The following is a 57,374-nucleotide window of genomic DNA, read 5'->3' on the forward strand; positions in this document are numbered from 1 at the left end:
CAAACCAGGATAAAGCTCGTGCCAATAATGTGCACCAACTGCCAAGATACCTGAAACCATGGCTTCATAGTGCTCTTCATCGTAGTGAGTAAACAGCTCCAGAATATAAGCCAGCTTAGACCGCATAGCCTGATCATCATCATCTATCACATTTAAGATCAAATAGAGGGCGTGCAAATTAGGCTCTGCACAAATGCCTTTTTGAGCTTGGGTCATACGTGGCTGTTTACCAATTTACTGAGCTAACTGTAGGGTATTATTGACTTTTTTAAAGATGATTGCACTGTAAAAGACTCGATTAAGCAGACATAAAAAAGCCCCGTAATATACGGGGCTATGGCCATCCTGGCGGAGATAGTGAGGGTTTCCCCTCTGCTACCAATGGGTCGTTTCTTATTATTATCCCATTTAACTCATTTTATGCTTTTATTCGTTTTAATTAGTTACGTGTGATAGCGAAGTCTGGATAAGCTTCCAAACCACATTCACTGATATCAACACCTTCAAACTCTTCTTCTTCGCTGACACGAATACCAATCACGGCTTTAAGAATCGCCCAAACCACCAAGCTCACTACAAATACCCATACAAAGATAGTTGCCGCACCGATAAGTTGACCAGAGAAAGAAGCTCCGCCATCTTCAGTTAAAGGATTAGTGATAGGTACTAATAACAAGCCTAATAAACCAACTACACCATGTACTGAGATAGCACCGACTGGATCATCAATTTTCGCTTTATCTAAGGCTAAGATACTCAGTACAACTAAGACACCGCCGATTGCGCCAAATAAGGTTGCTTGCAGTGGAGAAGGAGTCGAAGGTTCTGCAGTAATTGCTACCAAACCAGCTAACGCACCGTTTAAGGCCATGGTTAAATCGGCTTTCTTAAACAATATTTGCGCCATGATAAGTGCTGCAACCAAACCACCAGCTGCTGCTGCGTTAGTATTCAAAAATACTACGGCAACTGCATTGGCGCTTTCAACACTAGCGAGTGCTAACACTGAACCACCGTTAAAACCAAACCAACCCATCCACAAAATAAAGGTACCTAAAGTCGCCATAGGCAAGTTTGCACCAGGTATAGCATTGGCTTTACCGTCAGCAGTATATTTGCCTTTACGAGCACCCAGCAACAATACACCAGCTAAAGCGGCAGCCGCACCAGCCATATGGACAATGCCTGAACCTGCAAAGTCAGAGAAGCCAAGGTCGCCTAAAGTGTACATACCAAATACGGCGTCGCCCCCCCAAGTCCAGCTACCTTCCATTGGGTAGATAAAGGCCGTCATTACCACAGCAAAGGCTAAGAAAGACCATAACTTCATACGTTCAGCGACAGCGCCAGACACGATAGACATGGCCGTTGCTACAAACACTACCTGAAAGAAAAAGTCAGATGCGGGTGAATAAGTATCTTCATGTGCAGCCACACCGTCACCTAATATGCCATCTAGGAAGGGCGTTGCAGCATGTAAACCATCAGGTCCACCGTACATTATTGAATAACCGCAAATCATGAACATGATGCAAGAGATTGAATAAAGCGCGATGTTTTTGGTTAAAATTTCAGTGGTGTTTTTAGCTCTGACTAAACCGGCTTCCAGCATAGTAAAACCAGCCGCCATCCACATCACTAACGCACCACAAATTAAAAAGTAAAATGTGTCGAGGGCATAGCCCAATTCGAATGTAATTTCCATGGTTATCTCCTTAACTACTAAATGGCTTCGCCATCGATTTCACCAGTACGAATACGTACGGCATGCTCTAAGTCATAGACGAATACTTTACCGTCACCGATTTTTCCGGTTTTAGCGGAAGACACTATGGCCTCAACTAAACGTTCAACGTGATCATCTTGTACGGCAATTTCGAGCTTTACTTTAGGCAGAAAATCAACTTGATATTCTGCACCGCGATAAAGTTCTGTATGACCTTTTTGACGACCGAAGCCTTTAACTTCAGTAACTGTCAAACCATCAATGCCTATTTCGGAGATTGCTTCGCGCACATCATCAAGCTTGAAAGGCTTAATGATCGCTGTTACTAATTTCATGGTGTTGCTCCCAGTGTTTTTTGATTTTGTATTGCAAGTCGCTGCAGAAAACACAACAAGTCCTATGCCACAAATTATTTATTATATTTATCAAATACTTATACTAAAATAACAGAAGCTTTAGTTGTTTTTTTGCACGATATTGGTTCACTAAATGTATTTTGAACCAATTTGGTGCTTAAGGTGTTTTGTATGACTGTGCATACCCCTTATCATTAGAATTGCACAACGGCGGCGAACGAGTACAACCAACAAGCATGCAGTTTCAAGGATGAAGGGTATATACCCAAGCTACTTGAAGATACAGGATTCAGTGGGAATTAAATCCGTTTTAGACAAGGCAAATGCTTGAAGGTCTAGTGGACTAAATCGAAAGTATTTAACGCAGTGTAAAACGGATTTAAACCCACCGGTACGGCGCTTCTTCAGGTTGTTTGGGTATATAACCAAGCAAGCTAAAGTGCTAGTGCACGCAGACCGAGTCATCACTGAATTCAAACTTAGCAGTCGTTGTTTTCCGACTAAATCACTTAAACTTGCTGACCGAGCTTTTTGTTATAAAATTAACGAGGTAGGCAATACAACCTTAGTTTTTTACTAAGAGGATCAGCTATGCAATATGAAATAAGCGTAAACGACACTTGTGTATCGGTGATATTTGAGGGTAATTTGCGCGCCATTGATCTCATTTTTATGTATCGGGATCCACACTACCGTGAAGCTATTCTTGGCAAAAACGTTTTATTTTTAGACTTTAGTAATGTAACAGGCTCTGAATTGACAGCGGAAGATACTCAAGGTTTGTTACTGATGAGCAAATTAGATCCACAAAAAGCGAAAAACATGCAATTGGTTATTTTAGTTAACCCTGGCAGAGCAAATAACATAAGCAAACTATGTGAAAATATATTTAGTGACAGTAGTTGGCATGTCAACGTATGTGAATCCAAAGAGGCCGCATTAAAATTACTCTAAACGTCTATAGTGACGGGCCTGCGCAACAGGGAACTTTTAGGGTAATATTGGCTCTATGCAATCATGTTTTCATTGTTATTGAGTAAATTCGTTAAGTGCCAATGCTACAAAAACACAAATTGGTGCTTACCGTATTCGTTTCAGTACTTATTCACGTCCTGCTATTTAGCCTGTTGTATATGAGTAAACACGCAAACAAGAAGCAGTTACACGAAGAAATTGAACCTCGTCCCATCAGCGCTACGCTTTATTATTACACTCCTCCTGTTGCCGTTGAGATTGAACAGCCCCCCCAACTTGAACCTGAGCAAACAGTACTTGAGCCCATCGAAGCAGAAGTACTTCCTGGACAAGAAGAGGAAGAGCTTGAATTAGTCGAAGCAGAAACACCAGCAGAGCAACCAGAAGAAAAGGTTGTGCAAACCATTGCTCCACCACCATCATCAATAAGCAAACAACCAGTCGAATCGACCAGCAAAAATCAATATACGTTGCCAGTGCAAGATTTGGTGAAGGGTCAACTACATAATTATCAACAAGACAAGTTAGATAAACTCGCAAAACAGGCGGCAACAGAATATCGTCGGCAGTTAACTTCGCCAACACTGTTAAGCAAACCTCAGGATAGTTTTGTCACAGAAGAAGAAAAATTTATACAAAAAATCACGACCAGTGTGGATTGTAGCTCTGCAACCAATCAGACGATAGCCATTGTCATGGGGATAATGGGCGGAGCAGTTAAATGTAGTGAGCCTCCACCTTTTGATTCCTTTATTCAGAAAAGGCTCAACAAAACCGCTGAATTACCCGCGTTACAGCAGTAAAAAACAACTGTTTCGAGCACCGAGTTTCTAGCTAAAGCTAAAGCAAAACCGCTGTTTCTTTCACTTGCAGCTCGAAAATCCACAACTAATTACCAAACAGCTTTTCCCACAGACTTTTGGGTTTGTCTGGCACCACTGGCTCACCGATGCATTGTAAAGGTGCCAAAGGTAAAGCCGCCGTTATTGCCGGCAAACTCACAGTGTCTTTACAGCCAGCTTTACTTAGCTCACCTGTTGCAGTATCAAAATGAGCGATCCCAAGGCCGTTAGGAAAACGTCGTACCAAGGATTTAGGCGTTTGGCGTTTTTGATAATCAATAAAAATCTGCATGGCACCGCTGGCACCACTTAAATTAACCGGCTGATTGTCATCTTTACCAATCCAAGAGGTGATCAGCATATTATTATCAAAACCGCTAAACCAACTATCGCGATAATCGTCCGTCGTGCCGGTTTTTCCCGCCATATTGATTTCTGGAAACTGCTGATGAACCTGCTTCGCCGTGCCTTCTAGGGTCACTTTATGTAAAGCATAGTTGAGCAAGTACGTCGCTTGTTCATCGACTCGTTGAATGGCTTGCTGCTCAAACTGCCACAACAATTGATTGTCGGGCGACATAATGGCGGTAATGCTATGCAAGGGAATGAAACGTCCGTTATTGGCTAAGGTCTGGTACATCTGATTCACTTGCACCGGACTAAAATTAACTGCACCTAGGGTTAAAGCGGGATATTGGCTTATCTCCTCTTCCACTCCCAGACGCCAAAGTGTGTCGGCAACCGTACCTAAACCCAGCTCCATGCCTAAACTAACCGTCGGTACATTGAGTGACTGAGTCAAAGCTGACAATAAAGGCACCTTGCCACGAAACTTCAAATCGGAGTTTTTAGGCTCCCACATTTTACCTTCACTGCTTTTCATCTTGATGGGTTCATCAACAAGCAAGGTCGCTAAGTTATAGTCGGCAGCTTGTTCTAGGGCGGTCAGATAGATAGCCGGTTTTATCAAAGAGCCTATCGCACGTTTAGCATCCAAAGCGCGATTAAAGCCCGCATATTGTGCCTCCCGCCCGCCTACTAGTGCTCTGATCTCGCCTTTGCTTATATCAGTCACCACCATAGCGCCTTCAAATTGTTTTTTAGACATGCGCTGTTCTTGTTTACTGACCTCAGTCGTCACTGCTTGTTCGGCTTTAAGCTGGGCATTAGTATCCAGCGTGGTAAACACTTTGAGCCCAGATTGACGAATATTTGGATTAATTAAGACGTCACGTAAATCTCGCCGTACTTTGTCCATAAAGGCAGGATGTTTGTCTTTTTTTAAACTCGCACCTGAGGCCAGTTGCAGTTTCTTAGTGACTAAGGTTTTATAATCATTGGGTGTGAGTAAATTATTTTCAAACATTAAGCGCAAGACTAAATCTCGGCGCTCTTTTACCCGCTCAGGGTATTTTCTTGGGTTATAAAATGAGGGGCCTTTGATGATGCCAACCAAGGTGGCCATTTCATCTATGCTCAGTTCGTTAATCGGCCTGTCGAAATAAAAATAACTGGCTAAACCAAAACCAAAAACACCATTGTTACCATTTTGACCTAAAAAGACTTCATTCAGATAGGTTTCAAGGATCTCTTCTTTACTGTACCTAGCATCAATAATCAGTGCCATCACTGCTTCTTTAGCTTTACGAGTCAACGATTTTTCATTGGTTAAAAACAAATTTTTAACCAATTGTTGAGTTAGGGTACTGGCACCTTGCACTGCACGGCCAGCGGAGATATTGGCCATAAACGCCCGAACGATGGATAAAGGCGCAATACCATGGTGCTCATAAAAGTCCTGATCTTCGACTAGAACCAAGGCTTGCACCAAGGCCTGGGGTACTTCATCTAAACTCACCAGCATGCGATCTTCAAGACCAGTATTAACCAAACGAGCGACTAACCAAGGCTCCAAGTAAATGCCATTTATCTCTTGCCCCGTAGGAAGCTCAACAATTTTACTGATCCTATTGTTTTGCAGCGTCAATTCAAAAGGGCGTAGCGCCTCCCCACCATGAGGAAAATCAAACTTACGTCGGTAAATCCTCAAACGTTGACCAAGAACCTGATACTCCCCCGAACTAGTGGCTCGATTGACCTTGCGGTAACCCAAAAGCTGAAGTTCATCGTTTATTTCACCCAAGGTGATTTCTTGTTTTACTTCTAGCTGTAATGGGCGAGCAAAAATTTGTGCTGGAACCTGCCACTTGTTGCCCGCAAATTTTATGCTGATCAGACTGTTTAGATAAATCCCATAGGCTCCACCTACCACTACAAACACCAGCAACAGTTTCCACCAATGACGCCACAACCAGCTAAATGGGTTGATACGTCGCCAAAGTGATTTCCTTAAAGACTCAGATTGTGAAGATTTAGAACTAGTAGCCTTAGGCTTTACAGCTTTACTCATTGGGGTAAGGTCATATTCTTTTTAGTTGTAGTGGTTGCGGGTGATTTGGCGGGTTCATCTGGCCAAAAGTGACGAGGGTAACGACCTTTCATTTCTTTTTGCACCTGTTTATAGCTGCCCTGCCAAAAACCAGGTAAATCTTGAGTTGTCTGTAAAGGACGACTCGCAGGCGATAACAGCTCAATAGTGACTAGGATCTTACCATGAGCGACGGCCGGATGTACTTGCGTACCATACAATTCTTGCATTCTTACTGCCAATGTTACGCTGCCGTGCTCACCATATTCGAGTTTATGCGCCCGACCACTCGCCACTGTTAGTTGAGTAGGCAACAGAGTCTCCAGTTTGTTCCACTGCTGCCAGTCAAAGAGATTTTTTAACAAGGTATAAAAATCCAGTTTGGCTAGTTCGGACCACGTCATCATTGTTTCGGTGTAGGGCAATAACCAAGTGGCTAAATTTTTCAATAAAGCTGTTTCAGATAAATCTGGCCACTCATCTTGGGTCAATAATTGTCTGGCCAGCCTGCATCGGTGTTGCAAAGAAATACACGCATCGTTAAAGGGCAAAGCCGCCATCCCTTTTTGGAGTATTACCTGCTGCCAAATTGCACTGATTTGGATTGCAGATGGTTTATCCATGGCCTCTTTTTGCAGCACAATACTGCCTAACTTAGTTTGCCGACTGGCACTGATCCGTTGTTGATTATTATCCCACTGCACCATGTCTTCGCGGCGCAGTGAGCTGGCAAAATGCTGTTTAATTTGTTGCAAACTTAGCGCTTCAGCATAACGAATTTGCGCGTCATCCTGCTGTTTGTCGGTCGTCATCATGGCTGCCACGACTAACCATTCTTGGCCTGTCAATGGATCACTATCTGCTAACACTGCACCCGAGCCATTTGCCAATAAATAACGACTATTCTGCCGAGTTTTAGCTATCCATTGTCCAAAACCATAAGCCAGCACGATGGCCACATCTTCAAGTGGCCACTCACAATAGTCGCTGTTTAGTTTGTTGTACCATTGTTTGATTTGCTGCCAGATACTGTGCTGTCGATGGTGTTGTAGGTAAGTTAAACGCGCACTGAGCATGGCGCCTGCTTGGTAATTTAAGGGATCTTTGCTTTCCATTAAACCAGCAATAGCACAAGCCATACTCAAGTGATGTTTACTCAGTTTAGCACTTTGCAGCAACATATTGGCAATACTAGGATGGCAGCCCAAAGCATGCACCTGACGCCCTAAGGCCGTAAGTTTAAGAGCCTCATCTAACATGCCCAGCCCGTGCAAATATTGTTCGGCCTGACGCAATTGAGCGCTAGTAGGTTTATCAATCAAGGCCAAGTCACTCACTTGCGTACCCCATATCGCAGTCTCAAGTACCAAACCCGCCATATCACTTTGCAGTATCTCGGGAGTCGCTTGAGCGCTCATACGCTGTTGCTGCTCACTACTCCATAAACGGTAACAAGTTCCTGGCCCCAAACGTCCTGCCCGACCTGCACGCTGTGTAGCCGACGCTTGGGAAATAGCCTGACTTTGCAGATGAGTGATGCCGCGATTGAGCTGAAATAGTGCGGTTTTTTCAATGCCGCTATCCACTACCACCTCAATACCTTCAATGGTTAAACTGGTTTCAGCAATATTGGTGGCTAAGACAATTTTGCGTTTGCCGCTGTTATCAGGTAACAAGGCCGCTTGCTGCTGCTCTTTTGGCAATTCGCCATACAAACTATGGATAGCCAGCTTTGAACCAAGTGCCGAGTTGAGCTTATCCGCCACCTTTTTGATATCACCGGCACCGGGCAAAAACACTAGCATGTCCTGTTGATGCAGAGGCAAAACCTCAAGGATTAAACGCGAGATTTTGTCCGCTAGTGGTTGTCTGGAGGTATCAGGACGATACACAAGCTCAACCGGAAAACTTCTGCCTTTGGACTCCAATATCTGAGCTTGTGGAAGTAGTTGGCTCAAAGACTGAGTATCTATGGTGGCCGACATGACCAATAAACGTAGATCATCACGTAAACCTTGTTGCACTTCTATACACAGCGCCAATGAAAAATCCGCATGAATACTGCGTTCATGAAACTCATCAAAGATGATCAAGCCAATTCCCGGTAACTCAGGTTGCTGCTGCAACATGCGAGTGAGAATACCCTCTGTGACGATTTCTAGTCGGGTGTTAGCACTTACTTTACTTTCGCCCCTTATACGATAACCGACAGTTTGCCCAACGGCCTCGCCTAACTGCTCAGCTAAATAGCGCGCAATATTGCGTACCGCAATCCGGCGGGGCTGCAACATAATGATTTTTTGCTGCTGAAATAATGCTGACTTTAATAAACTCAAAGGTAAATGCGTGGACTTGCCAGCGCCCGGAGGGGCCACAACAATGGCATCGCCGCTAACTAATTGCTGTTGCAGTTGCGGCAAAATTTGTTCGATGGGTAACAAATAATTTCTCTTTGCGGGTAACGTAATATAGTCAAAATAGGGTTTGCCCAAATCATCGGTCAAACACTCAGTGTGTTAAGTTTACATTTCTTCGGATCCTCTTTACATTAAAACCTCTACAATAAAAATAAAATCAGGACAGACAATGGCATTAAAAACCTTGGCAACTATTACCAGCATTTGTTTATTAAGCGCATGCAATCCCTCGAAAACGACAAAACAATCCCAAGCAGAAGATAAGGCAGTCATGACTACCAGAAGTACTGAAGCACCGCTTTGGTTAGAAGAAGTAGAAGGAGAACAGGCTCTAACCAAAGTTAACGCTTGGAATAAACGCACGCTGGATAAATTAACCACCGATCCTCGTTTTACCCAGTACCAACAAGCCGCCTTAGACATTGTTAATGCCACCGACAAAATCGCCTATGGCTCGTATCGCGGTGACAAAGTTTACAATTTTTGGCAAGACGAAACTCAGGTCAGAGGTCTGTTACGTCGTACCACCCTAAGTGAATATGCTAAGACTCAGCCCGCGTGGGAAAACTTGTTAGACATTGATGAACTCGCTAAAACCGAAGGAAAAAACTGGGTGTATAAAGGCTCAGAATGTTTACAGAGTAACTATGATCGCTGCATGTTGTCGTTATCCAATGGGGGTAAAGATGCGATAGAAATGCGCGAGTGGGATCACCAAACGAAATCCTTTGTCAAAGATGGCTTTACTATTCCTGAATCTAGAACCGGTATCAGTTGGAATAATCAAAACAGCATCAACGTGGCGACCAACTGGGGTGATAATTCGCTGACCGACAGTGGTTATCCTTATATCGTTAAATCCCTGCAACGAGGCCAAGCACTCAGCGAAGCGCTAACCCTATATAGCGGTGTAAAAAGCGATGTAGGCGTGTTTCCCTTCTCGTTAAAATACCAAGACAAACAACTGAGCATGTTAGTGCGTGCTATTACTTTTTATGAATCAGAATATTTCTGGTTACCGGAAAACGCTGCAGCACCTATTCGTTTAGCAATACCCAATACTGCAAACGTCAACGGTATATTTAAAGGTCAGCTAGTTTTGAGCCTTAAACAAGACTGGCAGCCAGAGGGCAGCGATATCACTTATAAAAGTGGCTCACTGGTCTCTTTCGACATGCAAAAGTGGTTAGAAAATCAAAAAATCACTGGGCTGCAATTGGTTTACCAACCAGCAGAGCGTGCCACTTTAGACGGGGTATCAATTACCGCCAACAAAGTCGTGATTAGTTTACTCGAGAACGTGGTGAACAATATTTATGTCTACGACTTCGTCGACGGCCACTGGCAACATAACAAACTCGCACTGCCCGATAATGGCACCATGTCGGTCTCCTCGGCCAATCAAGACAGCGATATAGTGTTTATCAATCAGGAAAGTTTTGTCTCGCCTGACACCCTGTATCAAGTGGATGTCAGCAGCGCAGACATTAGTGCGATTAAATCTATTCCTGCTCGTTTTGATGCCTCAAACCTAGTGGTTGAACAATTTTTTGCCAGCTCAAGCGACGGTGAAAAAATACCGTATTTTGTGATCCACAAACAAGATATCCAATACGATGGTAGCAACCCAACCTTGCAATATGCTTATGGTGGATTTGAAGTTTCTATGAAGCCGAGCTATTCAGGAATATTAGGTAAAAATTGGTTAGAGCAAGGCGGTGTTTATGTGTTGGCTAATATCCGGGGTGGCGGTGAATATGGCCCCGCTTGGCATCAGGCGGGTTTAAAAACTAAACGCCAGATCATATTCGATGACATGATTGCGGTAGCAGAAGACATCATAGCCAAAAAAATCACCTCGCCTCAGCATCTGGGTACCATGGGTGGCTCTAATGGCGGTTTGTTGATGGGTGTGATGTATACTCAACGACCTGATTTATGGAATGCTGTCGTCTGTCAGGTCCCCTTATTGGATATGTTGCGTTTTCATAAACTACTGGCCGGTGCCTCATGGGTAGGTGAATACGGCAGCCCAGATATTGCAGAAGAGCGGGCCTTTTTAGAAAAAATATCACCCTTACACAATATTGATCCAAATGGAAACTACCCCTCGATACTCTTTGTTACCTCAACCAAAGATGACAGAGTCCATCCTGGACACGCTAGAAAAATGGCCTATATGTTGGACCAATACGGCCACGACTTTGAGTATTATGAAAACATTGATGGTGGCCATTCTGCTTCGGCTAACCTAAAAGAAACGGCCAAACGCACGGCCCTTGAATACACCTTTTTAAGCCAAAAATTAATGTCCAAAACTAACTAAGTAAATCCACATCAGCTCGCGACTACACTGCAATGATGTATAGTTGCGAGCTAATCACCTCTCTCTCTATTAAGTAAAAACGTTATGCGTGCTTTTTTAGGTCTCGAACCCGATGCTAAAACCAAACTCGCCATTGATGCTTGGCGTAACAAAGCCTTGCCAGATTTGGCGGAGTTTGTTCCCCCCGCCAACTACCATATTACTTTGGCATTCTTAGGCCAGCTTTCGCTGCGCCAACAAGACAATTTGCAGCAACTGATTGATGACATGAAAGAGCCATGTCAATTTAAGGTCAGCCTCGATACAGTGGGTTACTGGCCTAAACCCAAAGCCCTGTGGCTAGGTTGCCAACAGACCGCCAGCAAACATCTCAGTTTGGCCACTCAGTTAACAACGCTGGCACAAGGTGCCGGTATCAGCATGTTAAAAAGAGACTATCAAGCGCATTTAACTCTGGTGAGAAAATGTGCGGCAAACCCACCAGCACCTTTAATAGATCCACAATTTAGTTGGCTCGCTCAGGACTTTCATCTCTATGAATCCCTATCCACACCAAAGGGGGTCACTTATGTCATCAGAAATAGCTGGCGCTTAGTACCAAATATCTCAAGGGCTAGATGAATTTGATTCGAAAATCGTTTATCGCAGCACACCGTTATTGGCCTTTTTTCAATTGTGACCTTTAACATTGTCCAGCAGCATGCTCAAAAAAGGAGTTCACTATGAAAATGTTTATTACTTTAATCACCTTATCGATGTTGAGCTGGCCAACACTGGCCTTAGATATTTATCAACAAGCGCTAGCCAATAGCCAACGACCCGAGCAGGATCTCGAAGCTGACCCCAGACGTAAACCTGAACAAGTCTTGGCATTTTTCCAACTTAAACCCGGTCAGAAAGTCTTAGATTTATTCTCTGGTGGTGGTTACTACACCGAACTGGCTTCGATTGTTGTTGGTGAGCAGGGCCTCGTGGATGCTCACAATAATAATGCTTACCTTAAATTTATTGGTGAAGAAAAATTACTTAAGCGTTACCAACATCAACGTTTAAACAACGTCACACAACTACATCAAGAAGCCAATGATCTAACCCTGTGTGAAGACTGTTATGACCGTGTTTTGATGATCCTCAGCTTTCACGATTTATATTATGTGGATGAAAAAAGTGGCTGGCCACAAATTCACGCATCCTCATTAATGGCTAAAATCCGCCGCTCTTTAAAATCAGGAGGACTCGTTGGGATCGTCGATCATAACGCGATAACAGGCGCCAGTATTGAAGTTGCGCAGAGTTTGCACCGCATTGATCCTAAGCTTATCAAAGACTACATGACGCAATGGGGTTTCAGCTTTAAAGCTGAGTCAACGGTTTTGGCAAATCCACAAGACAAAGGTGATCTACCTATGTGGGATCCGAGTGTCAAAGGTCACACTAACCGAGCAGTTATGTTATTTAAAAAATAATCTTGTAGACTTTGGAGGAGTTGAACAATCCTCGCGCCATGCTCACCCATTTTCCTTATGCGTTATACACATTAGTTCTTTACTGCCAGCAAACAACAAGGTGAAAATGGCGTACAAGTTGTTGAAGTAATTTAAGGGAAGTAATGCAACAAACATTCAGATTAGTCATCGATTGCCCCGATCAAGTGGGTTTGGTAGCTCAAGTAAGTCAGTTTTTAGCCAGTCACAATGCCACCATAGTCGAAGCCAATCACCATACCGATTTGCAAACGGGCCGCTTTTTTATGCGCCACGAAATTCGCGCCGATTCAGTCAGTATCAGCTTGGATAAAATGCAGCAGGCGTTTAGCCCCATTGCTGAAAAGTTTGCCATGAACTGGAAACTATCTGATTCGTTACGCAAGCAAAAAGTGGTGATGCTCGCCAGCCATGAATCTCATTGTTTAATGGATATCTTACATCGTTGGCATAGTGGTGAATTACACTGTGATATCCCCTGTATCATTGCCAACCATCCACAAATGAAACAATTTGCTGACTGGCACAATATTCCTTTTCACTGGGTGGATTTTAAAGATCAACCTAAAGAACAAGCCTTTAAAGAAGTTGAAAAACTCATTGATGCTTATCAGGCCGACCTTACTGTACTTGCGCGTTTTATGCAGATCATCCCTGATTACTTGTGCCAAAAACTAGCCGGTAAGGCGATCAACATCCATCACAGCTTTTTACCCTCTTTTGCTGGCGCCAAGCCTTATCAACAAGCTTACGACAGAGGGGTTAAGTTAATCGGTGCCACTTGCCACTATGTTACCAGTGACCTAGATGAAGGCCCCATTATTGAGCAAGAAGTGATGCGTATCAGCCATAGCGACAGTTCGGCTGACATGGTGCGCAAAGGTAAAAATTGTGAAAAAACCGCCTTAGCCAATGGTGTGCGTTACCACTTAGAAGATCGGGTAATTATTCATAAACATAAAACCGTCGTGTTTGCCTAGCGTTTACTCAGGTTACTAACGGTGTTGTTGTTAAAATGCACCGTTATACATCAGTTTGATTTGCTTATCGGCCAATCCACGCTCAAACCAGCTCCCCATGTTGTCTGTGGCCTGCCACTTTTGACTGGAGACAGTAAGCTCCCAGTAGTGTTCTGCTTGCAATGCTTGCATACGTGAGGAGAGCAACCACTCGGTATTTTTAGGTAAATCAAATACCAGTCCTTGGGTTGTTTTAAAAGCGACTTGGGATTGAGTGACCAAACCAAGGCCAAAACTCAAACGCTCTGACACCTGAAAACGTGGTACTAGTGACCATTCATACATTGATACTTGTTGACTAAAAACACCCCACTGTAATTTTCCTTTGGCATAACCTAGGCTGGTATCTACCGAAAAGCGTTCCGACAAAGGTTGAGTAAGGCGCATTTGGTATTCACGGTGTTTGCAACCCTGAAATCCCATACCTGCAGAATCAAAATCCAGCAGGGTTTCTTTGGGCAGCGATTCAACAAGCCACTCGACAGTGTGTTTTAGAAGTGCATTTTCAGCCAAACAATTGAATGAAAAAACTGCACATAACAGTAAAAGCAGATTTTTCATATTGCTGACCTCAGTTGATAACTAGAGGTCAGTGTAACTAAGCTAGGGTGATAGTGGGGTATAGGGCTCTACAAATAGGTATCCTATAAAATACCTAAGAGCCCATATGATGTGCTAATAAACGTTTAAATCTTACCGCGTATATGTTGTTTAACTTGCTGCTGATAAAACCCATCTAGTTGTTGATGAGTCACCTCAGATAAACTGGGCTTAGCGCTAGCCAGACAATTAGCCACGACTTGCTGGGGCTTACTGGCCCCTGCAATCACACTACTCACTTGTGGATGATCGAGTATCCAACGTAGAGCAAACTCTGCCATATTGAAGCCAGCAGGCACCCACTGGCGTAAGCCATCCACTAACTCAATGCCTGTATTCATAGGTATACCTGAAAAAGTTTCACCCACGCTAAAAGCTTGGCCATCACGATTGTAATTACGGTGATCCGATTCAGCAAATTGTTGCTGAGCACTGAACTTGCCTGACAATAAGCCACTGGCTAAAGGCAATCTGACAATGATCCCCACGTCGTTCGACGCGGCTTTGGGTAACAACTCTTGTATGGCATCCTGCCGGAAAACATTAAAAATGATCTGCAAAGTGGCCAGTTCACTGTCTTTTAAACAACTCAGTCCCTCTTCGATGGTTTCGACACTGGCACCATAATGCTCAATCAAACCTTCGTGTTTAAAATCTTGCAACCAACTGAAGATCTCTCCATCAACTAACATCTGTGGTGGAATGCAATGCAATTGGATCAGATCGATACACTCAACACCAAGACGTCTGGCACTGGCCTGAATATCACTTTTAACTTGTTGCTTAGTGAATTTATCTGGAAACAAACGTCCAGAACGCCCTACTTTAGTGGCAACTTTGATATCTTGCTGCTGGTGGTGTTTATGCCACTCAGCAATCAGTGATTCGCTACGACCATCACCGTATACGTCCGCAGTATCCCAAAAGTTGATGCCATGTTCGTAAGCATGATTCAGTATTTGTCCGGCTTGTTGTTCATCTAAAGGGCCAAAATCACCCCCCAATTGCCAACAGCCCAAACCAATTTCAGAAACCTCAAATCCAGTTTTTCCTAAACGACGTTTTTTCACTACTTTTAACTCCTCGCAACTTAAACAACACCCACAAGCCATTAATCTAACAGTTTGTTGGTTTGAACGTGCTTTACTTGTACTTTTAATCGACTCATTTACTATGTTGCACTGCTAAAGTTGATACAAGTTTTAGCTGGCAGAAATATAAAAACATAAAAATATGATGGGAAATATATGAAAAGAATATTAGTAACCTTATTGAGCACCTCGATAATGTTTGGCTTGTCAGGTTGCACTCAACCAGATAACAAACAAACAGAACAAAATAGCGAAGTTGCTGCTGTTAGTGAAAGCTTAAACAACAATCCTCTATTGGCTGAGTATTCAGGTCCTTACGGTGGTGTGCCCGCGTTTGATCAGATGAAACTAACTGATCTAAAACCAGCCCTTGAACAAGCTATGCAACTTAATTTGGCTGAAATCGACGTTATAGTAGCAAATTCTGAACCCGCTACGTTTACCAATACCATAGTCGCACTGGAAAAAGCAGGCAGTGATTTGAGTCGGGTATATACCTACTGGGGAATTTGGGGCTCTAATATGAATAGCCCTGAATTCAGAGCCATTCAGAAAGAAATGGCACCTGTACTTTCAGCCTTTAATTCTAAAATCACCGGTAACGAACAACTTTTTGCCCGAGTTAAAGCCGTCTACGAAAGTGACGAGTTAAGCACTTTGAGTGCTGAAGAACAGCGTATTACTTGGTTAACTTATAATAGCTTTGCCAGTAATGGCGCTACGCTCGAAGGTGATGCCAAAGCCCGTTATGCAGCTATCAACCAAGAACTAGCCGGATTACATACCCAATTTGCTAATAATGTATTAGCCGATGAAGAGAAATATGTACTGTTTTTGACTAAGGACCAACTCTCTGGTCTACCAGAATCCATTGTTTCGGCAGCGGCGGCAGCGGCGAAAAGTCGTGGAAAGGAAGGACAGTATGCCATCACTAATTCACGCTCTTCGATGGACCCTTTTATAACCTATTCAGATGAACGCGATCTACGTGAAAAAGTCTGGAGCACCTATTATAGCCGTGGTAATAATGGCGATGAAGCTGACAATAATGCGCTGATCAAACACATTTTGACCCTACGTGATGAACGTGTCGCTTTATTAGGTTATGACAACTATGCCCAGTGGCGTTTGAAAGATCGTATGGCGCAAAATCCTGAAAACGCCATGGAACTCATGCAAAAAGTTTGGCCAGCCGCCATCGCTCGTGTGCATGAAGAAGTCGCTGATATGCAAGCCATTGCCGACGCTGAAAAAGCTAATATCAAGATCGCCCCTTGGGATTATCGTTATTACGCTGAAAAAGTGCGTAAAGCTAAATATGCCTTGGACTCAGACGAAGTAAAACAATATCTACAACTCGACAAACTACGCGAAGCGATGTTTTATGTTGCTGGCCGTTTGTTTAACTTTAAATTTACCCCCGTGCCTGAAGGCTCAGTACCGGTTTTTCAAGCAGACGTAAAAGTATGGGAAGTTAACGACCTGACTACGGGTGAGCATATAGGTTTATGGTATTTAGACCCTTATGGTCGCCCCGGCAAACGTTCTGGAGCATGGGCAACCACCTATCGCAGTCATACTACTTTTGATGGTAAAAAAACCGTGCTGGCCTCAAATAATTCAAACTTTGTTAAAGGCGCAGAAGGCGAACCTAGTTTGATTTCGTGGGACGATGCTGAGACTTACTTCCATGAATTTGGCCATGCTCTGCACTTTTTATCTGCAACAGTAAAATACCCTACATCTCATTCTGGTGTGCGTGATTACACTGAGTTTCAGTCTCAGTTGTTAGAGCGCTGGTTAACCACCGACGAAGTAATCAATAACTATCTGGTACATTACAAAACCGGCGAGCCGATCCCGGCTGAATTAGTGGCTAAAATTAACAAAGCGGCGACGTTTAATGAGGGATTCAAAACGACCGAATATCTAGCCTCGGCGATGATGGACTTGCTATACCATACTACCGACCCAAGCTTGATTGAACCGCAAAAGTTCGAACAAGAACAGTTAGCCGCTCTAGGCATGCCAACAGAGATGGTGATGCGTCATCGCAGTACTCAATTTGGTCATGTCTTTTCAGGCGAAGGTTATTCAGCTGGGTATTATGGTTATATGTGGGCCGAAGTACTCACCTCTGATGCGGCCGAAGCCTTTGCGCAAGCACCAGGTGGTTTTTACGATAAAGAGATGAGCGAAAAACTGGTTAAATACTTGTTTGAGATCCGTAACGCCATGGATCCAGCTGAAGCTTATCGTTTATTCCGTGGCCGTGACGCTAAAGTCGAAGCCTTAATGCGTGACCGTGGATTTCCAGGCACTCAATAAGACGTATTGAGTAAAGTGTCACTGAGTAAAGGCGCGTAATGTTAGCGCCTTTGCTTTTTCAGTATTCTCTGTACTTTCTGCTTTTACTGCTTTTGCTGCTTTTGCTGCTTTTGCTGCTTTTTATTTAGCTCACACTATTATTTACCAGATACGAAGGCATAATAAGCATCATTTAGCATCGGTTAAGGATAAGTCTTGTATAAAAAACATCTTGGGTTTGCATTTAATATTATTGCCTTAGGACTATTTTTCCCTGGAATATTACTGACCATGTTTAGCTTAAAAATGGACATGGCAGCCAGTATCAGCGGCTCCTCACTCACCTCCACATTGGTCAACAAAGAATTATCCATCATGGCAACGGTACAAGAGTTGTGGAATGATCAGCGTTTATTAGTTGCAGCCTTGATTTTTCTATTTTCGGTCTGTATTCCCTTATTAAAATCCGTGTTGGTGACTTTTTCTTACTTTACAAAAAATCAAAAAACAGAATCTCGCTTATTAAGGTTTGTTGCTAGCATAGGCAAATGGTCAATGGCCGATGTTTTTGTCGTGGCAATATTTCTGGCGATTTTATCCACTAACCATGCCGACACTGCCAGTAATCAGCAATTTAGTATTTTTGGCTTTAAAATAGCGCTGGATATGAGTACTCAAACGTTTTCTGCGGCAGGTGAAGGCTTTTATTATTTTACGGCTTATTGTTTATTGGCCTTAATTGGCAGCCAGTTTTCTCTTTCGTATCTGCGTAGCAAGGAAATAAAAAGTCGGTAAGTCTTTAAATTGCTCACCGCATTACCCTTTTTAGTATTAATGAGGTAATTTACAGCTTGAGAAAAAACTTAGAACTACAACTCAGTTAAGCCATCTACCATGAAAATGGTAAATAATTAAAACAGAAGTAATAAGCACTATGTCGCAATGTGAATTAAGCAAAGCTATAACCAAGCTAATAAAACCGGGACGCCCAAAAAGCATTGAGAAGCGTGACAGCATATTGGCTGCGGCGCAAAAGCTCATCTTAGAGCTCGGCTACTCTGCCACCACTATGGATTTAGTCGCCACCGAAGCCAAGGTATCAAAACAAACTGTTTACTCACATTTTAGTAATAAAGAAACTTTATTCACGGCCATTGTCATTTTAAAATGCCAACAACATCAGATAACGGAACAGCCTCATACTGACAAGCAAGAAATCTTTGAGACCTTATATAAAATTGGTCGGCAAATCGTTAGCTTACTGCAGCAAGCAGATGTCGTCGCCATGTATCGGGTAGTAATAGCCGAAGTAGGCAGCAATCCGCAGGTAGCAAAATTATTTTATGAAGCAGGTCCACAACAAAGCAAACAAATGCTGGCAGATTATTTACTCAGTCAAGCAGAGTTTAAGTTTAGTCGTGAAGATTCCTATGTTTGGGCCATGACCTATTTAAATATGCTTAAAGGTGATTTTCACATGCGCAGTATACTCGGTTTATCCTATGAACTAAGTGATGAACAGCAACAACAATTGGTCAGCAAATCCGTGGCTAACTTTAAAAAATTATTACTCAATTAGCTCAGTTTTTTATACGTGCCGGACAACCAAAGCTGATATTGCTTTACAGCTGGTAACGCATTATTGAAACTAATAACAGGTTAGTACTCAAAAATAATCGACTGATAAATAGCATTTTTGCGGCAACAACTTCAACATCGTGCCGTACAAAGGAATGACACTTAGGGATACCTTTAAATGACAACCAACAGTAAAAAACAGGCTTGGGTACCAGAAAGTAAATTTGGCAACTGGTTTTTAAATACCGATACGTGGATAGTGCATGTATTAAGACGGGCTATAGCAGATTTAATTACCTTGCTCCCAGCCGACAAACCACACCAATTTGCAACTATCTTAGATATAGGTACGGGATTTGGGCATTCACTCATTGAATTAGATAAGAATTTTTCACCCACAGAAATTATTAGTTTAGATGTTGATCCCGAGCTATTGGAAAGAGCCGCAGATAATGCCAGTCAGTGTCGAGCTAAAATACGTTTTTTAATAAACAATGCCGCGCAAATAGACCTACCAGACAATTCGGTAGATATGATCTTTTGTCATCAGACCTTCCATCATATTATTGCGCAGGAGTCTGCCATTGCCGAGTTCTATCGAGTACTAAAACCAGGTGGAAGCTTGTTGTTTGCCGAGTCGTGCCGACGTTATATTCATTCTTTTGTTATCAAATTGCTGTTTCGTCACCCCATGAGCGTGCAAAAAACCGATAATGAATATTTGGAATTGATCAAATCAGTCGGCTTTGAAGTGAATGAAAAACAAATTTCACGGCCTTTTCTGTGGTGGTCACGTGAAGACTTAGGTTTGTGGGAAACATTGACCGGACGGGTAGAAAACCCGCACACCAGAGAAGAAACCTTGATCAATGCGGTAGTCTACAAACCTACCAGCAATTAATCATGTCAGACATTCAAATTAGTGAGCTCAATTTCTACTACCCTAAAGCAGTCGACGCGGCACTGAGTAGCATAAATTTGCATATTCAAAGCGGCCAATGTTTAGGTTTAATTGGCCCCAATGGTTCAGGCAAGTCGACCTTATTATCTATACTATCTGGTTTACTAACGCCCACCACAGGAACGCTGAATTTTACGAAAAATAAAAATCTAAGTCTGATCAAATATATTCAACAACATGTCGCTTTGGTACCGCAAGAATATGCATTTTATCCACAGCTCAGTGTCAGCCAAAATCTACAATATTTTGTCAGTTTATGTGGTATCAAACCCAGTGCACAAAAAATCCAAGTGCCCCTAGTGTTACAACAATGCCAATTAGACAAGGTTAGCCATCAGCTCGCCAATACTCTATCGGGTGGCTACAAAAGGAGGCTCAATCTTGCTATTGGTTTATTAAAAAATCCTTCTATCTTGTACTTAGATGAACCCACTGTCGGTGTTGACCCTAGTTCTCGAGCGGCCATTATTGCTTTATTAAGAGAGTTAAAAAAGCAAGGGAAAACCATCATTTATACTTCACACTTATTAAGTGAAGTGCAGGAAATTTGTGATCAAATAATCATGCTTAATAAAGGTCAAGCCACTCAATTAGAACTAAGTCAAGGGCAAAAAGTGCTAAGTATGGCAGTTGAGCATACTGCTATAAACCTCTGGCAAGACAGGTTTAATGCTTTAGGTCTTGAGTTTAACTTACAAGGCAATAGCTTCGAGTTAACACTTGCTTCTTATAATGCATTATTACCCATATTAGATTTAATTAGACACAGCCCTGAGCCCTTGCACAACCTACACTACGCTGCCACGTCATTGACCCAGCATTACCTAAATCATGTGGAAAAAAATGATCCTACAAAGCATTAAAAAAGAATTTATTCTGGTATTTAGTGATTTGCACAGTGTGGCAGTATTACTGCTTATGCCGATCATTTTTATGTTAATAATGACCTTCGCCATGAGTGAGCGGCAAGCTGATGTGATAGAGAAACTGGCCATTCAAGTCACCAATACTGGTGAGTTAGAACAAGAATTATACAGTAAATATTTAGCAGGCTTTGGTTACCAAGTATCCACTAACAAAGAAGATGCTAGTGCAAAATTAGTGTTGCAACATAACTTTAGCCAAGGCCTTTTCTCTAAGCAATCCAGTAGCCTGGTTGAAGTCGAATTTAGTAGAAAAACCTCGCCAGCCATCAAAGCCATGTTAAACCAACACATTCAATTGGCTTTCGCTCGGGTCAAATTGCATTTGTACCTGCTAGAAAATGGCGATTTGGATGACAGCCTACCCGTGGATAAACAAATAGATGAGATCAATCGCCAAACTGAAACCGCTCACTATATAGCATTAAAACAAGACCAAGACAAACTCCCCATTATGGCCAGCAGCATACCTTCGTGGCTGATATTTGGCGTATATTTTATTGTGTTGCCCATTGCCACTACCCTGCTAAATGAAATTAAAAATGGCACCTTAATCAGACTTAAAACCTTTCCGATTAATTTGAATAACTATTTTTTAGTTAAACTTGGGGCATTTTATGTTTTTAGCCTTGCACAATTTTTTATACTCAACATTGTCGGTTGGCACCTTATTCCGCCTCTATTGAGTTACCCAATCGTCACCATAGCGGAGCCTGCCACCTTAGCCTTGTGCGCTATAGTAATTAGTTTGGCGGCAGTCAGCTTTGCAGCAATTATTGCGACTGTAGTGCAGAGTTTTGAGCAAGCCATAGTATTAGGTGGTGGTATTAACATCATCATGGCCGCCTTGAGTGGTTTTATGGTACCGCTCGATATCATGCCTACCAGCCTACAACACGTGGCGCAATTTTCTCCCATGTATTGGTCAGCAGAATTAGTAAAAGGCGCGGTATTTGGTGGTTTCCAACTGAATCATTTGAAGATGATGACTTATCTGTGTTTATTTATTGTCATCTCTTTGGCAGTTTCAGCACTGTTATTTAGAGTAAGAATTAGGAAGTTGACATGGAATTAGAAGCACTAAAAAATAAACTCAAACAATTGATTGTAGTGGAATGTGATAAAGAGGATGACCTTGAATGGCAAGACATTACCAACGATGAACCTTTGTTTGGCAGCAAGTCTAAAATAGGTCTCGATTCGCTGGACGCCCTACAATTAGCCTTGGTATTAAAAGAGCATTTTGGTATCAAAGTAGAAGGTTCTAAAGAGTCACGTAAGCACTTACACTCTATTAACTCCATAGTGGAACATATCATGTCAGTGCAAAAGTCCTAAACTCTATGGCCGTTTATCTGCACTCTAGTGTATCCCATTCCGCCTGCGGTCAAAGTTGGCAACCAGAGCCTTTGCGCTTTGTCACCAGTCCCAATCAGCACATAGCTTTAGGCAATGGCAATCAGGTGTTATTTTATGCCATGGATAAATTAGCCATTGATGTCACAGAAAAACGCCTATTTAAGGCTCTAAGTGCTTCATTAAAAGCACTCATTCAACAAAGTGGTTTAAGTAGCCAAGAACTCAGTCAAACGGCTTTATTATTAGGCTCTACTTCTTTGGACATTGGTACCTTAACGCCTGACACTGAAAAAGCGATCGGTTTACCTAAAATTGACAGATTAAGCCAATATCTACAGTTAGAAATTGGCTTACATCCACTCCACATGGTGATCAATACGGCATGTACTGCCAGTATCAATGCGGTGATATACGGAAAAAAACTCATTGAGCAGGCGGGTTTTAAGCACGTTATTGTTATCGGCTGTGAATTTTATAATCAGCTCACCTTAGCCGGGTTTGATTCCCTCGATTTACTCAGTCAAAAGCATTTAAAATGTTTTCATCAGCAGCGTGACGGCCTACTCTTGGGTGAAGGAATTGGCGCCCTATTGCTCAGTGAGGAGAAACCCCAGAAATTGCCTTGCTACCGTATTTTGCAAGGACATAGTAGCTGTGATACTTACAGTCTGACCATGACGGCAGAGGACGGCAGCCATATTCAATCGGTATTACACTCAGCCATTAGTCAGTCAGGTCTTAGTACCAGTGATATCGACTTGGTTAAGGTGCATGGCACAGCAACCTACAATAATGACATAGCTGAATACCATGCTTTACAGCGTTGTTTTACCACCCCAGCACCTATCTTTGCCTTGAAACCATACATCGGTCATACCCTTGGTGCGTGTGGCGCTATAGAAATGGCGCTAATGGATCGGTTGCTCCAGCAAGATTACTTGCCAGTGCCTGAGTATGTAGAACAAGAAAGTGAACTTATAATGCTGGCTTTTGCGCCTAAAACTAAACCGCTACGCGACTATAAAAATGTACTTATTAATCATTGTGGATTTGGTGGCAACAATGCGGCCATCGTATTAGAGACTCAGCAGCCATGAAATTAAGCCTCTTGCAATATGCCCAATATAGTCACCCACGCGCCATTGAAAATAAGGTTTTGCGCCAGCAAGTGAAACAACGTTTTGGTATCGCAGTAAGGCGTTTAGATAATTTCACCCTTTGTGCCTTAGGCGCGGTGGCACAAATCAGAGAGCATTTAAGTCCCTTTGATAAGCTGTCGCTGATCAGCTGTGCCAGTTACTTTTCTATAGAGTTGGTGCAACAATTATTAGTAGATTTACAGCAACAACGAGCTATGCGCCCACTGGATTTTGTTGCCACAGTGGGTAATGCCGCCAATTTTTATATTGCTAATGAATTTGCTATTCATGCAGGAAATTTATTTTTGGGTGCCGAGGATGAAAGGGCCTTGCAAAAAAGTATTTTAATGAGCGCACTTGAACTGACTCATGAGCCAAATCACGCGGTGGTCTTAGTCCTCTGGCAAGAAAATGAAGATGAGCGCAGCTGCCATGTTTTGTTACTCGGCCCTACATCTGCAGACGACAATACTAGGCAGGTGCTACACGAATTACCCTTGCTTGAAGACATTGCCCTTTTGTCATTACCCACAGATCTTGAGTTGAATGCGTTAACCCTTAATTCATAATCTTACTTGCGTTTTCGTTGTTGCTTTTTTTGCCGCAATCTAATGTTATGTTGATTGTCATCAGCACCAAGCTCGAAACAAACCTCAGCGGGCGATGGCTCCCCGAAAGCTAAACTTGGGTTATTAGCAAAACCAACGGGTTCAAGGGGAAAACCAAGGGATGAACGATCCAATTGCTGATTTTGGTTAAGATCAAGGAATACCCGAATACACATTAAACCGCTATCCAATTGTCCAATAGACAATTCAAGGGCCTCGTCATTTTCACTCATAACATGTTGCAGTTTACTTATATCCCGCATGTCATCCCAACTCAGTTGGGGGTTTTGCAAATCCGCAAAATCAAATAATGCCACATACAAGATACCTGCTGTTTTATCACTATTTTGTATCGTCAAGGTCAATTGTGCAGCACTCAAATTACTAAGCTTTAAAAACAACAAAATACTCAAAAAAAGCCTTATATTGAGCGCAGTTAGGAAGTTAATAGTCATCGTTCTTAGGGTTCACAATCCATTAGTAGCCTGTATACTATCGATGAAAACTTTTAGGGACAATCTGGTAATCCATTCTATGCGTAAAGTGCTTACAATTAACTATTCTCAAACGGGCCAACTCTCGCGAATTTTGCAATCCATTTGCGCCCCGCTTAGCCAATCCACGCAGATTGAATTGGAAGCAATTAATATAGTTCCAAGCAAACCTTTTCCCTTTCCGTGGCCTTTTTTGCAATTTTTCCGCATTTTTCCGGAAACCGTGGTGATGGAAACGATTGAAATAGAAGATGTAAAAACGAAATACCAAAATTATGACCTGATTATTTTATCATACCAAGTTTGGTATCTTTCTCCCTCTTTGCCTATAGCTTCATTTTTACAATCTGAGCAAGCCAAAGAAATATTTGCAAATACACCTGTGGTAACCGTCCTCGGTTGTCGTGGCATGTGGTTAATGGCCCAAGAGAAAGTCAAAAACATGTTGCAACAGCTTAAGGCCCCTTTATTAGACAATGTAGTATTAAGTGATGATTGTGGTGCATTTTTCAGTTTTTTAGCCACTCCCTTATGGATGTTAACGGGAAAAAAACAACCTGTATCCTGGATCCCTCCTGCTGGTGTGGGCGAACAAGATATTTTGAATGCTCATCGTTTTGGTGATGCCATCAAACTTCGCTTAGAACAAGATGAGACGCCTCTAACCCAGAGTATGTTACAAGGTTTAGGCGCAGTGAAAATCAATGAAAAACTCATTGCCAGTGAAAAAGTGGCAAGTCATAGTTTTAAAATTTGGTCAAAAATATTACGTAAAATAGGTCCGCAGCAAAGCAAACGCCGCGCTCTGGGTTTAATGGTTTATGTCACTTTTTTAATTATCCTGATATTAACAGTAGTCCCTATCAGTGCCTTACTTAAAAAACTGATTTCCCCCTTTACTAAAGATAAAATTAAGCAACAAAAGCAATACTTTGCAGAGCCGTCAGGAGAGTAATTAAAATAATGGAAAATCGGGTTTATATTAATAATCTGTCGGTCGCATTACCCAATAGCGCAGTCAGCAACAGTGAAATGGAAGAGTTACTAGGCAAAGTTGGCGATAAAAAATCTCGCGCGCGTGCCGTCATCCTCAGAAGCAACGGTATTAAACAACGTTATTACGCCATTGATCCCACGACTGGTGAACAAAATTATACTAATGCAGCATTGGCGGCAGTAGCTGTGCGCGGTTTATTTAAGGATCAAAACGACTTAGCTTCCATTGATTGTTTGGTAGCCTCATCGTCCATTCCCGATCAAGTATTACCTAATCATGCTTCCATGGTACATGGCGAACTTAAAAATCTGCCCTGTGAAGTCGTATCCACTGCAGGAGTATGCCTATGTGGGGTGACTGCATTAAAATATGGCTATCTAAATATAAAAGCAGGTGAAAGCCAAAAGAGTGTGGTAGTTGCCAGCGAAATAGCCTCCGCCATGATGCACGCGCGTAATTTTACGGGTGAGCGCCAGCATAAAGTTGATTTATTAGAAGAGCATCCAGAAGTCGCCTTTGAAAAAGATTTTTTGCGCTGGATGTTATCCGATGGTGCAGGTGCGGCGTTATTAAGCAATCAGCCAAATACAGCAGGTATTTCATTGCGTATTGATTGGATAGACAGCTTTTCTTTTGCCAATGAGTTAGAGGCTTGCATGTATGCCGGAGGCGAAAAAGTTGATGGTAGCTTAACAAGTTGGACGGCCTATTCACCGCAAGAAAGAGATCAACAATCCATCATGGCAGTCAAACAAGACGTACGTTTGTTAAATGACAACATCGTCAGAATCACTGTAGAAGAAACCTTAAAACGCATTATTGCCAAACGCCAGTTAGATAAAGCTGACGTGGATTATTTTGTACCCCATTATTCATCGGCTTACTTTCGCGAAAAGGTTTACCAAAGTTTAGTTAACATCGACTTTGAAATTCCTTTTGAAAAGTGGTTTACCAATTTAACTGAAAAAGGCAATACGGGCTCAGCCTCAATCTTTATTATGTTAGAAGAATTGTTCCATTCATCTAAGTTGCGAGTGGGCAATCGCCTACTCTGTTATATCCCAGAAAGTGGCCGTTTCTCCAGTGCCTTTATGCAATTAACGGTAGTGTAAATGAAAACCGAGCAGGTGCCACAAGATCACAGTCCGAGCTATAGTGGCCACAAAAAACTACTGTATGCCGTGGATGAAAGTGGTCATTACACTGAAGTAACCTCAAGTGGCTGGGAAGTTGAAAATTTTGCCACGCAAATGGCGGTTGAGGATCTACACCAACAATGCCTCGAGGCACACGCACAGGTAAAGGCCGGTCTATCTTCGCCTTTGGCTTATCACATGTACAAACATCGCTTAGATGTCACGTCTTTAGCTCAGGCCAGCGGTTTTTTTAAGTGGCAAATTCGCCGCCATTTAAAACCCGCGGTGTTTCGTCGTTTAAAACCACGTAAATTAAACATCTATTGCGCGGTTTTTTCTATTTCAGTTGCACAATTAACAAATATTCCAGAGCTTTAATGAGTGAAATAATTAATCATCTAGTACACCACCAATCTTCTCATTGTGAATCGGGTGTCGTCTCCAATATGCTCAGTAGCAGAGGCTTTGCCATGTCCGAGCCCATGGCCTTCGGCCTAGCATCGGCCCTTACGTTTGCTTATTTGCCTTTTATTAAATTAGGTGGCTTACCGCTAATCGCCTATCGTATGCCCCCCAAAACCATCATCAAAACGGTAGCCAAAAAACTTAATATTGAACTTAAAACACAAAAATTTTCTAATCCAGAAAAAGGCATGCAAGCTTTAGATGAAGCCTTAGCACAAGGCCATATTGTGGGTCTGCAAACCTCAGTATATTGGTTACCTTATTTTCCTGAAGACATGCGTTTTCATTTCAACGCGCATAATCTCACTGTGTATGGCAAAAATACTCAGGGCGACTATCTGATCAGCGATCCTGTATTTGAAGATGTGGTCACTTGTTCAGCACAAAGTCTGCAACGTGCCAGATTTGCCAAAGGAGCATTAGCGCCCAAAGGGCTGATGTACATCCTAGGCGAAATACCACAGAACATTGATTTGCGCCCACTGATCTATAAGAGTATTAAAAAAACCGCCAAAATGATGAATGGCTTGCCTATACCTGGCATTCCCTTTTTTGGGGTTAAGGGTATCTATTATCTGGCCAAACAGATCCGTGAATTAGACAAAAAGCCTAGCAAATATGCCCGTTTGTACCTCGGCCATATTGTTCGTATGCAAGAAGAGATTGGCACCGGTGGCGCAGGTTTTAGATTTATGTTTGCCAGCTTTTTAGATGAAGCGTCTAAGTTGCTTGATGATCAGCAGTTGTTTGAAGTCGCCCAGTTTACTACTGACATTGGCGATCAATGGCGTACCTTTGCCATTCAAGCAGTATTATTTTGTAAGGATAGAAAATCTATTTCACTTAACCATATAAGTGAGGTATTAATAAAATGTGCTGAAATGGAAAAACAGTTGCAGAATAAATTGTTATCCCTTAAGGCATTGGCATGATGCCATCAGGCGTTTTGACCTAAAACACGTTTATTTTTTGCTTTGCTAAAATCAGCGAGATAAACAACCTTAACTAAACTTTAAAAAGGACTAAAAAATGAAGTTACCATTTCAATCAATGTTGTTGCGCACCCTTACCTTAGCGGTTGGCACTCTGGCAACAAGCTATTCTTTAGTGGCGACAGCCGAACAAAGTACTGGATTCAAAGAAGGCTCAACCATGGTTGCATTAGTCAACTTACACCCCGACATGAAACGCAAAGTACTGTACGCCATGAATTATCAATTGCCTGACCTTTTGCCCATGTGTGCAGAAGTAAAAATCGATGACATTGGCTCAAAAGAAATCGAGTTTATCTACAATGGTGTTACTTACAGTTATGTCTGGGATAAACATACCAAAGGTGCTGGTCAATCTTTAGAAGAAAACTTCAAACAGTACTTTGGTGATAAATGTGATCAAGCAAAAGTAAACTCACTGAGCAAAGAAGATCAAGACGGGATAAAAAGTGGGATACCTAGAGTCGGTATGACCAAAGAAGGGATTATGTTTGCTATGGGTCGCCCCCCTATCCACGCTAATCCATCTTTAGACACCAGCACTTGGATGTACTGGGCTAACAAGTGGGGCCGCAAAGCCATTGATTTTGATGACAAAGGCATTGTGAAAGCAATCCGTTAATCGCCACCTCGATTTGTACCAATAAGACCAAGCAGATGTTCGTCTGCTTGGTTTTTAAAAAAGTGATGTTGTATTAGAACTGACTTACCAACGCTTAAAAATCAACGAGGTATTAATACCACCAAAGGCAAAGTTATTCGACATAACATAACTGGTGTCGATATGAGCCCCATCACCAACGATATAATCCAATTCACCGCATAATGGATCAACGTTCTCGAGCTGTATCGTGGGAGCAAACCAATTGCGATTCATCATTTCAATGCTGGCCCAGGCTTCAATCGCACCACAAGCCCCAAGAGAATGGCCAAGATAACTTTTTAGGCTACTGATTGGTTTGTTTTTACCTAAGATCTGCTGAGTGGCTGTCGTCTCTGCGATATCACCCTTGTCGGTAGCAGTACCGTGAGCGTTAACATAACCTATCTCACTGGCAGGTAAATTAGCATCATCTAAGGCAAGCTGCATGGCGACTGCCATGGTTTCGTTGTGAGGCTGAGTAACGTGTAAACCGTCGGAGTTAGTCCCAAAACCAACAATCTCAGCCAAAATAGTCGCCCCTCTGGCAACGGCATGTTCATACTCTTCCAGTATTAGGGTGCCCGCGCCTTCGCCGATCACCAAACCATCACGCTCGACATCAAATGGACGGGGGGTTAATTGAGGTGTGTTATTTTTTGTAGAGGTCGCATATAAAATATCAAATACCGCTACAGCCGAAACACACAATTCTTCGGCTCCACCAGCAATCATGACTTTTTGCTTGCCATATTTAATGGCTTCATAAGCGTAGCCAATACCTTGTGAGCTTGAAGTACAGGCAGAACTGGTGGTATGTATGCGGCCTTTAATACCAAAAAACACGCCAATATTAACCGCCGTGGTATGTCCCATCATTTGTATATAACTGGTGGCCGTGATGCCAGACATGTCTTGATGTTTTAATAAGTCACCAAAAGCCACAATGGGAGGAGTGGAGCCAATGGACGAGCCATAAGCCACACCAGTATCACCATTAGTCAGCACTTCATTACCGAGTAACTGGCTTTGTAGCAAAGCTTGTTCAGTGGCTTTGGTGGCCATTAACGACACTTTACCCATAGAGCGGGTCTCTTTACGACTGTAATGGCTGGGTTTAACAAAATTGGGCACGGGTGCAGCTAACTGAGTATGTAATCCTTTGACATCTAAGTACTGAGGCATATGCACCACAGCATTTTGCTTTTTGCGCAGGTTCAATTCAAACTCAGGCCAAGTGTCACCCAAGGCGCTAACCACTGACATGCCCGTTACTACGACTCGTTTCATTAAGCCATTCCACCGTTAACCGATATAACCTGGCGAGTAATATAGGCAGCATCGTCAGACATTAAAAATGCCACTGTGCCTGCCACTTCATGTACTTGCCCAACACGTTTTAAGGGGATCATTTTGACTATTTCATCAATGGGCAGTTCGTCTGTCATGCCTGTATCAATCAAACCTGGCGCCACACAATTGACCGTAATTTTACGTTTAGCTAACTCTAAGGATAAGGCTTTAGTAGCAGCAATCACCCCACCTTTAGACGCGCTATAATTTACTTGTCCACGGTTGCCGATAACTCCAGAAACCGAGGCCATAGTTACTATTCTGCCACCTTGACGTTTAGACACCATAGGCAGTACGAGTGGATGTAAAACATTATAAAGCCCATCTAAGTTAGTGTGGATCACCGTGTCCCATTCCTCACCTGTCATGGCCGGAAAAGCGGTGTCTCGTGTCACACCAGCGTTACACACTATGCCGTAATAGGCGCCATTTTTTTCAATATCAGCTTCAAATACCTCACGGCACTGCTGGCGATTTGCCACATCACATAACAAATAATAGCTGTTAGCACCTAAGGCCTGAATTTCAGCAACGGTTTGTTGTGCACCCGCCAGATCATTACGACCATGTACAGTGACATCAAAACCATCACGTGCCAAACGCAGAGCAACGGCTTTACCTATCCCTTTACTGGATCCGGTGACTAAGACTCTTTTTTTCATTTTGCGGCTTGCTCCAATAAATACTGTTCGGGATCGTCGGGCTCAAATACATTTATTTTTGCGTCCACTAACAGCTCATCCTGTTGCATTATTCTGCAATCAAAAACACTTAAACCATTGCTTTCTTTGAGCAGTAATTCAACGCTGACAATAAGTTCGGCATCCTGACTAAATTCACTTACACGGGCGCTGTAGTTACGCGCACTAACCAAAAAACCTAAAGACACTACACCGCCCTCTTCCAATTTTAGTACATTGGCGTAAGCGGCAATAGTTTGTGCCATATATTCTAACCCCACGTAAGAGGGCACACTATTACGCTCTAGATTATAAAAATTACTGTGTGGCGCAATACGCACAGCACAAACAGCCGTAGTAGCGGAAAATTCCAGCAAACTATCGAGCAATATCATCGGATGTGCGTGTGGTAGCACATGCTCAATGGGGTAGGTATTCATTATTCTAATCCAACGATTAAACTGACGTTATTGCCACCAAAGGCAAAAGAATTACTTAAACAATAGCGCAACTGTCCTTGCGCTTCAGTGTCTTTTACCCAATTAAGGCTTGGCATAGTAGGGTCTGGCATGTTGTCCCATACTTGGGGAGCCAGTTTTTGCTGTTGCAATACCAAACAACAAAAAGCTATTTCAGTCGCCCCTGCGGCACCCAAAGTATGGCCGATACAACCTTTACTCGAGCTCACAAAGGGCCGATGAGGAAAAAGCTGACTTACCGCTTGCGCTTCCATGGCATCATTTTTAGGGGTGGCCGTGCCGTGTAAATTAATATAATCAATTTGCTCGGCCTTTAATTGTGCTTTGTCTAAGGCTTGTTGCATGGCCTCTATCGCACCACGCCCCGAGGGTTCAGGAGCCGACATATGATGAGCATCACTGGACTCTCCACCAGCATAAAAACGCCACGCTGATTTTTCTCGACTCAGTACAGCCAAAGCCGCGCCTTCACCAATATTGATACCATCGCGATTAATGCTGGATGGTTTGCAAATCCCTGCCGAGGTTGATTCTAAAGCACTAAAACCATTCACCGTCATGGCGCACAGCGAATCAACTCCACCGACGATAGCCGCATCTATTATACCGGCTTCTATCATCTCGGCCGCAGTGATAAAGGATTTAGCGCTAGACGAACAGGCAGTTGAAATCGTCATACTCAAGCCGGGTAAATCAGCAATATGACTAATAAACTCAGCCACATTCGACATTTCTTGCACTCGATAATCATAGTCAACTGGAAATGCCCCATGCTTAAACTTAGCAGACATGGCCTCTTCACCTTGGGCAATACCAGAGGTACTGGTGCCCAAAATAACGCCAATACGTGGCGCACCCAATTTTTGTTTTAAGCTTTCCACCGCTGCGGCTATTTGTTGATAAGCGTGCAAGGCGAGTTGATTGTTGCGGCTGTTAAAATGTGACGGGTAACTGGCTAAAGTGGGCAAGTCTGCCGACACTTGGCTGACATAAACCTTGCCGTCTTTTAACAAATCATCACGTAGCACAAAACCTTGCTGTGAACCGGCAAATAACTGCGAGCTGATACTAGCAAGATCATCACCCAAGGCATTAAGCAGCCCTAAGTCATTAATATATAAAGCTGATTGCTCGGAATATTGGCTCTTGTCACTCATTAAACTAATCCGCACACAGCTTGGTAAGCATGCGAATACCTCGGTGGGCATCTTTCACAAAGGGATTTTTTTCATCCCAGGCATAACCAGCCAATATAGAAGTGATCATGGGTTTAATTTCAGCGCCTTCAGATTGGAAAAAGATCACATTTTGAAAACTGGTGTCATACCAAGAAGTCACAAAGGTTTTAAACACGTTAATGCCTTTTTGCAAAGGTTCAGCATATTCCTTTTGCCAATCTATTTTTTCACCCTTTAATTGGCGAGTCACTAACTCTGCAGCACTGACGGCCGAACGCATAGCAATAGTCACGCCTGAGGAAAAGACCGGATCAAGAAACTCGCCCGCATTACCTAATAAGGCGTAACTTGGACCGTATAAAGATTTCACATTGGCCGAATAACCACCGATCATTCTTGCTGGTTGCAGCACTTCTGCCTCACTGAGCAAAGAGGCCAAATTAGTATCTTGATTGATAAAGGCTCTTAACTGATCTTCTAAACTCTGGGTATCGTTAAAACATTCGGGGCGCGCCACTACCCCCAAGCTGCAAGTGCCGTCGGAAAACGGAATGAGCCAATACCATAGATCTTCAATTTGTGGATGCACAGTGATCAGTATCTTATTACGGTCAAAGGGCGCGTCTTTGGCAATATTGTCTTTGTAATGGGTAAAAATTGCTTTTCTTGGAAACAAATCACTGGGTACTTCCAAGTCTAATAGACGAGGCAATACACGCCCAAAACCACTGGCATCAAGCACAAATTTAGCTTTTAACTCATAGCTAAGTTCAGGGCCGGTGACTGTCAGCGTGGCACTGTCTTCAGTGGTGACCACATTATCTACGCGATGTTGATAACGTATATCGGCACCATATTTAGCCGCTTGGTCGGCCAACACCTTATCAAAGGCGGCACGTTTAACCTGGAAAGTGGTACCTGGGCCCTCACTAAATTTATCTTCGAAATCAAATTCTGAACGAGCCCCGTCACGAAAAAATGCGGCGCCATTTTTAAATTGAAAACCCAGCTTGGTGGCATTTTCATTCACTGCATCGAGCATGCCGGCTTTTTTAACAAATTCCATGCAATGAGGGAGCAAGCTTTCACCAATAGAAAAACGCGGAAAGGTTTCACGCTCCAATACAACGGTATTCCATCCAGCTTGCACTAATATCGATGCAGCAATTGCACCTGAAGGGCCTGCGCCTATGATAACAACGTCACAGACTTCTTGTTTACTCATAGCAATTCCTTATACAAAAAATGGTACACATACCGCGGTTCATGATTACTTTATAAAAAAGGACTCAGCTTATCTAACAAACATTGGGGCGTGGCAAATGACATCTCACCACTTGCAATATCAACAGCCACTTGAATAGTGTGGGCCTTGGTTAACACTTTCCCCGACTCTTTATCACGCACCACGTAGTCAATACGTATGCGAGTTTGATACTCCACTAAGCTTGCTTCAATCACAATCCAATCACTGAGTCTGGCTGAGGCGACATATTTTAAGCGCATGTCAACGATGGGCCACATATAACCCGACTCTTCCATTTGCAGATAGTTGTAATCAAATAGTTTGAGTAATTCACAACGCGCCACTTCAATGTATTTAACATAATTACCATGCCAAACGACTCGCATGGAATCCACATCAAAAAAGGGGACTTCCATTTCTGTAGTGACACTTAACAAGGCTTTATTAAGCATATAAAGTCCATCTTTGTTGTTGAATATAAGCAATGGTTTCGCGTAACAATTTATCAGTGGGTCGATCTTCATCGATCATCTCAAAGAAACTGCCAATGTCATCTAACATGCAGTGGATTTCTGGCGTCAAAGAGCTTTTATCCAATTCACCTTGGGCAATCCTCAACCATATACCTTGTACTGCAGCCAGTAATGTAGCCGCCGCTACCTGTTCGGTAAGTTGCAATACACGTAAACAATCGCGAGCGGCAATAGTACCCATGCTCACTTTATCTTGGTTATGACATTCGGTAGAACGTGAAAATACACTGGCCGGCATGGTCAGTTTTAAGGCTTCTGCTGTCCACGCTGAACAACCAATTTGAATGGCTTTGAAACCATGATTAATAAAACGTCTATCACCTTTTGCTGCACTCAAATTAGACGGCAACCCGTGATTCATCTTCACATCAACCATAGTCGCCATTTGACGATCGGCTAAATCGGCTAGATTAGCTACACAGGTTTTCATTGAATCCATGGCCATGGCAATGTGACCACCATAAAAATGGCCACCATGCAGTACGTGTTCACCAATGCCATCAATAATAGGATTATCGTTGGCACTGTTTAACTCATTCTCTATAAAACTTCTGAGCCACGGCAAACTATCCTGTAATACCCCAATAATGTGTGGCGCGCAGCGAATAGAGTATCGGTCTTGTAAACGCTGAGAATTACGCGGGTGGGTATGATGGTTAAGATCATGTTGGATCCAAGCCGCAATCTGGTTTTGCCCTGGATGGGGCTTAACACTAAACAGAATGTCATCAAAGTGGTTACTATTGCCCTTTAAGGCCAAACTGGCCAAGGCGGTTATTCTTGTCATCAGCTTGGCAAGATATTCTGCTCGGCTATACGCCGTGCAGGCTAGTGCGGTCATCACGGCAGTACCATTCATGATGGCCAAACCTTCTTTAGGCCGCAAAGTAATAGGTACTAGCCCGGCTAAGGCAAAGGCCTCTGCACTTAACATAATGCGATTATCATAATACACATCACGCTCGCCGATGAGAGCACCAGCAATATAAGACAAAGGCGTTAAGTCTCCGCTGGCGCCAACCGAACCTTCTTCGGGGATCACTGGAATGATATTGTTATTGAGCATGGCCACTAATAAATTGAGTAAGTCCCAGCTCACACCAGAATAACCTTGCGACAATGACACCAAACGAGTCACTAAAATGGCCCGCCCCTGTTCGGGCGAAAAGAAGTTACCAAGTCCGCAGCCGTGAAAACGGGTTAAATGAATAGGTAATTCGTGAACTAGATCAAGGGGCACTTCTACGGTGCAGGAATCACCGTAACCTGTTGTTACGCCATAAATATGGCCTTCTTCTTTGAGCAATTGGTCGAGAAAACGCACTCCCTCATCAATTCTCTTGGTAAAAAGTGCGTCCTTAGATAAGGCAACTTTTTCGTCAGATTTGGCAATCCTGACGATATCGTCAATGTTGATTTTTCCAGCGCCAAAACTAATCGCATTTAAGTTTGATCCCATCTAACCGACTCCAATTTTCCAATGTTATTAGGTACACAGTGACCCAATAGTAAATTCTACTTAAACCGTTATATCACGGCTACGTTATGTATATATCGCCAACAGCTATTACTGCGTTTTCTTGTTCTCAGACTGTTCTGCCGCAGTGCTGGCATTTCCTTGCCAAAAATCGAAAAAATTGGCCCATTGGTAAGGTTCCAATAAACAATAATGGCTTAACCTGTCAGCATATTTTGTCATCAGTTGATTAAAATACGCCTTGCGTTCATTACGTTTTACTTTGGTAGGCTGAGCAAATTCTTCAATATGCACCTGATACTTACCACTCTCACTGTTTTTCAAACAGGTCATAAAATACACGGGGCAACTCATAATGGTCGCTAAAGCAAAAGGCCCAATAGCAATAGGGGCTGGCTTAGACAAAAATGGTACAAAATCAACACTGTCGGGGTTATTCACCGAGGTACGATCAGCAAAAATCACCACGGCCTCGCCATCTTCGATTTTTTGTTTGAGTTGAATGGTATCGTCTGGGCCAAAGTTATTAATATGAATAAAATTAATCGCTGCATCGGGGTTGATACGTTTGAGAAAATTGTTAAACGAAGGCGCATGTTCATTGTAGGTAATAACATTGAGTTTTTTCTTGTTTGCACCTGAGCTGAAAATGGCCCGACAAATCTCCATGTTACCAAGGTGGGTACTCAAAATTACGCAACCACCGCTGCCAGTCAGGCTTTGGTAACATTGCTCATCAACTATGTCGATATCTGCAATATTAATTTTTCCCAACCACGCATCAAACTTATCCACTATGGCCATACCAAAGGTCAAAAAAACCTTAAAACCATTTACATGCAGCATAAAACGGTTACAAGGTGGCGAATGCCGGCTTATTTCAACCTGTCGCCAATAAGTTAAAATACCGCTACGAGCCTGCCCACCAGTCAAATAAAAATACAACATGACGGGCCAAAAGCAGACCTTAAATAGACCTTTACCAAAAACTTTATAAATCAATACTAGGGTACGGATACCCAATAAACTGCCACGCTCTTTAATGCTTGACCAATGTTGCTGACGGCTCATTTGCTACTCCTGAACTTTCGAGCAATCAGCACAGGCAAGCGCCACAACATGCCAAAAAATAAACGTGTGTGCATCTTGGAAATAAGCCAATTGTCTTTCCACACCATAAAATGAGAGACACCGTCAGGTGGATAGAGCACTTTAGTTGGGATGAAACGAACTTGTAGCCCTTGCCAATAAAGACGCACCATCACCTCAATATCAAAATCCATGCGCTTACCTAAGGCTACCTTATTCACCAGTTGCATATAGGCATCCAGCGGATAAACCCGAAAACCACACATGGAATCTTTAATACTCAAAGACAGGGTTTCTATATAAACCCAAAAATGGGTGATAAAGCGGCCATAATAACGCCCTTTAGAAATACTGCCATCATATACTGGCCGACCACTAATTAGTGCTTGGGGGTGAAGTTTTGAGCACTCAACTAAACGAGCGATATCATGTAAATTATGCTGACCATCAGCATCCACTTGAATGGCATGGCTCATTTGCATTTGATGGGCCAACTGCAAACCCGTTTGCACTGCCGCACCTTTACCGCCATTGATCTCGCGGCGATAAAGCGTCACTAATGCATTTTTAGCGGCTATCTCACTTAATACAGTTTGTGTCTCAACATTACTGCCATCATCAATTAAAATAATCGACAAGCCATATTGGACTAAGTCATCGACTGTATGTGCAATGGCCTGAGTATGGTTATAGTTGGGAATGACAAAACAATACTGTGATCTCACTCAAACAACACCTTGCCGGAAGCATGTTGTCCATGAGCAGAACTGAAGCTGAAGCTATATTTAGTTTCGTTCACTTGGGTCAACTTAAGATTAAGCAGGTAACCCGGACGAATAATAATTTGAAACTTTAATGCACTTAAACCCTGAAACTCGAGGGCACTTTTGCCAAAATACTGCGTTATATATTCAAAAACCCAATGGGTTAATACCACCCCAGGTAATACCGGTGCAGCAGGAAAATGCCCTTGAAAGTAATAAAGATTTTCAGGAACAAGGAGCTGTAAATCAAGAGAATTTTGCTGTTTATCCACTGCCAAAATTTCAGCATGATGTACGAACTCAGTCAAAATAGGACTCCATGGTTAAGCGGTTTATTTTACCTTGGGCATTATAAGGTAATTGCAGGGGATATCTAAATTTTTTTGGTAGGGTAACCGCTTCAAACCACTGACTTAAATAGACTTGAAATTGCCGATTAAACTGATGGGGTGTCAAGCTGTGACGTCGTTGTAACCCTTCCTCACTTAGCTCAATTACTGCCGCCAATTGCTTACGTTGCTGACCGACAATTAATACATAGGCGTCACTTACAAATGCATGCTGCTTTAAACGCAAACGCACTTCGTCTAAAGAAATGCGTTTTTCTTCTACTTTAACGATGTCATCGGCACGCCCTAATAAGCGAAATTGCTGAGTACTGAGTAGCTCAATCCTATCATCAGCAGCATACTCTTCTTGCTGCACATAAGGAGATTGCAACAGTAACAAATCACTATCTGGTTGATAAGAAACCGACATGCCAACAAAGGTACACCAGATTTCGTCCTGCTCAGATGCTCTTTTACGCCACGCAATACCACCCGTTTCGGTGCTGCCATACACTTCGATGAGCTGACAAGTCAGTTGTTGCTGCAAAGCAATATTACAACTGGCATCCAATGGTCCACCGGAGGAAAAAATTGTATGTATGGCGTCTTTTTGCGCCAGCAAAATATTATCTAGTTTAAGTCGGTGTAAATGTGCAGGGCTGGCAATCAAATTTACTTTGATATAATTTTGCTGCTCAATTTTTGCAACTATATGTTCTGGATATTCAAAAGCCTGACACACCACAGCGTGGTTTTTAGTAAAGGGCCATAGCAGTTTATATAACAAGCCGTAAATATGCTGATGAGAAATAGTCGACATAAAAACACTATTATGAATTTCATCTGCAAAGGTCGACTCTAAGGTCTCCACCTCAATATGCAGCTGCTCATAATATTTACCAATCATTTTGGCTTGCCCAGTAGAGCCGGACGTTAAAAAAATAATTTCCGCCTTGGCACTGATCTCTATGATGTCAGCCTCTGCTTCAGGCCAATCAAGAGTGCTAACTATATCAGGCTCAATAGACCCACAACCAATACTGGCGTGCGCCATTTTTTTTACTTGGCGAAGGTGCTCACCCTGAGCATTTTGGGGTAATAAAATAGACTTTTCTGTAGATAGCAAAGCATAAAATAAGGCTGAAAAAATAAAGGTATCCGGCTCGTATAACAACCAGACTTGCTGCTCCATATTGAGTAACTGCTGGCGATACCCAGCAAATAGATTTACCCACTCTTTATTGCTATGGTGGCCATCAACAAACTTAATTTGCATGGGATCTAATTGGTAGACTGCTACTTCCATTTGTCTTTATTACTTCCCTTGAGACGCTGTTTGCTAGTTGTTACTTGGAGAAAATGAGAGCTATATTATTGATTAATTAACTTATGTAGAACGTCAATAAGATCAGCAATAGTTCTGACTTGTTTGAAATTTTCTGGCTCTATTGAACGCCCCGTTTCAGCTCTTAACCTAACGACCAAATCAACCACATCAATACTATCAATATCCAGATCTTCATAAATATTTGTGCTGGGTACTATATCCCCTTGGTCAATCTCAAATTCATTGACCAAGATCGTGGTGACCATTGCTAAAATCTGTTCGTTATCCATCGACATTAAACCTTACTTGATACTCTGAATGAAATTACTTAATGATTTAACCGAATAGAAATGTTTCTTACTGTCGTCGGTATTACCGTCAATTTTAACATTGTAGGCATTTTTGATCGCCACGCCTAATTCTAGTGCATCAATAGAATCTAAGCCTAGTCCATCCACAAATAAGGGCGCATCATCATCAATTTCTTCTGGGGTAAGATCTTCTAAATCTAACGCTTCTATGATCAGTAATTTAATCTCGTGAGTTAGTTCACTCATCTTTTTTCCTTTTCTCTAACAATAATTAAATAGTGTAAATACCAAGCGTTTAATAGCAGAATCTAACTAGCAATAAGCAATCACTCATACTTGGATTGAAGTTTTTCAAGAGCAATTTTTGACCTAATTATACAAACACACGCTACACCTTATACACCCCATCCTGCGGAGCGCCAATCATATCAAGCTATGATTTATAAGCAATTATTCAAAGCAATGTTACTCGCTTATTTGCGCCTAAATCCCAGAACTTTGTACCTTGTCATTTCTGTTTAGTTGCCACAATTGTTGATTTACTGTCGCTACATACTGAGTCTCATCGCCCATGTAAAATTTCATAAAATCCAAAGCCTGATGATCACTGTGAGTTGCAGCCTCAGTTTGACTCTGGGTTAATTGAAACATGGCCGAAGGGGTTTGGGCAGCCTCGATCAACAAACCAATACCAATTGAAACGTCATGCTCGACATATTGGCTATAACACTCGGGTACAACTAAATCACAATAAACATAAAGAATGCGTGGCAATTTGTTAGCCTTTAGTTTGGCCACACTATCTATCAAGCCAACCATAAAACTACTTTGCCCCGCGGCAATCGCCGAAATGGGCGCTTGATTCCCGCTAAAAATACTAAATAGACCTACGGCAGCATTGTGCACCGACAAACCAAATTGGGTAGGAGATAAATCCTTGCCTTGTGCAATATCTTCAATCAGCCCAGTGGTACGGTGTAAATCACCATGGCGAGAAGAAAATACAACGGGTATGTCAGATTGTGCGCTGCCGCTAGCTTCAATAGCGCAATGTAGGGCGATTTTGGCAAAAGGACTCAAACGACGCCTTTGCATGGCCGGGATATCTGCAAGGGGAGGTAAAGCCAGTTCTGCCTGCATAACCAACAGCCCTTTTTGCCAACGGGACCAATCTTCTGGCGTTGCTAAACCACTAGCCCAAGCTACACATTTGGCAATATTAAAAGCTAGGCTCATATTACATCCCTATTAAAATGCGTGAAGCTTACTAAAGCTGAGGGTCAGGTTCAACTAGGTAGGTTGTCAAAAACTAATCGACAGGGTTTAAGTATGAATGGTTGTGCACTTATTAAACACCCACTGTAGTTTGGATTGTCTAACTCTATAGTTTGAAAATAATGAGCGCTAATATTGCCCTCATTCTGTACTAAACAATCAACCATATTTTGCTGGCTGACTAAGGAAAACGACAACTGAGTCGCTTTAAAGTAAGCCTCTTTGGCCGTCCATAATTGATAAAATCGTTTGGTTTGCTCAGGATGATTGATAAGCATGTTTTGTTCAGTCGTCGTGGCAAAATCCACAACTAATTCAGCAAAACTTCTGGTTTTGTGCTGTTCAATATCAAGACCTAGAGCACAAGGAAATAGTGCCAAGGCCACTGCAACATATTGGCCACTATGAGTGATAGAGATATTGATGCTGTGTTGTTGAACTTGCCAATAACGATGTTCAAACAATTCATATTCATGAGTAAGAGGTAGACCAAGCAGCTCAAGTAGAGCCTGTTTCACTAGCCAACGCCCCATAAAAAACTGCTGTTTTCGCACCTTACCCTTAAAACCAAGATAGCGTTGCTGGTCTTTTTCATTAAGGATCAAAGGTATGTGTTGTGTTTCCGCGAACGGTTCAAGTTCACAGTAAAACAAATAAACGTTTGGCTCAGACAAAAACCTCAACTCCTAAGACTGCAAAATTGCGAACATCGATACTGTCTTATCATTCTCAATAATCATGTTAAACTCCCACGATGTGCCGCAGACCAGATGTTTTATGCCCTACCCCAACTTATTATCACCATTAAATTTGGGTTTTACCACTCTTAGCAATCGAGTCATTATGGGCTCCATGCACACCAACCTCGAAGAACAACAGAATGGCTTCGAGCGCTTAGCCGCTTTTTATGCCGAAAGAGCAGCTGGTGGCGTTGGTTTGATAATTACCGGTGGGGTATCGCCTAATACATCAGGTATTTTAGCCCCAAACCGAGTCATACTCAGTGATCACAAACATGTTACCGCTCACCAACTTATCACCCAAGCCGTGCATCAGTTTAGTACTAAAATTTGTATGCAAATATTGCATGCAGGACGTTACGGTTACCATAGCAAAATAGTCGCCCCGAGTGCCATTCAAGCACCCATCACGCCTTTTTTACCCCATGCTCTAAATGCTGAAGAAATTGAGCAACAGCTAGAAGACTTTGTAAACTGCGCCTATCTAGCCAAGCAGGCAGGTTATGATGGTGTTGAAATTATGGGTTCGGAAGGCTACTTAATAAATCAGTTTATTTGTTTGCATACCAATCAGCGTAGTGACCAATGGGGCGGCAGTTTTGCAAATAGAATGCGCTTTCCTTTAGAGGTCATCAAGCGCATTCGCCAACGTTTAGGCCACAATTTTATACTCATCTTTCGTTTATCTATTTTAGATTTGGTTAATCAAGGTAGTAACTTTGATGAAGTTATAACCTTGGCCCTGGCCTTGCAAAAAGAAGGTGTGGATATCATCAATAGTGGTATTGGTTGGCACGAAACACGTGTACCAACCATAGCGGGTGTTGTACCTAGAGCGGCTTTTAGTAGCATTACTGCGCGGGTGAAAAAGCACTTAAGCATACCTATTGTCGCTTGCAACCGCATTAATACTCCAGAAATTGCCGAAGCCATATTAGTTAACAACGAAGCCGATATGGTGTCTATGGCCAGACCTTTTTTGGCAGACAGTCATTTTGTTAATAAAGCAAAAGCCGATAGCGCCGACACCATTAATACCTGCATCGCCTGCAATCAGGCCTGCCTCGATCATATTTTTGTTAATAAAGTTGCTAGTTGTCTGGTTAATCCCCGTGCTGGTTTTGAAACCCTGCTTAAATTTGAGGCCGTCAGTCAAGCTAAAAAACTGGCGGTGGTAGGCGCCGGGCCAGCCGGTGCAATGTTTGCCATTTATGCCGCCCAACGTGGCCACAGCGTCACCTTGTACGAAAAAAGTAATCGCGTCGGCGGCCAACTCAACCTTGCAGCTAAAGTTCCCGGCAAAGAAGAGTTCAAAGAGTTTTTACGCTATATCAATACCACTTTGCAGCAATCTACTGTAGAGCTAAAACTGCTGTGTGAGCCAAGCATAAATGACTTAGCTCACTATGATGAAGTGATTTTAGCAAGCGGCACTATTGCCCGTGAATTGACTATTCCTGGCGCTAATCATCCTAAAGTAATAGCTTATCAAGACCTTATCGAAGGCGGGCCAAAAGTAGGTGACAAAGTCGCCATTATTGGCACTGGAGGCATTGCCTTTGATGTGGCGGCAAAACTCATTGCTACCCATACAGAAGCGTGGTCTATAAGTCAGCAACGAGACTATTTTGCCGCTCGTTGGGGGATTGACTACGCCAATACCAGCAGTGGTGGTTTATGTGAATCAACAGACAATACTCTGAGCGACAAACAAATTACCATGCTGCAACGTAAGATACGTAAACCCGGTGCAGGTTTAGGCCAAACAACAGTATGGATACATCGAGGCGAATTAAAACGTCAAGGTGTGAAGACGATATCGCGAGCAGATTATGTGGCTATTTCTGATGAAGGGCTGACTTTCAGTCTACGTGGCGAAGAAAAGACCTTAGATGTGGATGCTATCGTGGTATGTGCCGGGCAATTAAGCCACATTACTTATGAGTTAACGGATTTTAAGCAACCAGTACATGTGATTGGTGGCGCCAAAAAAGTGCTAAAACTGGATGCAAAAAATGCCATTGAAGAAGCGGCATGGTTAGCCGCCAAAATATAAAGTGGCTTGAACAATCATTGACTTTAGCTACATCTCAATAAATGATCGTGAATAAATTTATGCAAAACAGTTAAACAGGGAGAATATAAAACGATGGAGCAGGAACTTTGAGTCACATCAGTAAAATTTGGCGTTTTTTCGCTACAGCATTTTCTTTCGCAGTATTTGGCTTGGGCGGCATATTGTTAGCCTTATTCTGGTTACCGGTTTATCGCTTAATTCATCAAGATGAAATGCGCCGCAAAGAAGCCTGTCGTTATGCAGTACATGTGACATTTAAAGGTTTTATATGGCTGATGTATATTGTTGGCGTGACCAAAGTGACGACGAGTGACATCACTAAACTTAAACATTTAAAAGGTAAGATAGTGATCGCCAACCACCCATCATTAATAGATGTTGTGGTGCTTATTTCCTTAATTCGTAATGCCGATTGTGTGGTTAAACAATCACTATGGCAAAACATCTTCACTCGCGGCATTTTACGAAATACCGGTTATATCAGTAACGCCAATCCCGAAGGCTTAATAGAGGATTGCCAACTTTCCCTGCAGCAAGGTAGTAATTTAATCATCTTTCCTGAAGGTACTCGCACTAAACCGGGCAGTGCATTAGCCTTTCAACGCGGAGCGGCCAATCTAGCTTTACGTATTGGCGCCAATTTTCAGCGGGTATTAATTAAAGTATCCCCCCCTGCATTAACCAAAGGTTGGCCTTGGTATAAGATCCCACCTCGGCAAATTCACCTAGAATTGAAAGTATTAGACGAGTTTGATATCTCCTCCTATACAGATGGCAACATTAGTTTGGCCGTTCGGCAACTAACCCGAGACTTACAACATTTGTATGAAGATGAATTAGCCCATTTTGATTCTGCATCTTAGGTGTTAGACTTCTGCCCATAACTCTGGACTGACCAGATCCACCCCTCCAGACTTAACTAATTAGATTGCTAAACCATTCTCAGGCTAAAAGAATGGAGTCCGACCAATATTGTGGAAAAAATGAATATGAAGAGTGACATTTACCAACAACTGAAAGGCATCTTGGTTAACTATTTTGAGTTACCCGAAAATATGATTACCCCAGAAACCGACTTATATGAAGAACTTGAGTTGGACAGTATTGATGCTATTGACCTTATGGTTAAACTACGTGAATTAACCGACTTGGATATTGAGCCTGACTCTTTTAAACAAATACGTACTGTTGGTGATGTGGTGGACGAATTACAGCAGTTAATGGAAGCTTAGGCTTGTCAATTTTTATTGGTCTGTTAGCGCTACTTTACCCCTTAATTGCTTATCTAGGTTTGACTGTTGGCTCACCCAGTATAGTGGCCGGTGGTCTTATCATTGTTGTATTACTGCGTTTGAAATTTGGCAAATCAACTCTGTTCAATAAAAACCAAACAAAGCTCTTTGCCCTGAGCATGCTCATAGTATTAGGTTATTCATTATTGACTGATACCAGCGATGGCATACGGTTTTACCCAGTGGCAATGAGCCTATTATTTTTGTTCATTTTTGCTCAGTCCTTATGGTCAAAACAAAGCTTAATCGAACGCATTGCGCGGATCACCGAACCAAACTTACCCGCTAGCGCGGTGTCATATACTCGCAAAGTCACCCTAGTGTGGTGTATGTTTTTTTTCATCAATGCAGGCATTGCTGCTTACACCGCTTTATTTAGTTCAATGGAGATATGGACCTTTTACAATGGCCTGCTGTCGTACTGTATAATGGGCTTAATTGGTGCCATCGAATGGTTGGTACGTAAACGCTATAAATATAAACCAGTGACACAATAACCCTTAACGCAAAAATGGATGTTTAATTATGCAATGGCTTTTATCAGCAACTTTGGTTTTTCTGATTAATATTCAAAGCATTATGGCCGTAGAATTGAGTTTTTCGTGGGCGACTGATAAAGAATTAGCAGGCCAGTTTGTACAAGAAAAACACCTCACCGCATTAACACAACCCTTTATCACCAAAGGGCATTATCATTACAGTAAAAACACAGGGTTGAGCTGGAAAACTGACTATCCCATGGTGAGTGAAATACGCATTAATAGTGAAGGTGTAAGTGAAGTTCAGCCTGATGGTAGTCTAAAAAGCCTCACCACCGACTCACAGCTGAGCGAACTATTGCTGGCGATTTTCAGTGGAGAGCCAGCAATATTGCAACAACAGTTCGAGATTGAACAAACAGAAAACTCAGTGATTTTGCTGCCTAAAGTCGCCCAAATAGCACAAGTAATAGAAAAAATCACTGTGCACTTAGATGGCCAAGTCATTACAGAAATCATCCTTCATGAGCCAGCAGGAAATTACACCAAAATCATTCTGACCAGCAGTAATCCCCAAGAAAACTAAGGACTTAGTTCATTGTTTAACCTGACTCAAACTCGCCTTCAGTACACTTGGGTAGTCGTCACCATCCTACTCATCTCAGTATTAATTTATAATGCCTTGCAGCGTTCGATTAAATTTGATGCTGATATACTTAATTTATTGGATATTGGCGACAACGCAGGTTTGTTAACCAAAGTCGCCAGTGAACCCTTTCAAAATAAAGCCCTCTTACTGATCCAACATAGCGATCAGCAACAAGCAAAAACCTATTTACGCCAAATACACAGCGCCATTGTCAAATTGCATGTAAGTGAACAAATCAGCCTTAATCCCAGCGACAAACTAGATATTCAAGCCTTAGTTGCCACTTACAGTGACTACCCCTTAGCCTTTCTCAGCAATGATGGGCAAGCTGCTAGAGCTAATAATAACTATGGCTTTATTATCAGCCGCTATATGCAAATGTTGAGTCAACCTTCTAATCCGCTAGTGTCACTGAGTATCAACAAGGCTCCTTTACTCAATCTGGCAGATTGGTTTAGTGCCCGCTTACACAATAGCCAATGGAAAAAAGACGACAACCTGCTTTATATAGAGCAAGCAGGGCAACGTTATTATCCTTTATTTATGGAACTTAAGTCCTCGGCGGTACAGTTAGATCAAGTGGTTTCCACAGTGGCATTAATCGAGCAAGTACTCCAGCAACACCAGCCCTCACCTTCAGTTACCATCATTAAGAGTGGGCTACTTTTCCACAGCGCCGCAGTAACCCAACGCGCTCAATTTGAAATGCAGTTATTCAGTGTCATATCCTTAATCGGCGTATTACTGCTAACCCTAATAAGCTTTAGAAGCTTGCGCCCTTTGATAGGCATTGTGCTGTTAATAAGTGCCTCAATGTTGGCTGGCATGGCGGCTTTAGTGCTGATCTTCGCCAAAATACATTTATTGTCATTGGTCTTCGCCATTAGCTTAATCGGCATTGCCGTGGATTATGGCTACCATATTTTATTTACAGCTAAATACACAGGTAAAAACGGAGCAGAATTAGCCAAACACATCACTCCAGCCTTATTGATGGGTGCGGGCACGACTTTACTCAGTTACCTCTTACTGTTGTTATTACCCATACCCCTGTTGCAACAAGTGGCGGTTTTTGTGGGGGCGGGACTGATATTTGCCATTTTCACTGGCTTGACGGTGATAAGCTCTTGGTCAGCCAAAAATGTCACGGTATCGCCTTTAATCAAGCATCCCAGGACAAGCAACAAGATGTTCAGCTTAGTGCTTGGTGTTATGTTTGTTTGCAGCATAGCCGCTGTCACCCAGTGGCATTTTGAAGACAATATCAATATCTTTAATAGCACCCCACAAACACTGATAGATGACGAAATTAAAGTCAGTAAATTGGTGGGCAACTTGCAATATCCGCGGTTTATCAGCGTCAGTGGCAAGGATCAACAACAAGTCCTACAACGTTTTGAAAAGGTACGCCACACTCTAAATACATTAAGTAATGCTGAATATGAGCTAAGAGGTATAGATCAATGGCTACCACCTATCACCACGCAACAAGCCAATGAACAATGGTTAATAAGTGGCATCGAAGACGGCCAACTCAGTCCTATAGTCGGGCTACTGTCTAACAATACTGTCAACATGTTGCACACAAGACCTAAGTCATGGATGACTGCAGACAAACTTCCCACCTTCATTCAACAACTGTATCCCGCTTTCATTGAACACGCAGACGAGACAGTGGGCATATTAAGTTATATGGGACCATTAGATGAGAGGCTCTATGCACAACTGCAAAGTCAGCTGGAATTTGAGATCAATTATTACGACAAACCAGCTCAATACAGTGCAGCCCTAAGCAAGTTACGCCATTATATTTTGTACTTTTTAGCCATGGCGGTAGTGGCACTACTACTACTGATGACCCTGCGTTATGGTTGGCGTAAGGGTTTGATCCTTGGCATGTTTCCCTTATTAACCGCCTTTAGTGCCTTGGCTATCACTGTCTTGATATCGAGTTATGTGACTATCTTTAACCTACTGGCCTGTATTTTAATTTTGGCCCTAAACGTTGATTATGTGGTTTTTCTTAAGGAACATGGCAAAGTCAATTATGTGCTCAAATCAATATTATTATCTGCCGCCACCTCGGCACTGGCCTTTGGTATGATGGTTTTTAGTAATACCCCAGCCATATGGCAATTTGGTTTAACCGTTTTGTTAGGGGTGAGTTTAGGTTGGTTGTTGTGCCACTTTATGCCCTCTACTTTACTCACTCAAAAGGAAGCCCAGGCATGAGACTAGGCTTCCTTGTTCTGCTTATGTTGTTAATCACAGCTTGCTCAAGTATTAATCACTCAAATACGGCCATCCCCCTTGACCAATACAGTCAGTATTATCTGCAAAAGATACCAACGGCTTTACACAACCAAGCAAGCCTACAAAAACTGACTATTACTTCTGCCCAAGGCAAACATGAATTGCTGTTACAAACTGAGCTGAGAGAAAATACCATCTCCATGGTAGGCCTATCTCCCGCGGGTTTAGTTTTATTTAACATGAGGTGGTCAGTAGAAGCAGGGTTAACGGTTGAAAGTAAGGTTGCCCTTAACGAGCTCAAACCAGAAATCATGCTCGCTTTTTACCAATTAGCAGTGTGGCCACTAACAGATATTCAAGCAGGATTAAGCGGTTTAAAGGTGTCGCTGTCGCCATCAGATAATAGAAAACGCGAGTTTTATTTACATGATGTTTTAATATTTAGCGTTTTACACCAAGAGCAACATAGCCAAATGATCCATTTACGCGATCACTATCAAATAGATATTCTGACCCTACAGCAAACCCAATTAGAGAATTAACAATGTCTGGCAGAACTTTATATTACCAAGTCGCGATGGCCTTGCTATTGTGTTTATCCGTCCTAAAAGTACAGGCCAAGGATGACTACACATTGGAAGTTGGCGCAGGTTTTACCGCAGGCCAATTACCCGAATATTTAGGCTCGCCAGATGATTACGAGTTTGTACTGCCGTTTCCCTATATCTATTATAAAGATGACAGCCTGACCATTGCGCAAAATACCCTAAAAGACCAGTTGTATACCATTGGCCCTTTTGAGTTATCTCTGTCTGCCTCAGGTGCTATTCCAGTAAAAAGTAGAACTGGCTCACTGCGTGCTGACATGCCTGACTTAGGCTGGGTCGGAGAGCTTGGCCCTGCATTAGAATATAAGTTATCTCCACAACTCACCCTAGCCCTGCAAGTGCGTAAAGCCATTGGTTTTGAGAGCTCTTCCTTTAGTGATGTGGGTTGGCATTCGTCCACCAGACTGATGTGGCATAATAGCTTAAGTTTACACAAACTAGGTGACTTGATATTACATACTGAGCTGTCCATCGACCACGCGGATAGCCATTATCACCAGTATTATTATGGCGTCGATTCAAGCTACCAAACCTTTGACAGAGCTTTTTATGCAGCCAAATCAGGCATTAATAACATGGCCTTATCTTCGGGTTTAACCTGGCGTTATAAACAACTTTGGTTAGGTTTATATGCAAAATATTTTGACCTAAGTAAGGCGGCTAATAAAGCCAGTCCTCTGCTGGTTGAAAGCAATCAACTTAGCGCTGGCATAGCCTTTTCATGGATTTTTTGGACAAACAAACGAGGAGAATAATGAATGAATAAATTACTAATAATAACTATCACAACTGGAGTTTTACTCTCGAATAGTGTTTGGGCAAAAGATGAAATACTCAAATTTGAAATTACCCCCTTATTACAATCCAGCAAAGCAAAAGAAGTATTGTATGACGTGCCTTTGTATTTTGCTGATCAGGCATACGCTAAAACCGACAGAAAATTAAAGGGCATGACCACAAGTCAAAAAACCAATGCCTTTAATAAATCTGCTCAAGAAGCCTGCGAATGGGCATTTTTATCCGCCATTAAAGTCTTTCAATTGAAAGCACAAAGGGAAGGAATGGATGCTGTCGTAAACATTACTTCAAATTACAAACATCATGAATTTTCAAGTACCACTGAGTTTGAATGTGGCTCGGGGAATATTATTGCGGGTGTTGCATTAAAAGCAGATTTGGTTAAGTTTTCTAATTAATGCAGCAATTAAATTAAGTCCATATAGGGACAAGAATTAAAGCAAAAAAAAGCGCCTCTTTTACAAGAAGCGCTTTTTAAATACTGTTTAATTAAAGCTGAACAGCTTTAGTTACGATTTTTACCAACATCCAATTTTTGGATTTTGACAAAGGACGGCATTCACGTACTGTGACTACGTCGCCTTCGTTACATTGGTTTGTTTCGTCATGAGCGTGTAGCTTAGTAGTACGTTTAATGAACTTACCATAAATAGGATGTTTCACTTTACGTTCTACTGCAACGGTAATGGTTTTATCCATTTTGTTGCTAACCACACGACCTTGCACTGTACGAGTTGATTCAGTCATTACGCTGCAGCCTTCTCAGTCAAAATGGTTTTAACACGCGCAATACTACGACGCACTTTACGAAGACCATCAGTTTTTTCAAGCTGACCTGTGCTCGCTTGCATACGTAAGTTGAATTGTTCACGTAATAAACTTAAAAGTTCTACGTTCAATTCTTCGACGCTTTTTTCTTTCAGTTCTGTCGCTTTCATTACATCACCGTCCGAGTTACAAAGGTGGTTTTAAACGGCAGTTTCGCAGCTGCTAATTCAAATGCTTCACGAGCTAATGCTTCTGGAACTCCGTCCATTTCATATAACACGCGACCTGGTTGAATTTGGCATACCCAGTACTCAACGCTACCTTTACCTTTACCTTGACGCACTTCTAGAGGCTTCTGAGTAATTGGCTTGTCAGGGAAAACCCGAATCCAGATTTTTCCTTGACGTTTAACAGCACGAGTCATGGCGCGACGAGCCGATTCGATTTGGCGAGCAGTCATACGACCACGGCCAACTGCCTTAAGGGCGTAAGTACCAAAACTTACGTTGCAACCAGTGGCTAGACCACGGTTACGACCCTTATGCATTTTACGGAACTTCATACGTTTAGGTTGTAACATAATTATTAGCCCTCACGCTTAGCAGTACGAGGCTTCTTCTTAGGTGCAGGAGCAGCCGCTGGCTGTTCATGAGTAAGTGGTAAACCACCTAATACTTCACCTTTAAAGATCCATACTTTAACGCCAATGATACCGTAAGTTGTTAACGCTTCTGACGTTGCATAGTCGATATCAGCACGGAAAGTGTGTAGTGGTACACGACCTTCACGATACCATTCAGTACGTGCAATCTCAGCGCCGCCTAAACGACCGTTAACTTCAACTTTGATACCCTTGGCACCAATACGCATTGCGTTTTGTACCGCGCGCTTCATAGCACGACGGAACATTACACGACGCTCTAATTGGCTTGCGATGCTATCAGCAACCAACTGGCCATCTAGTTCTGGCTTACGCACTTCAGCAATGTTGATCTGAGCTGGCACGCCGGCTAGCTTAGATACATGCTTGCGGATCTTCTCTACGTCTTCACCTTTTTTACCGATAACCACACCTGGACGGGCTGTGTGAATAGTCACACGGATCGCTTTGGCAGGACGCTCGATAATGATTTTAGACAAAGAAGCTGCTTTAAGCGCCTTAGTCAGATACTGACGTACCTGATGGTCGTTAAACAGGTTATTTGCATAATCTGCAGTATTCGCGTACCAGGTAGATGTCCATGGTTTGCTGATACCCAGGCGTATACCTGTAGGATGTACCTTCTGTCCCATTACTTTCTCCTAGTTATCAGACACAACAACAGTGATGTGACTGCTACGCTTAAATATACGATCAGCACGGCCTTTGGCTCTTGGCTTGATACGCTTCATAGTTGGACCTTCATCAACAAAGATTTGCGAGACAGTCAATTCGTCGATGTCCGCTCCTTCGTTGTGTTCGGCGTTCGCAATCGCTGATTCTAATACTTTTTTGATTAGATCGGCGCCTTTCTTAGGACTATAGGTCAAAAGTTCAAGGGCCTTTTCAACGTGTAAACCACGAATTTGATCTGCTACCAAGCGCGCTTTTTGAGCCGAAGTACGGGCGTGACAATGTTTAGCTAATGCTTGCATTTTTATCTCCCTTATTTCTTGGCTTTCTTATCCGCGACATGGCCGCGGTAAGTGCGTGTTGGCGCAAATTCGCCCAACTTATGGCCGACCATTTCGTCAGAGACGAAAACTGGAACATGTTGGCGACCGTTATGGACCGCAATGGTCAACCCAATCATATCTGGGATGATCATAGAGCGACGAGACCAAGTTTTGATTGGTTTCTTGTCGCTCTTTTCCACTGCAGCCTCAACCTTCTTCAACAAGTGTAGGTCTATGAATGGACCCTTCTTGAGAGAACGTGGCATGGTGAATCCTCGCTGTTACTTATTACGACGACGTACGATAAGTTTATCGGTACGCTTGTTACTACGTGTTTTCTTACCCTTAGTAGGAATACCCCAAGGTGTAACGGGATGACGGCCACCAGAGGTACGACCTTCACCACCACCATGTGGGTGATCTACTGGGTTCATGGCAACACCGCGCACTGTTGGGCGAACACCGCGCCAACGAGTTGCACCAGCTTTACCAAGTGAACGTAGCATATGTTCTGCATTACCGATTTCACCAATGGTGGCACGGCAATCTGCCAATACTCGGCGAACTTCACCAGAACGTAAACGAAGCGTTATATAACCTTCGGCACGAGCTAGGATCTGCGCGTAAGTACCTGCTGAACGAGCAATTTGTGCACCTTTACCAGGCTTCATTTCAATAGCGTGTACCGTAGTACCTACTGGAATGTTACGCATTGGTAAAGTATTACCTGCTTTAATCGCAGCGTCTGGACCAGATTGAACCTGATCACCAGCTTTAGCACCTTTAGGAGCTAAAATATAACGACGCTCACCATCTGCATACAACACCAAAGCGATGTTAGCAGAACGGTTTGGATCATATTCTAAACGCTCAACAGTGGCTGGAATGCCATCTTTATTACGTTTAAAATCGATAACGCGATAATGCTGCTTGTGGCCACCACCAACATGACGCACGGTAATGCGACCATTGTTGTTTCGACCACCAGACTTGCTATTTTTTTCTAATAAAGGCGCATATGGTGCACCTTTATGTAGATCAGGGTTGGTTACCTGAACTACGTGACGACGACCAGGAGAAGTCGGTTTAGCTTTCAATAATGGCATATCTAATCCCCTTCTTACTCTGCGCCGCCACTGAAGTCGATGTCTTGACCTTCTTTAAGCACGACGTAGGCTTTTTTCCAGTCTTTACGCTTACCAAAAGATGAACCGTGACGCTTGGTTTTACCCTTAACGTTCATAGTACGAACTGAGTCGACTTCAACTTCAAACAATTTTTCAACTGCTTGTTTGATTTCTTCTTTGTTCGAATCTTTGGCTACTTTAAGCACAACAGTGTTGTTGCTTTCAGCGGCTAGCGTTGCTTTTTCAGAAACATGTGGTGCTAATAACACCTTAAGTAGACGCTCTTCATTGATCATGCTAACGCCTCCTCTAATTGCTTCACTGCAGCAGCAGTCATCAATACTTTCTCAAATGCAATAAGACTTACTGGGTCAATGCCCTGAACATCACGTACGTCAACTTTATACAAGTTGCGTGCAGACAAGAATAAATTCTCATCAACTTCTGATGTCACAATAAGCACGTCTTTTAGTTCAAGAGCCGCTAATTTAGAAAGTAATTCTTTCGTTTTAGGGCTCTCAACTGAAAACTGTTCGACCACGATTAAACGGTCTTGACGTACCAATTCAGACAAGATGCTTTGAATCGCACCACGGTACATCTTCTTGTTAACTTTTTGGCTATGGTCTTGTGGTTTTGCAGCAAAAGCTACACCACCAGAACGCCAAATGGGGCTACGGATTGTACCAGCACGGGCACGACCAGAACCTTTTTGTTTCCAAGGCTTTTTTCCACCACCGCGAACTTCAGCGCGTGTTTTCTGTGCACGAGAACCTTGACGGGCTCCGGCACCGAAAGCTACTACTACTTGATGTACTAGTGCTTCGTTGAATTCACGTCCAAAGGTTGCTTCGGATACTTCAAGAGCGCCTTTGGCGTCTTTCAATACTAATTCCATCACTTAACTCCCCAGACGTTACGCTTTAACTGCAGCTTTCACGATGACATCGCCACCAGGAGCTCCAGGAACGTTACCTTTTACTAATAAAAGGTTGTTCTCAAGATCAACACGAACTACATCCAAAGACTGTACGGTGATACGCTTGTTACCAAGCTGACCAGCCATTTTTTTGCCTTTGAAAACTTTACCTGGGCTTTGGTTTTGACCAATTGAACCAGGTGCACGGTGAGACAATGAGTTACCGTGTGAGTTACGTTGATGACTGAAGTTCCAGCGTTTAATAACACCAGCAAAACCTTTACCTTTTGAAGTACCCGCTACATCAACCATTTTGGTATCAGCAAACATTTCAACAGTTAATTCACTGCCTACTACGATGCCTTCACCTTCATTGGCTTCTAAACGGAACTCCCACAAACCGCGACCAGCATCAACACCAGCTTTAGCAAAATGACCTGCTTGAGCTTTGTTTACACGGTTAGCTTTTTTGTCGCCAGCCGTTACTTGTAGCGCGTTGTATCCGTCGGTTGCTTCAGTACGTAACTGAGTAACACGATTCGGAGTTGCTTCAATAACAGTCACAGGGATTGAAACGCCATCTTCAGTGAAGATACGAGTCATACCTACTTTACGACCGATAAGACCAATCGCCATGTTAAAACCCTCTCTTGTTAGCCCAGGCTGATTTGAACATCAACACCAGCAGCCAAGTCCAATCTCATTAAAGCATCTACTGTTTTATCAGTAGGCTCAATGATATCTACCAAACGCTTGTGTGTGCGGATTTCATACTGATCACGCGCATCTTTATTTGCATGAGGAGAAACCAACACTGTGTAGCGCTCTTTACGAGTTGGCAGTGGAATAGGACCGCTAACCTGAGCACCTGTACGCTTCGCAGTTTCAACGATTTCAGCCGTAGACTGATCGATCAATTTATGATCAAACGCTTTCAAACGAATACGAATTCTTTGATTTGGCATCGATTAAGCTCCAATCGAAAGAACAAAAAAAATCATCCTCAACCACCTAAATCATAGTGGGGGGATGTGTGTGTTTACCGCCGACCCCCAATTGGGGTCTTGTTTATAAGATTGGTTATTTGTAATAGTGCAGTTGCACATTAACCCTAACCAAAATCACCGTCCATCAGAACAAGTGGGCGCGAATTATACATGTGTTGAGTTAGGATGCAACATTAAAACCAAAGAATTTACTATGTATATCCTTGTTTAATGACTAGGTAGTTATAATTTAAGACAAATATAAAAAGGACTTTAACAACCAAGACCCTAGCCTTTGGCTTCCAACATGGCGATCAGTTGATGCCAAATGCCTAATTGTCCGATGATCAATTTAATGCACACTAATAAAGGTACCGCTAATAACACTCCCACAGCGCCCCACAACCAGCCCCAAATAATTAACCATAAAATCACAATTAGTGGGTTAAGACGCATGTGTTTACCAAGAATAGTCGGAGTAACAAATTGTGATTCAATGATGTTGAACATTAAATACACCAAAGGTGGCACTAAGGCTGCGGGTACCATGCCATATTGAGTTAAACCGGCGAGTGATAATATACACAACCCTATCAGGCTACCCACATAGGGAATAAAATTTAACATCGCTGCTAACACTCCCCACAGCAAGGCATCCTCAACACCCAGCAGTTGAAGACATAATGCAGTACATGCACCCAGCCCCAAATTAATCAAACTAATCGTACTGATATAACGTGATAATACCCGCTGAATATTGCCTACTAGGGATATTGCCTGTCGCTTTTCATGATCTTTGGCTAAACCATCCACATAAGCTTGAAACAAGGAAGGGCCAAATATCAGTAGAAACAGGATTAGTACTAAGCCTGTCAAAATTTGCGCTATGACTATGGGCGTGGCTGCGAGCATAGTCACTAGTATTTCCATACCTCCCTGCTTGATCCTTTCAGTCACAATATTTTTTTCGGGCTCTTTGGGCTGTTCAACAGATTCATCGGAAAACCAACCAAAAAGGCGAAAACCAGACTTAGTTTCAGTTTTTACGTCTTTAGTGGTCTCATCACCATGGATAGCTTCATTGAGAGAGTTGATTTGTTCACTAAATTGTAAAGACAATTGCGGCAGTAATTTGGCCCATTTCTGTACGGGTTCGGCTAACTGCACCCCTAACAAACTAAAGGGGGCAATTAACATAGTGAGTAGTACCAAAGCAGATAGAAAGCGCGGCACATGCACTCGTTCTAACATCGTCACCAAAGGACTCATTAATAAGGCAATTAATAAGGTAACTACAAATGGTATAAATAAAGTTTGCGCTAGATACAAAGTATACAGAAGTGCCAATACCGCTAATATCACCAGCGCAGTATCGGCTTTAATTTTTCGTTTTGGAGCATTAACAGCTGAGTCCTGTTCTGTATTACTCATCGCTTTCATGACCTTAAAATTATTACTGATAATCCAAAGGCTATCCTAACCATAAAGGAGAGGCTTAATCCATTTATATCAAAGTGAAAAATTAAAACGCATATCATCCGTAACCAATGTCATCCTTTAACAATGCACAAATAGATTCACAAATCCTTAACACTGCGTTACTACATACTGTTTTTATGACAAAGAGAATAGATCTAACAACTAGCGACCAAGCACATCTGGAAGGAAATTTGCTAATGTCGTTGCGAATACGGCAGATCAATTTGAGTCGTAAAATTAACACTCATAACGCGCAGACGTTTGGCGAGTGTCTTACTTTCAAAAATAGGAAAAAACAGGCCACAATCAAAGTGACATAGGCCTTATTATTATTATCAATACATCACGCTTTTACAGATCATAAAAACGACTAGGGATACCCAGTTTCATTAGAATCGATTAGCACTTCTAATACTCTGGATGTTGAAGAGTAACCATCATGACTACAAATCACTCTACCTTGCCCTTTGTAAAGCAAAATAGTACGCGCCAAATCCTTTTTCCCATAATTAAATGGAATCCAAGCTTTACCCGTTTGATGGGTTGTTGTTGCAGTTGGCTGACCAACAAGGTCGTAGACCTCTTGCATCGACATCCCTTCAGTAATTACATCAAGACTTTGTTTAGCTGAACTACTTG

The 57,374-nt window shown here is 42.5% G+C and carries 65 protein-coding genes (2 of these 65 running past the window's edge); 29 read left to right on the plus strand and 36 right to left on the minus strand.

All coding sequences use genetic code 11. The annotated features are described in order from the left end of the window. The 3 genes from AX660_RS11275 to AX660_RS11285 all read right to left on the minus strand — a co-directional run. On the minus strand, nt 1-216 hold the 5' end (the start) of the coding sequence (locus tag AX660_RS11275) for a Dyp-type peroxidase (RefSeq protein ID WP_068376502.1). The gene continues 708 nt to the left of window position 1, outside the view; 216 of the gene's 924 nt are visible here — the first part of the coding sequence; the start codon lies at nt 214-216; its stop codon lies off the left edge, out of view. Between the two features lie 223 nt (nt 217-439). Beyond that, on the minus strand, nt 440-1,705 hold the full coding sequence (amt, locus tag AX660_RS11280; RefSeq protein ID WP_068376504.1) for an ammonium transporter: 1,266 nt from the start codon (nt 1,703-1,705) through the stop codon (nt 440-442). Nucleotides 1,706-1,722: 17 nt separating this feature from the next. Beyond that, the gene (locus AX660_RS11285; RefSeq protein ID WP_068376506.1) at nt 1,723-2,061 is read right to left on the minus strand and encodes a P-II family nitrogen regulator; all 339 of its coding nucleotides are present in this window, start codon (nt 2,059-2,061) and stop codon (nt 1,723-1,725) included. Between the two features lie 612 nt (nt 2,062-2,673). On the opposite strand from AX660_RS11285, the gene AX660_RS11290 reads away from it, so the two are divergent. Both AX660_RS11290 and AX660_RS11295 read left to right on the plus strand, forming a co-directional pair. Then, a complete protein-coding gene (locus AX660_RS11290) occupies nt 2,674-3,036 on the plus strand; it encodes a hypothetical protein (protein ID WP_068376508.1) in 363 nt (120 codons plus the stop codon). Between the two features lie 179 nt (nt 3,037-3,215). Then, nucleotides 3,216-3,860 (plus strand): hypothetical protein, encoded by a 645-nt coding sequence (locus tag AX660_RS11295; RefSeq protein ID WP_068376510.1) that lies wholly within the window; start codon nt 3,216-3,218, stop codon nt 3,858-3,860. Nucleotides 3,861-3,945: 85 nt separating this feature from the next. Here the strand turns inward: AX660_RS11295 and mrcB are convergent, their stop codons facing one another. Together mrcB and hrpB are read right to left on the minus strand one after the other, a co-directional pair. After that, nucleotides 3,946-6,309 (minus strand): penicillin-binding protein 1B, encoded by a 2,364-nt coding sequence (mrcB, locus tag AX660_RS11300; protein WP_068376512.1) that lies wholly within the window; start codon nt 6,307-6,309, stop codon nt 3,946-3,948. Beyond that, nucleotides 6,306-8,831 carry an ATP-dependent helicase HrpB gene (hrpB, locus tag AX660_RS11305; RefSeq protein ID WP_327082850.1) on the minus strand — a complete coding sequence of 842 codons (2,526 nt, stop codon included), beginning with the start codon at nt 8,829-8,831 and terminating at the stop codon, nt 6,306-6,308. Before hrpB ends, mrcB begins: the two co-directional genes overlap by 4 nt. Nucleotides 8,832-8,913: 82 nt before the next feature. Here hrpB and AX660_RS11310 point away from each other — a divergent pair, with 82 nt between their 5' ends. The 4 genes from AX660_RS11310 to purU all read left to right on the plus strand — a co-directional run bounded on the left by AX660_RS11310 (nt 8,914) and on the right by purU (nt 13,534). After that, on the plus strand, nt 8,914-11,070 hold the full coding sequence (locus tag AX660_RS11310; protein WP_068376514.1) for a prolyl oligopeptidase family serine peptidase: 2,157 nt from the start codon (nt 8,914-8,916) through the stop codon (nt 11,068-11,070). Between the two features lie 84 nt (nt 11,071-11,154). Continuing rightward, entirely contained in the window at nt 11,155-11,691 is a 537-nt protein-coding gene (gene thpR / locus AX660_RS11315; protein WP_068376516.1) for an RNA 2',3'-cyclic phosphodiesterase, read from the plus strand. Nucleotides 11,692-11,792: 101 nt separating this feature from the next. Then, complete coding sequence (locus AX660_RS11320) at nt 11,793-12,536, plus strand: class I SAM-dependent methyltransferase (protein ID WP_068376518.1); 744 nt, start codon at nt 11,793-11,795, stop codon at nt 12,534-12,536. Between the two features lie 143 nt (nt 12,537-12,679). After that, on the plus strand, nt 12,680-13,534 hold the full coding sequence (gene purU, locus AX660_RS11325) for a formyltetrahydrofolate deformylase (protein ID WP_068376520.1): 855 nt from the start codon (nt 12,680-12,682) through the stop codon (nt 13,532-13,534). 30 nt (nt 13,535-13,564) lie between these two features. Here purU and AX660_RS11330 read toward each other — a convergent pair whose 3' ends face one another. Continuing rightward, nucleotides 13,565-14,134, minus strand: coding sequence for a hypothetical protein (locus AX660_RS11330; protein ID WP_068376522.1), 570 nt, complete (start codon nt 14,132-14,134; stop codon nt 13,565-13,567). Between the two features lie 125 nt (nt 14,135-14,259). Beyond that, nucleotides 14,260-15,243: an aldo/keto reductase gene (locus AX660_RS11335; protein WP_068376524.1), complete on the minus strand. Its 984-nt coding sequence runs from the start codon at nt 15,241-15,243 to the stop codon at nt 14,260-14,262. A gap of 177 nt (nt 15,244-15,420) precedes the next feature. Here AX660_RS11335 and AX660_RS11340 point away from each other — a divergent pair, with 177 nt between their 5' ends. From AX660_RS11340 to AX660_RS11380, 9 genes are all read left to right on the plus strand, one after another. Next, a complete protein-coding gene (locus AX660_RS11340) occupies nt 15,421-17,592 on the plus strand; it encodes a M3 family metallopeptidase (protein WP_068376526.1) in 2,172 nt (723 codons plus the stop codon). 195 nt (nt 17,593-17,787) lie between these two features. Beyond that, on the plus strand, nt 17,788-18,366 hold the full coding sequence (locus AX660_RS11345; RefSeq protein ID WP_068376527.1) for a paraquat-inducible protein A: 579 nt from the start codon (nt 17,788-17,790) through the stop codon (nt 18,364-18,366). Nucleotides 18,367-18,505: 139 nt separating this feature from the next. Then, nucleotides 18,506-19,150 carry a TetR/AcrR family transcriptional regulator gene (locus AX660_RS11350; RefSeq protein WP_068376528.1) on the plus strand — a complete coding sequence of 215 codons (645 nt, stop codon included), beginning with the start codon at nt 18,506-18,508 and terminating at the stop codon, nt 19,148-19,150. A 177-nt stretch (nt 19,151-19,327) separates the two neighbouring features. After that, complete coding sequence (locus AX660_RS11355) at nt 19,328-20,050, plus strand: class I SAM-dependent methyltransferase (protein WP_068376529.1); 723 nt, start codon at nt 19,328-19,330, stop codon at nt 20,048-20,050. 2 nt (nt 20,051-20,052) lie between these two features. Further along, on the plus strand, nt 20,053-20,973 hold the full coding sequence (locus AX660_RS11360) for an ABC transporter ATP-binding protein (protein ID WP_068376531.1): 921 nt from the start codon (nt 20,053-20,055) through the stop codon (nt 20,971-20,973). Beyond that, nucleotides 20,954-22,108, plus strand: a complete 1,155-nt coding sequence (locus AX660_RS11365; protein WP_068376534.1) for an ABC transporter permease — start codon at nt 20,954-20,956, stop codon at nt 22,106-22,108. Before AX660_RS11360 ends, AX660_RS11365 begins: the two co-directional genes overlap by 20 nt. Beyond that, entirely contained in the window at nt 22,099-22,371 is a 273-nt protein-coding gene (locus tag AX660_RS11370; RefSeq protein WP_068376536.1) for a phosphopantetheine-binding protein, read from the plus strand. Before AX660_RS11365 ends, AX660_RS11370 begins: the two co-directional genes overlap by 10 nt. 5 nt (nt 22,372-22,376) lie before the next feature. Next, entirely contained in the window at nt 22,377-23,489 is a 1,113-nt protein-coding gene (locus AX660_RS11375; RefSeq protein ID WP_068376539.1) for a beta-ketoacyl synthase N-terminal-like domain-containing protein, read from the plus strand. Continuing rightward, entirely contained in the window at nt 23,486-24,100 is a 615-nt protein-coding gene (locus AX660_RS11380; protein ID WP_068376542.1) for a hypothetical protein, read from the plus strand. The genes AX660_RS11375 and AX660_RS11380 overlap by 4 nt, the downstream gene beginning before the upstream one ends. Nucleotides 24,101-24,102: 2 nt before the next feature. Here the strand turns inward: AX660_RS11380 and AX660_RS11385 are convergent, their stop codons facing one another. Continuing rightward, nucleotides 24,103-24,552, minus strand: a complete 450-nt coding sequence (locus AX660_RS11385) for a DUF2141 domain-containing protein (protein ID WP_068376545.1) — start codon at nt 24,550-24,552, stop codon at nt 24,103-24,105. A gap of 121 nt (nt 24,553-24,673) precedes the next feature. Between AX660_RS11385 and AX660_RS11390 the strand changes: the two genes are divergently transcribed. The 5 genes from AX660_RS11390 (at nt 24,674) to AX660_RS11410 (ending at nt 28,845) form a co-directional block, all read left to right on the plus strand. Further along, nucleotides 24,674-25,588 (plus strand): hypothetical protein, encoded by a 915-nt coding sequence (locus tag AX660_RS11390; RefSeq protein ID WP_068376548.1) that lies wholly within the window; start codon nt 24,674-24,676, stop codon nt 25,586-25,588. 8 nt (nt 25,589-25,596) lie between these two features. Beyond that, a complete protein-coding gene (locus AX660_RS11395; RefSeq protein WP_068376551.1) occupies nt 25,597-26,742 on the plus strand; it encodes a beta-ketoacyl-ACP synthase III in 1,146 nt (381 codons plus the stop codon). Beyond that, nucleotides 26,743-27,144 (plus strand): hypothetical protein, encoded by a 402-nt coding sequence (locus AX660_RS11400; RefSeq protein ID WP_068376554.1) that lies wholly within the window; start codon nt 26,743-26,745, stop codon nt 27,142-27,144. It begins immediately after the preceding gene. Then, nucleotides 27,144-28,163, plus strand: a complete 1,020-nt coding sequence (locus tag AX660_RS11405; RefSeq protein WP_068376557.1) for a BtrH N-terminal domain-containing protein — start codon at nt 27,144-27,146, stop codon at nt 28,161-28,163. The genes AX660_RS11400 and AX660_RS11405 overlap by 1 nt, the downstream gene beginning before the upstream one ends. A gap of 97 nt (nt 28,164-28,260) precedes the next feature. Continuing rightward, entirely contained in the window at nt 28,261-28,845 is a 585-nt protein-coding gene (locus AX660_RS11410) for a hypothetical protein (protein WP_068376558.1), read from the plus strand. 84 nt (nt 28,846-28,929) lie between these two features. Here AX660_RS11410 and AX660_RS11415 read toward each other — a convergent pair whose 3' ends face one another. The 15 genes from AX660_RS11415 to AX660_RS11485 form a co-directional block, all read right to left on the minus strand. Then, nucleotides 28,930-30,153 (minus strand): beta-ketoacyl-ACP synthase, encoded by a 1,224-nt coding sequence (locus AX660_RS11415; RefSeq protein ID WP_068376560.1) that lies wholly within the window; start codon nt 30,151-30,153, stop codon nt 28,930-28,932. Continuing rightward, complete coding sequence (locus tag AX660_RS11420) at nt 30,153-30,878, minus strand: 3-ketoacyl-ACP reductase FabG2 (protein ID WP_068376562.1); 726 nt, start codon at nt 30,876-30,878, stop codon at nt 30,153-30,155. Before AX660_RS11420 ends, AX660_RS11415 begins: the two co-directional genes overlap by 1 nt. Beyond that, entirely contained in the window at nt 30,875-31,336 is a 462-nt protein-coding gene (locus AX660_RS11425; RefSeq protein WP_068376565.1) for an ApeP family dehydratase, read from the minus strand. Before AX660_RS11425 ends, AX660_RS11420 begins: the two co-directional genes overlap by 4 nt. Continuing rightward, nucleotides 31,336-32,532 carry a beta-ketoacyl-[acyl-carrier-protein] synthase family protein gene (locus tag AX660_RS11430; protein WP_068376568.1) on the minus strand — a complete coding sequence of 399 codons (1,197 nt, stop codon included), beginning with the start codon at nt 32,530-32,532 and terminating at the stop codon, nt 31,336-31,338. The genes AX660_RS11425 and AX660_RS11430 overlap by 1 nt, the downstream gene beginning before the upstream one ends. A 4-nt stretch (nt 32,533-32,536) precedes the next feature. Beyond that, nucleotides 32,537-33,778, minus strand: coding sequence for an NAD(P)/FAD-dependent oxidoreductase (locus AX660_RS11435; protein WP_068376571.1), 1,242 nt, complete (start codon nt 33,776-33,778; stop codon nt 32,537-32,539). A 50-nt stretch (nt 33,779-33,828) separates the two neighbouring features. Beyond that, entirely contained in the window at nt 33,829-34,251 is a 423-nt protein-coding gene (locus AX660_RS11440) for an acyl-CoA thioesterase (RefSeq protein ID WP_068376574.1), read from the minus strand. Then, nucleotides 34,244-35,791 (minus strand): HAL/PAL/TAL family ammonia-lyase, encoded by a 1,548-nt coding sequence (locus AX660_RS11445; protein WP_068376577.1) that lies wholly within the window; start codon nt 35,789-35,791, stop codon nt 34,244-34,246. The genes AX660_RS11440 and AX660_RS11445 overlap by 8 nt, the downstream gene beginning before the upstream one ends. Before the next feature lie 108 nt (nt 35,792-35,899). Then, nucleotides 35,900-36,880, minus strand: coding sequence for an LpxL/LpxP family acyltransferase (locus AX660_RS11450; RefSeq protein ID WP_068376581.1), 981 nt, complete (start codon nt 36,878-36,880; stop codon nt 35,900-35,902). Further along, on the minus strand, nt 36,877-37,623 hold the full coding sequence (locus AX660_RS11455; protein ID WP_068376584.1) for a glycosyltransferase family 2 protein: 747 nt from the start codon (nt 37,621-37,623) through the stop codon (nt 36,877-36,879). The genes AX660_RS11450 and AX660_RS11455 overlap by 4 nt, the downstream gene beginning before the upstream one ends. After that, nucleotides 37,620-37,970, minus strand: a complete 351-nt coding sequence (locus AX660_RS11460) for an ApeI family dehydratase (RefSeq protein ID WP_068376586.1) — start codon at nt 37,968-37,970, stop codon at nt 37,620-37,622. The genes AX660_RS11455 and AX660_RS11460 overlap by 4 nt, the downstream gene beginning before the upstream one ends. Further along, on the minus strand, nt 37,963-39,297 hold the full coding sequence (locus tag AX660_RS11465; RefSeq protein WP_068376588.1) for an AMP-binding protein: 1,335 nt from the start codon (nt 39,295-39,297) through the stop codon (nt 37,963-37,965). The genes AX660_RS11460 and AX660_RS11465 overlap by 8 nt, the downstream gene beginning before the upstream one ends. A 65-nt stretch (nt 39,298-39,362) precedes the next feature. Beyond that, nucleotides 39,363-39,608: an acyl carrier protein gene (locus AX660_RS11470; protein WP_068376590.1), complete on the minus strand. Its 246-nt coding sequence runs from the start codon at nt 39,606-39,608 to the stop codon at nt 39,363-39,365. A gap of 12 nt (nt 39,609-39,620) precedes the next feature. Continuing rightward, nucleotides 39,621-39,875: a phosphopantetheine-binding protein gene (locus tag AX660_RS11475; RefSeq protein ID WP_068376592.1), complete on the minus strand. Its 255-nt coding sequence runs from the start codon at nt 39,873-39,875 to the stop codon at nt 39,621-39,623. A 237-nt stretch (nt 39,876-40,112) separates the two neighbouring features. Further along, the gene (locus AX660_RS11480) at nt 40,113-40,865 is read right to left on the minus strand and encodes a beta-ketoacyl synthase chain length factor (protein ID WP_068376595.1); all 753 of its coding nucleotides are present in this window, start codon (nt 40,863-40,865) and stop codon (nt 40,113-40,115) included. A gap of 50 nt (nt 40,866-40,915) precedes the next feature. After that, nucleotides 40,916-41,578: a 4'-phosphopantetheinyl transferase family protein gene (locus tag AX660_RS11485; protein ID WP_068376596.1), complete on the minus strand. Its 663-nt coding sequence runs from the start codon at nt 41,576-41,578 to the stop codon at nt 40,916-40,918. A gap of 103 nt (nt 41,579-41,681) precedes the next feature. Between AX660_RS11485 and AX660_RS11490 the strand changes: the two genes are divergently transcribed. From AX660_RS11490 to AX660_RS11530, 9 genes are all read left to right on the plus strand, one after another. Beyond that, entirely contained in the window at nt 41,682-43,700 is a 2,019-nt protein-coding gene (locus tag AX660_RS11490) for an NADPH-dependent 2,4-dienoyl-CoA reductase (RefSeq protein ID WP_068376600.1), read from the plus strand. Nucleotides 43,701-43,807: 107 nt separating this feature from the next. Then, on the plus strand, nt 43,808-44,584 hold the full coding sequence (locus tag AX660_RS11495) for a lysophospholipid acyltransferase family protein (protein WP_068376603.1): 777 nt from the start codon (nt 43,808-43,810) through the stop codon (nt 44,582-44,584). A gap of 126 nt (nt 44,585-44,710) precedes the next feature. After that, nucleotides 44,711-44,953, plus strand: a complete 243-nt coding sequence (locus AX660_RS11500; RefSeq protein WP_106404059.1) for an acyl carrier protein — start codon at nt 44,711-44,713, stop codon at nt 44,951-44,953. Between the two features lie 2 nt (nt 44,954-44,955). Continuing rightward, nucleotides 44,956-45,510, plus strand: coding sequence for a COG4648 family protein (locus AX660_RS11505; protein WP_068376608.1), 555 nt, complete (start codon nt 44,956-44,958; stop codon nt 45,508-45,510). A 28-nt stretch (nt 45,511-45,538) separates the two neighbouring features. Further along, the gene (locus AX660_RS11510) at nt 45,539-46,078 is read left to right on the plus strand and encodes an outer membrane lipoprotein carrier protein LolA (protein ID WP_068376611.1); all 540 of its coding nucleotides are present in this window, start codon (nt 45,539-45,541) and stop codon (nt 46,076-46,078) included. Nucleotides 46,079-46,090: 12 nt separating this feature from the next. Beyond that, entirely contained in the window at nt 46,091-48,373 is a 2,283-nt protein-coding gene (locus tag AX660_RS11515) for an MMPL family transporter (protein ID WP_068376615.1), read from the plus strand. Further along, nucleotides 48,370-48,936, plus strand: coding sequence for a DUF3261 domain-containing protein (locus AX660_RS11520; protein ID WP_157884328.1), 567 nt, complete (start codon nt 48,370-48,372; stop codon nt 48,934-48,936). The genes AX660_RS11515 and AX660_RS11520 overlap by 4 nt, the downstream gene beginning before the upstream one ends. A 2-nt stretch (nt 48,937-48,938) precedes the next feature. After that, on the plus strand, nt 48,939-49,757 hold the full coding sequence (locus tag AX660_RS11525; protein WP_068376621.1) for a MipA/OmpV family protein: 819 nt from the start codon (nt 48,939-48,941) through the stop codon (nt 49,755-49,757). A 3-nt stretch (nt 49,758-49,760) separates the two neighbouring features. Beyond that, the gene (locus AX660_RS11530) at nt 49,761-50,198 is read left to right on the plus strand and encodes an excinuclease ABC subunit A (protein WP_068376624.1); all 438 of its coding nucleotides are present in this window, start codon (nt 49,761-49,763) and stop codon (nt 50,196-50,198) included. 91 nt (nt 50,199-50,289) lie between these two features. Here AX660_RS11530 and rpsQ read toward each other — a convergent pair whose 3' ends face one another. The 13 genes from rpsQ to AX660_RS11595 all read right to left on the minus strand — a co-directional run. Then, nucleotides 50,290-50,547, minus strand: a complete 258-nt coding sequence (gene rpsQ, locus AX660_RS11535; RefSeq protein ID WP_068376628.1) for a 30S ribosomal protein S17 — start codon at nt 50,545-50,547, stop codon at nt 50,290-50,292. After that, entirely contained in the window at nt 50,547-50,738 is a 192-nt protein-coding gene (rpmC, locus tag AX660_RS11540; RefSeq protein WP_068376631.1) for a 50S ribosomal protein L29, read from the minus strand. The genes rpsQ and rpmC overlap by 1 nt, the downstream gene beginning before the upstream one ends. Further along, nucleotides 50,738-51,148, minus strand: a complete 411-nt coding sequence (rplP, locus tag AX660_RS11545; RefSeq protein WP_068376635.1) for a 50S ribosomal protein L16 — start codon at nt 51,146-51,148, stop codon at nt 50,738-50,740. Before rplP ends, rpmC begins: the two co-directional genes overlap by 1 nt. Before the next feature lie 5 nt (nt 51,149-51,153). After that, nucleotides 51,154-51,861, minus strand: a complete 708-nt coding sequence (gene rpsC / locus AX660_RS11550) for a 30S ribosomal protein S3 (RefSeq protein ID WP_068376639.1) — start codon at nt 51,859-51,861, stop codon at nt 51,154-51,156. Between the two features lie 9 nt (nt 51,862-51,870). After that, complete coding sequence (gene rplV / locus AX660_RS11555; protein WP_068376641.1) at nt 51,871-52,203, minus strand: 50S ribosomal protein L22; 333 nt, start codon at nt 52,201-52,203, stop codon at nt 51,871-51,873. 11 nt (nt 52,204-52,214) lie between these two features. After that, nucleotides 52,215-52,490, minus strand: a complete 276-nt coding sequence (rpsS, locus tag AX660_RS11560) for a 30S ribosomal protein S19 (RefSeq protein ID WP_068376644.1) — start codon at nt 52,488-52,490, stop codon at nt 52,215-52,217. 15 nt (nt 52,491-52,505) lie between these two features. Then, a complete protein-coding gene (rplB, locus tag AX660_RS11565; RefSeq protein WP_068376647.1) occupies nt 52,506-53,330 on the minus strand; it encodes a 50S ribosomal protein L2 in 825 nt (274 codons plus the stop codon). 14 nt (nt 53,331-53,344) lie between these two features. Next, entirely contained in the window at nt 53,345-53,647 is a 303-nt protein-coding gene (gene rplW / locus AX660_RS11570; RefSeq protein WP_068376650.1) for a 50S ribosomal protein L23, read from the minus strand. After that, the gene (gene rplD, locus AX660_RS11575; RefSeq protein ID WP_068376653.1) at nt 53,644-54,249 is read right to left on the minus strand and encodes a 50S ribosomal protein L4; all 606 of its coding nucleotides are present in this window, start codon (nt 54,247-54,249) and stop codon (nt 53,644-53,646) included. Before rplD ends, rplW begins: the two co-directional genes overlap by 4 nt. 18 nt (nt 54,250-54,267) lie before the next feature. Next, complete coding sequence (rplC, locus tag AX660_RS11580) at nt 54,268-54,906, minus strand: 50S ribosomal protein L3 (protein WP_068376656.1); 639 nt, start codon at nt 54,904-54,906, stop codon at nt 54,268-54,270. 17 nt (nt 54,907-54,923) lie between these two features. Beyond that, a complete protein-coding gene (rpsJ, locus tag AX660_RS11585) occupies nt 54,924-55,235 on the minus strand; it encodes a 30S ribosomal protein S10 (protein ID WP_068376659.1) in 312 nt (103 codons plus the stop codon). A 309-nt stretch (nt 55,236-55,544) separates the two neighbouring features. Continuing rightward, nucleotides 55,545-56,687, minus strand: a complete 1,143-nt coding sequence (locus AX660_RS11590) for an AI-2E family transporter (RefSeq protein ID WP_082768882.1) — start codon at nt 56,685-56,687, stop codon at nt 55,545-55,547. Nucleotides 56,688-57,105: 418 nt separating this feature from the next. Then, nucleotides 57,106-57,374 carry the 3' end of a hypothetical protein gene (locus AX660_RS11595; protein WP_068376664.1) on the minus strand. Its footprint extends 469 nt past the window's final position, so only the last 269 of its 738 coding nucleotides appear in the window; its start codon lies off the right edge, out of view; it ends in the stop codon at nt 57,106-57,108.

Source organism: Paraglaciecola hydrolytica (assembly GCF_001565895.1).
GTDB lineage: Bacteria > Pseudomonadota > Gammaproteobacteria > Enterobacterales > Alteromonadaceae > Paraglaciecola > Paraglaciecola hydrolytica.

Excerpts from the sequence above, each read along its gene's own strand:
- AX660_RS11525 (WP_068376621.1), top strand. The coding sequence starts at position 48,939 with ATGTCTGGCAGAACTTTATATTACCAAGTCGCGATGGCCTTGCTATTG.
- AX660_RS11320 (WP_068376518.1), top strand. The coding sequence starts at position 11,793 with ATGAAAATGTTTATTACTTTAATCACCTTATCGATGTTGAGCTGGCCA.
- AX660_RS11445 (WP_068376577.1), bottom strand. The coding sequence starts at position 35,791 with ATGGGATCAAACTTAAATGCGATTAGTTTTGGCGCTGGAAAAATCAAC.
- AX660_RS11500 (WP_106404059.1), top strand. The coding sequence starts at position 44,711 with ATGAAGAGTGACATTTACCAACAACTGAAAGGCATCTTGGTTAACTAT.
- amt (WP_068376504.1), bottom strand. The coding sequence starts at position 1,705 with ATGGAAATTACATTCGAATTGGGCTATGCCCTCGACACATTTTACTTT.
- AX660_RS11530 (WP_068376624.1), top strand. The coding sequence starts at position 49,761 with ATGAATAAATTACTAATAATAACTATCACAACTGGAGTTTTACTCTCG.
- AX660_RS11390 (WP_068376548.1), top strand. The coding sequence starts at position 24,674 with ATGCGTAAAGTGCTTACAATTAACTATTCTCAAACGGGCCAACTCTCG.
- AX660_RS11375 (WP_068376539.1), top strand. The coding sequence starts at position 22,377 with ATGGCCGTTTATCTGCACTCTAGTGTATCCCATTCCGCCTGCGGTCAA.
- AX660_RS11590 (WP_082768882.1), bottom strand. The coding sequence starts at position 56,687 with ATGAGTAATACAGAACAGGACTCAGCTGTTAATGCTCCAAAACGAAAA.
- rpsS (WP_068376644.1), bottom strand. The coding sequence starts at position 52,490 with ATGCCACGTTCTCTCAAGAAGGGTCCATTCATAGACCTACACTTGTTG.
- AX660_RS11395 (WP_068376551.1), top strand. The coding sequence starts at position 25,597 with ATGGAAAATCGGGTTTATATTAATAATCTGTCGGTCGCATTACCCAAT.
- mrcB (WP_068376512.1), bottom strand. The coding sequence starts at position 6,309 with ATGAGTAAAGCTGTAAAGCCTAAGGCTACTAGTTCTAAATCTTCACAA.
- rplD (WP_068376653.1), bottom strand. The coding sequence starts at position 54,249 with ATGGAATTAGTATTGAAAGACGCCAAAGGCGCTCTTGAAGTATCCGAA.
- AX660_RS11380 (WP_068376542.1), top strand. The coding sequence starts at position 23,486 with ATGAAATTAAGCCTCTTGCAATATGCCCAATATAGTCACCCACGCGCC.
- AX660_RS11285 (WP_068376506.1), bottom strand. The coding sequence starts at position 2,061 with ATGAAATTAGTAACAGCGATCATTAAGCCTTTCAAGCTTGATGATGTG.
- AX660_RS11370 (WP_068376536.1), top strand. The coding sequence starts at position 22,099 with ATGGAATTAGAAGCACTAAAAAATAAACTCAAACAATTGATTGTAGTG.
- AX660_RS11400 (WP_068376554.1), top strand. The coding sequence starts at position 26,743 with ATGAAAACCGAGCAGGTGCCACAAGATCACAGTCCGAGCTATAGTGGC.
- rpmC (WP_068376631.1), bottom strand. The coding sequence starts at position 50,738 with ATGAAAGCGACAGAACTGAAAGAAAAAAGCGTCGAAGAATTGAACGTA.
- AX660_RS11470 (WP_068376590.1), bottom strand. The coding sequence starts at position 39,608 with ATGGATAACGAACAGATTTTAGCAATGGTCACCACGATCTTGGTCAAT.
- AX660_RS11425 (WP_068376565.1), bottom strand. The coding sequence starts at position 31,336 with ATGAATACCTACCCCATTGAGCATGTGCTACCACACGCACATCCGATG.
- AX660_RS11290 (WP_068376508.1), top strand. The coding sequence starts at position 2,674 with ATGCAATATGAAATAAGCGTAAACGACACTTGTGTATCGGTGATATTT.
- AX660_RS11330 (WP_068376522.1), bottom strand. The coding sequence starts at position 14,134 with ATGAAAAATCTGCTTTTACTGTTATGTGCAGTTTTTTCATTCAATTGT.
- thpR (WP_068376516.1), top strand. The coding sequence starts at position 11,155 with ATGCGTGCTTTTTTAGGTCTCGAACCCGATGCTAAAACCAAACTCGCC.
- AX660_RS11355 (WP_068376529.1), top strand. The coding sequence starts at position 19,328 with ATGACAACCAACAGTAAAAAACAGGCTTGGGTACCAGAAAGTAAATTT.
- AX660_RS11415 (WP_068376560.1), bottom strand. The coding sequence starts at position 30,153 with ATGAAACGAGTCGTAGTAACGGGCATGTCAGTGGTTAGCGCCTTGGGT.
- rpsJ (WP_068376659.1), bottom strand. The coding sequence starts at position 55,235 with ATGCCAAATCAAAGAATTCGTATTCGTTTGAAAGCGTTTGATCATAAA.
- rplC (WP_068376656.1), bottom strand. The coding sequence starts at position 54,906 with ATGGCGATTGGTCTTATCGGTCGTAAAGTAGGTATGACTCGTATCTTC.
- AX660_RS11405 (WP_068376557.1), top strand. The coding sequence starts at position 27,144 with ATGAGTGAAATAATTAATCATCTAGTACACCACCAATCTTCTCATTGT.
- AX660_RS11520 (WP_157884328.1), top strand. The coding sequence starts at position 48,370 with ATGAGACTAGGCTTCCTTGTTCTGCTTATGTTGTTAATCACAGCTTGC.
- AX660_RS11510 (WP_068376611.1), top strand. The coding sequence starts at position 45,539 with ATGCAATGGCTTTTATCAGCAACTTTGGTTTTTCTGATTAATATTCAA.
- AX660_RS11450 (WP_068376581.1), bottom strand. The coding sequence starts at position 36,880 with ATGAGCCGTCAGCAACATTGGTCAAGCATTAAAGAGCGTGGCAGTTTA.
- rplV (WP_068376641.1), bottom strand. The coding sequence starts at position 52,203 with ATGCAAGCATTAGCTAAACATTGTCACGCCCGTACTTCGGCTCAAAAA.
- AX660_RS11435 (WP_068376571.1), bottom strand. The coding sequence starts at position 33,778 with ATGAGTAAACAAGAAGTCTGTGACGTTGTTATCATAGGCGCAGGCCCT.
- AX660_RS11440 (WP_068376574.1), bottom strand. The coding sequence starts at position 34,251 with ATGCTTAATAAAGCCTTGTTAAGTGTCACTACAGAAATGGAAGTCCCC.
- purU (WP_068376520.1), top strand. The coding sequence starts at position 12,680 with ATGCAACAAACATTCAGATTAGTCATCGATTGCCCCGATCAAGTGGGT.
- AX660_RS11360 (WP_068376531.1), top strand. The coding sequence starts at position 20,053 with ATGTCAGACATTCAAATTAGTGAGCTCAATTTCTACTACCCTAAAGCA.
- AX660_RS11480 (WP_068376595.1), bottom strand. The coding sequence starts at position 40,865 with ATGAGCCTAGCTTTTAATATTGCCAAATGTGTAGCTTGGGCTAGTGGT.
- rplB (WP_068376647.1), bottom strand. The coding sequence starts at position 53,330 with ATGCCATTATTGAAAGCTAAACCGACTTCTCCTGGTCGTCGTCACGTA.
- AX660_RS11410 (WP_068376558.1), top strand. The coding sequence starts at position 28,261 with ATGAAGTTACCATTTCAATCAATGTTGTTGCGCACCCTTACCTTAGCG.
- rplW (WP_068376650.1), bottom strand. The coding sequence starts at position 53,647 with ATGATCAATGAAGAGCGTCTACTTAAGGTGTTATTAGCACCACATGTT.
- AX660_RS11420 (WP_068376562.1), bottom strand. The coding sequence starts at position 30,878 with ATGAAAAAAAGAGTCTTAGTCACCGGATCCAGTAAAGGGATAGGTAAA.
- AX660_RS11350 (WP_068376528.1), top strand. The coding sequence starts at position 18,506 with ATGTCGCAATGTGAATTAAGCAAAGCTATAACCAAGCTAATAAAACCG.
- rpsC (WP_068376639.1), bottom strand. The coding sequence starts at position 51,861 with ATGGGACAGAAGGTACATCCTACAGGTATACGCCTGGGTATCAGCAAA.
- rpsQ (WP_068376628.1), bottom strand. The coding sequence starts at position 50,547 with ATGACTGAATCAACTCGTACAGTGCAAGGTCGTGTGGTTAGCAACAAA.
- rplP (WP_068376635.1), bottom strand. The coding sequence starts at position 51,148 with ATGTTACAACCTAAACGTATGAAGTTCCGTAAAATGCATAAGGGTCGT.
- AX660_RS11340 (WP_068376526.1), top strand. The coding sequence starts at position 15,421 with ATGAAAAGAATATTAGTAACCTTATTGAGCACCTCGATAATGTTTGGC.
- AX660_RS11310 (WP_068376514.1), top strand. The coding sequence starts at position 8,914 with ATGGCATTAAAAACCTTGGCAACTATTACCAGCATTTGTTTATTAAGC.
- AX660_RS11465 (WP_068376588.1), bottom strand. The coding sequence starts at position 39,297 with ATGGAAGTAGCAGTCTACCAATTAGATCCCATGCAAATTAAGTTTGTT.
- AX660_RS11430 (WP_068376568.1), bottom strand. The coding sequence starts at position 32,532 with ATGAGTGACAAGAGCCAATATTCCGAGCAATCAGCTTTATATATTAAT.
- AX660_RS11365 (WP_068376534.1), top strand. The coding sequence starts at position 20,954 with ATGATCCTACAAAGCATTAAAAAAGAATTTATTCTGGTATTTAGTGAT.
- AX660_RS11295 (WP_068376510.1), top strand. The coding sequence starts at position 3,216 with ATGAGTAAACACGCAAACAAGAAGCAGTTACACGAAGAAATTGAACCT.
- AX660_RS11490 (WP_068376600.1), top strand. The coding sequence starts at position 41,682 with ATGCCCTACCCCAACTTATTATCACCATTAAATTTGGGTTTTACCACT.
- AX660_RS11475 (WP_068376592.1), bottom strand. The coding sequence starts at position 39,875 with ATGAGTGAACTAACTCACGAGATTAAATTACTGATCATAGAAGCGTTA.